Source organism: Nocardia sp. GCM10030253 (assembly GCF_042675075.1).
Lineage (GTDB): Bacteria > Actinomycetota > Actinomycetes > Mycobacteriales > Mycobacteriaceae > Nocardia.
Map to the genome: position 1 here is coordinate 1 of NZ_JBHTDL010000007.1, position 57,671 is coordinate 57,671.

The following is a 57,671-nucleotide window of genomic DNA, read 5'->3' on the forward strand; positions in this document are numbered from 1 at the left end:
TCACCACCAACCAGAATAGCCCCGACCTCCAAACTACGTCTTGACACGAGAGGGGAGCCAGATGCGGACGGTCGTGACCGCGCGATAGGCGGGGGTGCCAGCAGCCCGGCCGCTATTGCGGCGGGGAGTGGTCGTGGTGGTCGCCGCCGTTCACACACCGCGAGGCACCGGACCGCGCGGTGATCGAGACGCGGCCCGCGCGAGACGATCGGCAATGTCCGAGAAGGCGTCTCGTAGCTTTGCGGGACCCACGACCTCGATGTCGGCATCGAACTTGGCGAACGCGGCCACGAGTCCGGGCCAGGACCACGAGCCCAGAACCACTCGGCAGCGCGCTGGGCCGACACTTTCGACAAAGCCGTCGCTGACGTATGGCGATACGTTCTCCGCGGGAAGCTCGATGATCACTTCTCCCCAGCACGGCCAATCGTCAGAGCTATCAGAACCCCGGAACAGGCCCACCACGAACGACCGCAAATCCCCGACCGGCAGCTCCCTCGGAGTGAAACGAGGTCCGGTCGGTGTGCGCGGGGTGATGCGATCCGCGCGGAACGTGCGCCAGGCCTCGCGGTCGAGATCCCATACGACGAGGTACCAGCGGCCGCCCCGGGTGATGAGATGGTGGGGCTCGACGCGCCGGGGCCCGGTAAGAATGTCGCCTCTCTCGGCTCCGCTGTTGGCGGGGGCGTAATCGAAGCGGAGCACCTCACGGGCATGGACGGCGGCGCTCAGTGTCACGAGTTTCGCGCTGTCCACGTGCGGGCTCGCTTGTGACGCAGGGCCTTCTACAGCTGCGATCCGCACGGTGTCGATCCGTCGTCGCAGCCGCGCAGGCATCACTTGGCGAACTGTGGTCAACGCCCGCATCGCTGATTCCTCGATTCCCGCTCCCGCCGTAGTCGCAATCTGGAGAGCGAGGGCCAGCGCGACAGCCTGATCGTCGTCGAACAGCAGCGGTGGCAGATCCGTGCCTGCCTCGAGGCGATATCCACCGTCAGGGCCCTTGTAGGCGCCGATCGGATAGCCGAGTTCGCGCAGGCGATCGATGTCGCGGCGCACGGTGCGGGGACTGACGTCCAGTCGTTCGGCCAGCAGCGACCCCGGCCAGTCCCGGCGTGCCTGCAGCAAGGAAAGCAGCGATAGCAGTCGCGAGGAAGTCTTCTGCACATCGTCGATCCTGCCAGGAGAAGAGGACACAACCTGGCCGCTACAGCTGGAAATCTCGGTCATGGCAGACAACAAGCCAACCGTCCGCACACGCACAGGAGCGACTATGACCATCAACACCGTCACCCACATCAACCTCCGTGGCGACGCCCGCTCGGCGCTGGAGTTCTACCATTCCGTTTTCGGCGGCGCTCTCGCCGTGGTCACCTACACAGACGCACACAGCGTGCAGGACCCGGGTGAAGCCGACCAGGTCATGTGGGGCGAAGTCACCTCGGGGAAGGGTTTTCACATCATGGCCTACGACGTCCCCGCGTCGCGGCCGTGGGAACAGGGCGTAGGTTCCTACTTCGTCTCCGTACGCGGGAACGACGCCGACGAAATCGCCGCCTACTGGGACGCGCTCAGCGCCGAGGCGACCGTGGTGGTGCCGCTCGCACCGGCCGAGTGGTCGCCCCTCTACGGCATGCTCACCGACCAGTTCGGCGTCACCTGGGTACTCGACATCGCTGCCGACTACAACGCGGCTTGACCCCCGACACGGCCCACACCCCGCCCCATGCACCCGGTGTGGGCCGTGTCCCATTCTCGCGACCCACGAATTCGCGGAACCTGTCCATGCAAGTCGGTGTGTCAGGTCAGTGTCAGCCGGGCTGGTGACTGTATTCCTGTGAACAGCACAGCAATTGCAGCTTCCGCGCCGCGGATGGCGTATGTGGTGTCCGGCATGACTGAGGATGCGTTGGGGCCGTTGGTGCCGCGACAGCTGTCGGCCGATCCCGGTTTCCGGACCGCGGCCGGAACACGCACGGTGTCCGATCTTCTCAGCGAGTACTACACCGATTAGTGAAGGCGATCAGGTCGGTGAACATCGTCATACCTCCGCACCGAGCGCCGCATCCAGCCGCGCGGCCGCTCCGGGGTCGTGCGCGGCGAGCACAGCCAGCTCCGGCATCGAATCGCGCAGCGAGTTCACCTTGGCCACAGCGCTTCTCATCTGTTTCTTGTCGCCGACGCCCGGCAGTTTGCCCTCGGCGAGCAGGTCGGCGTCGTAGGTGAGGTCTCCCACCAGCAACAGAGGCGCATGCCCGGGACGGCGGACGAGCATGGACAGCGATCCGGGCGTGTGCCCGGCGGTAGGCAGCAGCACGATACTTCCGTCGCCGAACAGATCGTGCCCCTCGGTGAACGGCGCCAGTCCAGCATCCCCCAACGGTTCCGGTACGACCCGCGTCCACCGCAACCCGGGCAGCTCGATATGGGAACGCAGCAATCCGCGCGCCTCGGGTAAGGGTTTGTGGAGGGTCTCCCATTCATCTCTACTGACCACGACGTTCGCATTCCCGAGCAACGGCAGCCCACCGATGTGGTCCTGATGCAGGTGTGAGATCACGGCGGTGTGGACGTCGTCGACGGCGTAGCCGAGCTTCGCAAGTCCGGCGGTGAGGGTTTCGTCGGCGCCGATGTCGAACTTCGCCAGCCGCGAGTAGACGAGCCCGTTGAGGCCACCGGGAAAGTAGTTTGCCTCGGTCACCGATGCGCGGTCCTGGCCGGTGTCGAACAGGACAAGGCCCTCGCGATGTTCGATCACGTACACGTTGACCGGTCGGGGCGCCGTCCACCGCGACGAGGTGAACAGCCAGAAGTAGGTGTTCTTCCAAGTCGGCCCGACATGCTCCGGCCGGATGGTCACCGATCCCGTACTGAGTACAGCGACCCGTTTGATCGCGTCATTCGCCCCAGTCATGGGGTCTCCTCAATTCGTCGTGAAAAAGATTCGTCGTGTACGTAGTTCGCTCGGGACCCGAAGCCGACCCCCCGGGTGGGCGACATCAGGCTGCCGACCGGACAGCGTCAGGCCGCCGCGCCCAGAACCACAGCGGCGACCACCGGCACCAGGTACATCAGCGGGAACTGGATATGACCGTAGGAACGGGCCCGGACCACGGTGATGACGGCGCCGACGAAATACAGCACCAGGCCGACTGCGGCCGCTACCCCGATCGCCGGGACGAACAGGCCGACCAACAATCCCAGGGCACCCACAGCCTTGGCTAGCCCCAGCCACGGCCACCACGACCGCGGGACGCCGTAGTCCGTCAGCGGCTCCACGACCCATTTGGCATGCAAGAACAGCGAAACAGCCGAGAAACCGACCCAGACGGCAGCCAGGACTGTGATGATCACGTGAGCGGCGGACATTTTTCTCCAATCTCCTTGGGATCGAACACCGCCACATATCTTGGCGACCAGCAGCGATCCACGGCCTTAGGATGTGCTGATAACGTGTGGCAAACAACCACCAAATCGGCCACGCTGCGTTAACCGTGGAGTTAACGAACGGGGTCGATGTGGAGCTTCGTGACATCGAGATCTTCCTGACGCTCGCCGAAGAGCTGCACTTCGGGCGAACGGCCCAGCGGCTGCATGTCACCCCCGCGCGTATCACCCAGGCGATCAAGAAGCAGGAGCGCCATATCGGCGCACCGCTGTTCGACCGGACCAGCCGCAGAGTGCGGCTTACTCCGCTCGGCGAACAGCTCCGCGACGACCTGTTGCCGGTGTACACGGCGCTGAAGGAGAGCATCGAGCGGGCCAAGATGCCCGCTCGCGGCATCCTCGCTCGGTTGCGAGTCGGCCTGATGCCGTTCAATGTCGGTCATCTGCACCCATACTGGAAGACGTTCCGGGCCCGGCACCCACAGTGGGAACTGCAGATCCGCCGGGCACCCGTCGTGGATCCGTTCGGTGCGCTCCGCGACGGCAGCTTCGATGTTCTGGTTGCCTGGCTGCCGGTGGAGGAGCCGGATCTCACCACCGGACCGGTTCTGTTCATCGACGCCCGCGTGCTTGCCGTCGCAGCCGACCATGAACTCGCTCAACGGGATTCGGTGTCGGTGGAGACGTTCGCCGATTTCTCACACCTCATGGCACCCCGGATGCCGTACTACTGGGAAGACCGATATCTGCCGTTCCGCACCCCGCGCGGGCACACTATCGAACGCGGCGAATATTTCAGCAGCGTCGACGAGGCAATCAACCTGATCACCACCGGCGAAGGCATCCACGCCTTTCCGGCTCACGTCACCGAATACTGGGCCACGCCCCACATTCGGTGGCTGCCGGTCCCCGACCTGGCGCCCTTGCCATACGCGTTGGTCTGGCGCATGGATGTCGAAAACGACCTCATCCGCGCTCTCGCTCGCGTCGTCCGCGACCTCGGCAGCCCCGCCTCGTAACGGAGTCGGCGGCGAGTCACAGCCCGCCCAGATTCGGGTTCAGCCTTAGCCTTGGGCTAGATTTGTTCCGATCAGCGCCTCGGAGCGACGAAGACTAACCTGCTGGACGGCTGTGCTCGAGGGTGTGGTGGATCCGCGCCTGCGGATCCGAGCGGTTGATCAACAAGCGCGGTCATCTGTACCTGCCCGCCCGGAATCCGAAGAGCTGCCGGAATCACGGCACGCGACCACCTTCTGCTGGCCGTCGACCTCGCGCACAGCACGCTGTTGGTGTATTCCGGCCGGACCTTGGACAGATTGATCGGTCCGCACGTCATCGCCGCCGCGGCGGCACGGTGACCGCGCAACCGCGCGAGGTCAGAGGGCCAGTGAGTGATGGGGCATTGCCGACCAGCCGCCGCGACCCCAGCGCAGACGCGCCTCAGTGGTTGTCCCTGTGTTCGTATCGCATAGTGAGTCGGTGGTAGCCGGTCAGCCAAGAGATGATGCGTTGGATGATCCAGCGGGGACGGCCGCGGCGTTCGTTGGGTTCGATGTCCGTGCGGGCGATGGGGACTCTGATGCCTCGGCGGCGCACCACCGTCGCAGCGCGATGTGGTCGTAGGCCTTGTCCAGGCGGAGTATTGGGGATATTTGGCGGCGGGGTCCGCGCCGGGAATGTATCGGGGGGATGGCTTGCACCAGCGGTCGTAGTGCCTTGGCGTGTCGACTGGATTGCTGCAGTAGCAATCATGCGGCCGAGTTGGCTGTATGCGGCGAACTGGCCCTCGGTGAACCATTGATCGCCTGTGCTGTCATGCGGAAAGGCTTCGTCCTCGATTGCGTAGGATCGCAGCCAGTTGTCGCATTGATCCCAGAGCACTGCCTTCGCAACGATCAGCTCACCAACGATGTCTTCTTCTCCCTCCACTGTCCCCAGCCCGCTCGCGCGCGGATAGTAGATGTCTCCCCTGATAACGGCATCTCGTGTCAATCTGGCATTGAGCTTGCCGAATGCCGATTCTGGCGCGAACTTTTGACCACTGCCTGGTGCGAGGCCCTCTGTTGGTTGCAGTTTGATCTTGACGCCGAGTTCGAACTCCGCCAGACGCATCGCCTCGGCCAACGTCGACGCTGCCGGAGGGGCGTCGCCACTGGCGTCGATACAGTAGATCTGGGTGCAACGCCGGCGCAGCGCCTCGATGAGTCCGAGGTTCTCGTAGTGCCCACCGTCGGTTACCAACAACAGCCTCGCGGTCTTCGGATTGATACCGAACAACTCTCGGAAAAGATATGTTCCGCCACGGAACCTAGGTGCCCCATGGGGCATTGACCACTTCTTGCGTTGACTTGGGGATGCTTCGTCGACGACGAAATTGGGATTGGGAAGCCAAGCACCGAGGCGGGCTCCCGATGCCGCGAGCAGTGTTTGGTATCCGCTATTCGCGCGCCCCATAGCCGATGCGAAGGCTGCGCCGCTGATTGCGACAGCACCTTGCACTGTCAGATCCCGTCGAAGACGCGGAAAGACGGCGTCGTGCAGCTCCTTGGTCTTCACCCAGCCGACGTCCGGGCCGCCGATGTAGTCGGCGCTCATCGTGTATGACACCGTGGTCAAACCCGGCGCCGGCCGGTCGGTTCCGGATACCGTTGCTGCGGCTGCGAAGACAAACTTCGGCGTACGAATTTGCCGACAACCTTCGGCAGGCTGTCCATTCTGGTCGGGAATCTGTCCATACTTCCACAGTGCTGTTCCCTCACCTGGCGGGTAGGCATCAGCTCGGAAAGTCCCTTCACTTTTCACGCGACGGACAGCAAACGCGCGTGCTAGTCGCCGTCGGTAGAACGGGTGGAGACTGAGCGACGAGATGTCGAGTCCGCTCAGGAGAACCAGCGCTATCGTCGCGACACCCAGAGCTATAAGAGGGTCCTGGAATCTGTCGCGGTCATCGCTGCCAGCAAATGTTTCGAATGTGTTCGCGGCGACGCCGCCGAAAGTCACTAACCAGGCTGCCACAAGGATAACGAGAGTGATCAATACGAGAAGCAACTGGAAAGCACCCCGGGGTACGGCCTTGGGCGCTTTTGTAGCCGCCTTGCCGAATGTCGCGATCCTGGCCAGCCCGCCCCTATTCCGCCAACCGATCGCCGCCAATGCTGCAATGTAATTCAACACTACGATCGCGCTCACAGTGGTGCCGAGCACCGACATCGCGCCCGACTTGTCGTCGCCGAATACCGAGTCCGACTTGTTGACGAGCCAGTCGCCACACCGCATCAAACCAGGTACTCCCACAACAATGGCTGCGACAACGACAGCGAACCATACCAGGCCGCTGACGAGGACTCGCAGACGTTCATCGAAACGCGTCGGTTGCTCGCGCAATATAAACGTCTGCCTGACGACCATAAATACTCCGGCTGCCAGGGCAGCGCCGGCACAAATCGCCACGGCCCACCACCCCGAATACGGCTGAGCGACCCACTTGCCGCCGTCGTGCTGCACTGGCGGGAATATCGAAACGGGAACAAAAGTGTAGTACGCCCCCATGATGACACCGGCCACTACGGCCGGAGAAAACAGCAGAATGAGTGACAGAATGAGATTCTGTGCGACCACAGCGAGCGCTTTGAGCATGGAGGCAGGTGAATCGGCGATGTAGCTGGAGTGCCTGCGGAGATAGTCAAGTTCTACCGATCCCTCTGTGAACGCTTCAGGCAGATTTCCTGTCGAAACGGTAGCCCGCGTTGGCCTTGCCGCAGGATTCAGCCATCGACGCCTTGGATTATCAAAATAGGGCTGAACTGCCTGGACGAAAGCGCCCGACGTATATCCTCCACCCGAAACCGAGATCACATACTTCGCGTCGCCTAGCACGGTCGAACTGTTGACCTTGCTCCTCGGCGTCTTCGCGAATATCTGCATTGCACCCAGCGCTACGCAGGCCGAGCGAATCCCGCCGCCGGATAAGCACACCGCGGTAGTGTGCTTATTGTCGTCGTAGACCTCTCGGATTGCTCGCGGGTTGACGTTCGGCACGTCATAGGCCTTGCGCCACCGAGCTTGATCGCCGGACGCAACATCGGGTTCCGCTTGCCCGTCTGACTCAGGCTCTGGCGACGATTCTTCCGGCGAGATTCCGACGCTCGATTTATTTCGTGCGCGAATGCTCCATTGCCAAATCCGGACCGGCACAAGTCCGAATCCCCATAGCGACACGGCAATCGCCGGTATCAGCGCCGAGAATTTTATTGTAGCTGCTACAGCAGCTTGCACCCGCCAGTCTGTGCCGCCTGCGCCCGAATATGATAGGAAAATATTCTCTACGATGTCCGAACTGACTGCGACGAGAGACGCTGCGATTCCGGCGGATGCGATGATTCGGCCGCCACGTGACCATGCCAGACCCCTCGCAGCTATTGTGTTCGCAAGCAGGAAGCACGCATAGCCAACAATTACCCTCCAGTCGGCCGCGAGATCATTCCCGAAGCCCTGGGGAAGCTCTTGTTTCTTATTCAATTCAATTTTTACGATGTCGTCGGGCGACGCGTTTTTCCAATTCTGCCAGACGAGGTATCCCCCCACAACATGAGCCAACAACCAAGGCACGACCAGCAGCATCGTTCGTGGAGGCGCGAGGGGTTTAGTCGGGTCCTCGGTAGCGCTACTTCCGGTGGGCTCGGCTGCCGAAGTATTCATGAAGACCCCTCAAGACGTAGGTGATTGCCCTGTCCCGATCGCAGATCGATCTTCCCACCGAAAACTGGTCGGATGGTATCAAACTTGAAAGAACCAACTGAATGTTTGTTTCATCCGTGGTTAGAGACGAGCCGAATGGCGAATCGCGTCAATGTCGCTGACCGACAAAGGAACTCGACTCACCAGCGGCCCGTGATTCTAGTCGGCGTCGTAGTCGCCGACGGCGTGCGACATGTCGTGGACGGGTAGCGACCTGCGGTTCCTCCGTTCTGGAAATTCCCGGCTAGCTGAGCCCCTGGGCAAATCCCCCGTCTACGATCAGCTCGGTACCGGTAGTGAAGGTCGCATCGGCAGCCAGATACAGCGCTGCGGCGGCAACCTCGTGCACAGTGCCCGGTCGCCCCATCGGCGTTGTCGCTTTGCCGTCGCGGATGAACTCCTCTCGTTGTTGTTCGGTCAGTTCCGCGACGCCCATGCTGGGGGTCAGGATGAAACCTGGAGCGACTGCGTTGACTCGGATGTTGCGTGGCAGCAGTTCAGCGGCAAGCACTTTGGCGAATGCGCGGACTGCTTCCTTCGCTGCGGAGTAGGCGCTCAGGCCGGGAAAGATCCGATCGTTGGAGACCGTCGTGAAGACGATGCTGCCGTTGTCACGGATCAACGGAGCCAGGCGTTGCACGGTGAAGAATGCGCCCTTGGCGTTGACGTCGAAGACGCGGTCCCAATGCTCGACGGTGGCCTCCTCGAGCGTCTGGAACTCGGCGATACCGTGGTTGACGAAGAGGTAGTCGATTCCGCCGAGCCTGTCCTCCACCAGATGGCCGAGATCGTCGATGTCGGCCTGCTTCGTCACGTCGGAACGGACGACGTGCGCTGCGACCTGGTCCAACTCGGCCCGCGCCTGTTCGATCCCGGCCTCGTTGCGTCCGGTGAGCACCACCTCGGCGCCGCGATCCACCAAGGTTTGCACGATGGCCAGGCCCATGCCGTGTGTACCGCCCGTGACAACTGCCTTCTTGCCCGCCAATGGTTTCGAGCTTTCGTTTTCGGTCATGGCGCCACGCTAAACTTTCACGTTGACGTGAAGGTCAATGATCTGAGACAGGGGTCACATGCGTATCGGCGAGCTTTCCCGCAGAACCGGCATGAGCACTCGGGGGCTGCGCTACTACGAAGAGCAGGGGTTGCTGCATCCGCAACGCCGCCCTAGCGGTTACCGGGAGTTCGGCGACTCCGATGTCGCAGCGGTGCGACGAATTCGCATCCTGCTTGCGGCGGGTTTACCCACAAGGGTGATCGCCGAGGTGCTTCCCTGCATGGTCGACGAAGGCCGGTATCTGGCGCCGACCTGCGAGGAAATGGCCGACGATCTCCGCACCGAACTCGACCGCATGAATCGCGACATCGATGAACTCCAGTCCGCGCGCTCGATCCTCGAGTCAATCCTCGCGGCCGAATCTCACGACGCTCCGAACTCACCCAATGGCGCACGCTCGCAGCCGAACTCGCTGCCCCTCATCCCAGCGCCACAGAACCCAACGCCATCAACGACCAACCCCTCGACCGCCACCACGTCCTACGCCCGGCATGAGTGACGACCGCGCCCACCCCTAGCCGGCCAGCGGCCGGGGCACGGCGTCGGTGACGGCGTCTTTCCGACGGGCGGCATTTGCACCTTCTGGAGATCGAGCTTCAGGCAATCCAGCTTCCGCCGCATCGCGCGGGCCTCCCGACGCACCGTCCCCGATACATCGACCCGCCGCCGATTGACCGACATGCTGTTGTCCCGTTAACCTTTCGGCGCCGGTGCCGCTTACCCATCCAGGAACTTCTCGCCGGACTCGGGCCACGCCGGTCCGGCTGCGGTGAGCGCATCCAGAATCCGGCGGACCGCTGCCGGATCCGCGTCCGCGATGGCAGCGACATCCTCGGCCGGCCACGGCCCGGACCCGTGCCGGGCGACGATGTCACGAATCGTACGCGTGACCTCCAGATCGTGCGCCTGCTCGGCCATTGGGCGCAGCTCGGCCAGCAGTTGATCGAGCCACTCCGCATCCGCACCACTTCGGCCGGGGCGGGCTCGTTCGGCACGCGACACGAGATCGTCGAGCACGACGGCGATATGTCGAATCAGCTCGCCGCGCGCCGCATCGTCCTCGGCCGTACCCACCCTCCAAGTGTGCGCCTCGGCGCTTGTCCATCGCGATGCCGAGTCCGCCTCGAACAGGGCCGGGGACCGCGCCCGTCCGCCGCGGTGCTCAGTGCGCTGGCCCGCGCGCTCCGGCTCGAGGACGGTCTTCACACCCGCCGCGGCCGAGGCGGCCGCTGAATCCTGGGGTCGCATCGCCGCGCAGCGCGAAGGCCGCATATCCCGACGATCCGGACCTGGCCCGCCTCACCGCCGAATTACGGTCGCGCAGTGAGCGATTCGAAGGAACTGCTGGGTATCACGGGACTCAGCAGCTTACCGAGCGGCGTTAGGCTACGCCGAGAACTCGTCGGCGAGGGTGTTCCAGAACATGAGTTCGTAATTCTGGAACAGCCTCGCGTATAAATGCGCCTCGCCCGGCTTCAGCCGCCCGGTGTCGAGTCCGGCTTGGATGGCGGCGAGGGCCCGCTGCTCGATCTCGGAGACGTCGGCAGCGAAGAAGTCGAAGAACGCGCACGCGGGGTCGTCGAAGTCGTAGTGGGTGCGCATCGCCTCGGCTACGGCCTTGCAGTAGCGGCTCCATGCGGTGAAATTCGAGTAGATACCCGCTGCGGCGGCGGAGGGTTCAGCGTGCATCGCCAACCAGGCGACGTAGGCCGGATACGCCTGGCAGCCCGCCCTCGGCAGCTCCATGCCCTGGTCGGGTCCCACCGCCGCCACCAGCGCGTCCAGCATGCTATTCGCCTGCCGCTCGCCCGGTGGGAGCCCGCCGAAGAAGACACTGGCGTGTGGTTCGTCCGCCCGCGCCGCCATGGCGTGGAAACTGCGCCAGTCGCTGCTGGTGATGCGCTGCTCCTCCGCCGCGATCGCCGCGAAGACCGCCAGCGGCGCCTTACCCGCCGTGATCAGCGGGATCAAGCGGTTGTCGTCGTCGTGCGGGCCCAGCTCCGCCTGGATACCGTCGAGCAGTTCGCGCGCGGAAACAGTCATCGGAACCTCCCTATCGGACGGGTGTCTCTGTCTATTCAACCGCCCCGCGACAACTATCGCGGTCATTCGGTTCCGTCGACGCCGTGTTCGACATACCAGCGTTGCCGGGCAGAGGCGATGACGTCCTTGTGATCTCGCGACCAGTCGGCGAGCGCGCCGATCGCCGCGGCGAGACTGTGTCCGGTCTCGGTGAGCCGATACTCCACCTGCGGCGGGATCGTCGGATACGCGACCCGCTCCACCATGCCGTCCCGGCACGGCGACCAGCCCATGTCGGCATGCATGACGGCCGCGAACCTCGACGGCGCGAACCTCACCAAGTGCGCTAGGCACAGCCCTTCGGATCTCGCGGTCCAACAACTCGGTCTCGAGCAACCTCGCCGAATCCCGGCTGGCCTGCTCGTACGGCGCTGCGGCTTCATCGGCGAACCGGTCGTGCGCATACACCCGGCCTCCGGTACCCACCGGGCAGACTCCGGGTCAGCGCGAACCCCTTGACCTGCAGAAACGGCGCACTGGACGACGTTGACGCAGGCGGCGCCGTGGGTAAAGTTGCGTTCCTCGACAACGGCGACGAAATACGGCGGCTGTGCCACATCCACAACCAATCACTGTCGGTGATGGTCATTAGCACGAATCAGCGTTGGATTCGATCACGTCGTTGGGCGAAGGTGAAAGGGCAAGCATTGCGACCGCACACCTGCCACCGAAAAGGGAGGAAGCCCTGATGGTGCGCGACGACGACCTCGCTAGCGAATCGCCGACTGCGGACGCCTTCCACGACCGCGCTGATGTGATCGTGGTCGGCGGCGGCCCCACCGGCATGACCGCTGCCGGGGATCTAGCGCGGGCGGGCCGATCAGTCGTCGTGCTCGAGCGGTGGCCGCAGATCAACCCGGCCAGCCGTGCCTTCGCGACCATGGCCCGCACCCTGGAAGTCTTCGACGCGCGCGAGCTGGCCGACGATCTGCTCGCCCTCGGGTCCACCACGCCCGCGGTGCACCTGTTCGCCGGTGCCACAGTCGATTTGACCCGATTGCGGTCGCGGTACCGGTACGGGTTGATCACTCCGCAAACCAATGTCGACCAGGCCCTTGCCCGCTACGCCGAGCAACAGGGCGCCGCGATCCACCGCGGCGTCGAGGTCGTCGCACTCGACCAGGACACGGACGGCGTCACCGTCACTACCCGCCCCAAAGACGCTTCCCCTGGTGATGGCGAAACACGCTGGCGAGCACGGTATTTGGTGGCCGCAGACGGCGCGCACAGCAGCGTCCGCGGCTTGCTCGGCATCGAGTTTCCCGGCAAATCGGTGCTGTCGTCGGTGGTGCTGGCCGACGTGCGCCTCACCGCCGGACCGACCGGCGGCGGGCTGACTCTCGGCAGCACCAGAGACTGCTTCGGATTCCTCGTCCCCTACGGCACGGGACCCGCCGCCGCCTGGTACCGGTCGATGACCTGGGACCGCCACCACCAACTCCCCGACACCGCACCCGTCGAACCCGCCGAGATACGGGATGTCCTCAACCGCGCGATGGGCCGCGACGTCGGAGTCGCCGAAATCAGCTGGCACTCCCGGTTCCACTGCGACGAACGACAAATCCGCCAATACCGGTGCGGGCGCGTATTTTTCGCCGGAGACGCCGCGCACGTGCACTCCCCGATGGGCGGGCAGGGCATGAACACCGGCATCCAGGATGCCGCCAACCTGGCCTGGAAACTCGATGCCGTCCTCGGCGGCGCCGACGACCGAGTGCTCGACACCTACCACACCGAACGCCACCCCATCGGCGAACGAGTGCTGCTGCAGAGCGGGGCGATGATGCGCGGGGTCACCCTGCACCCGCGCCCAGCCCGCTGGTTACGCGACCGCATAGCCCACACCGCCCTCGGATTCGGGCCCATCGCGAACACGATCGCGGGCAGCTTCGCTGGAACCACGCTGCGTTACCCCCGCCGCCGCGGCGAGCACCGGCTGGTCGGCACCCTCGCCACCGAAACACCCCTGACCGGCGATCGTCTCACCGTGCTGCAACGCACACCGGGATTCATCCTCATCCGCGAGCACGGTGCCCCACCCGTCGACATCGACCTGCCGCAGGCCGAGCGCACCGGCCCCGGTCCGGCGCTGCTGGTCCGCCCCGACGGCTACATCGCCTGGGCCGGACCCTCCACCCACAGCCAAGCCCTGCGGCAGGTGTGGCAACGGTGGACCGGCTCCCACACCCCCACACCGCATGACCCTCCATCAACGCGACCACCACGGAAGGAATCACCATGACCGTCACCGCCATCCAGATCGGGCTGCATCCCGACGTCATCGACTACACGTCGCCCGACTTCATCCAATTCCCCGGGCTCACCAAGGAAGTCCTGCGCCGCGCCAACGACGATAACGTCGCCGCACTGCGCGCCGCCGGATACGAAGTCGACAACTGCCTGATCGAGTTCGGAACCGCTGGGGCCGACACCGCCCGCCGCGCGCTGGCGGCCAAATCCTACGACGCGGTCCTCATCGGCGCCGGAGTCCGGCTCGTCGCCTCCAACACCCTGCTGTTCGAGGCCATCGTCAACGCCGCCCACACCCTGCAACCGTACTGCCGGTTCGTGTTCAACTACTCCGCCACCGCCACCCCTGACGATATCCGTCGCTACTACCCCACTCCTCACGACAGCACACCCGCCCACTGACCGCACCGACGTCTGACCTTTCTCACGAACGCCGGCTCACAGCGGATCATCGAATCCTGTGGCGGGGTCCTGGAATCGGTCGAACCGTGGACTGATGGCACCTTGATCCGGCGGTACTGGATCCGGCCCCTACCTGCGAGCCGTGCAAACGGTACAGCCAATCCTCGATGTGGCAACTAGTCGATCTTGGCCATCACATGCTTGACGCGGGTGTAGTCCTCCAGCCCGTACATCGACAGGTCCTTGCCGTGCCCGGACGACTTGAACCCGCCGTGCGGCATCTCGGCGATCAGCGCGGTATGGGTGTTGATCCACACGCAGCCGAAGTCGAGCGCGGCCGACACGCGGAGCGCCCTCGACACATCCTTGGTCCACACCGAGGACGCCAGCCCGTATTCGACGCCGTTGGCCCACCGGATCGCCTCGTCTTCGTCGCTGAACGACTGCACGGTGATGACCGGGCCGAAGATCTCGTTCTGGCTCAGCCGGTCATGCTGCAGCAGCCCGCCGATGACCGTCGGCTCGACGTAATACCCGTGATCGCCCTGCCGGTGCCCACCGGCCACGACCGAAGCGTGATCCGGCACCTCGTCGAGGAAGCCGAGCACCCGCTGTAGTTGGTTGGCGTTGTTGACCGGTGGCACCCAGGCGTTCTCGTCATCGGCGGCCTTGCCGAACGTCGTGGTTGCACTGCCGGCCTGCTCGGCCAGCGCCGCAGTCAAATCATCGGCCACCGACGCGTGACCGAGCACCCGGGTGGCCGCCGTGCAATCCTGCCCGGCGTTGAAATAGCCCGAGGCCGCGATACCCTTTGCGGCAGCAGCGATATCGGCGTCGGAGAACACGATTACCGGCGCTTTGCCGCCCAACTCCAGATGTGTGCGCTTCAGGCGACCTCCGGCCGACTCCGCGACCGCACGGCCTGCGGCCACCGAACCGGTGATCGACACCATCTTCGGGGTCGGATGCGCGACCACCGCCGCACCGGTTGCCCGGTCACCGGTTACCACGTTGAGCACGCCTGGCGGCAGATGCACGGCGGCCAGTTCGGCCAGCATCACCGTCGTCACCGGGGTGGTGTCACTCGGCTTGATCACCACGGTGTTGCCCGCCGCGATCGCGGGAACAAACTTCCAGATTGCCATCATCATCGGGTAATTCCACGGCGTCACCTGCCCGATGACGCCGACCGGCTCCCGGCGGATCCACGATGTATGGCCCGCCAGGTACTCGCAGGCCGACTTGCCCTCGAGTACCCGTGCCGCCCCCGCGAAGAATCGGGTCTGGTCCAGCATCTGCGGGATCTCTGCGGCCAAGGTGACGTGGTTTGGCTTGCCGGTGTTGCGGCCCTCGGCCTCGACAAGCGCGTCGGCGACATTCTCCAACTCGTCGGCGAAATCCAACAGCGCCTTTTGACGCTGCGACGGCGTCGTGCGCTTCCAGTCGCAGAACGCCTTGGCCGCCGCCGCGTACGCGTTGTCGATGTCCTGTTCATTGGACACCGGTGCGGTGCCGTACTGGTCGCCGGTGGCAGGGTCGACGAGCGCCATCGTCGCACCGCCGACCGAGTTGACAAGCTTGCCGTCGATGAAGTTCTGGACCACTGTCATGATGCCTCCTCGGTTGCTCTGTTCAGTCGACGTACACGTATTTTCATCGCTTCTTCGTTATCGATGGTCGACGCTTGTTGCGGAATCCCTACCGATCTATGATCACTGCAAACGCTCACGCACCAAGGCGTATCGGAGCGGACGATGAACGATACGGACAGTGAATCGCCGTCTGACGGCCGCGTCTCCCCCTCTCGAAGACCCCACAACGGGTCAACAAAGTCGGTCACAACCCAAGATGGTCGTCGGCTCAGTTATCTCGAAGTCGGAGATCCGCATGGTCCGCTCGTTATCCATAATCATGGTGGACCCAGTAGCCGGATCGAAGCACGCTTTTTCGCGGCTTCCGCAACGAAGAAACGGTTACGACTCGTATGCGTCGACCGTCCCGGGATAGGGCAGTCCAGTCCGCAAAGAGCACGAACGTACGCCGGTTGGGCCGACGACATGACCGCGATTGCTGACGCGTTGGGATGCAACGAATTCGGAGTGACCGGCTGGTCGGAGGGTGGTCCATGGGCACTTGCGGCAGCTGCGTACATCGATCCGCTTCGACTGCGCCACGTCAGCAGCATCGCAGGTGGCAGCTATGGAGCATTCGGTGATAACTGGGCAGCAGACTACCTCTCCAAAGTCGACGCGCTGGGGGGAACCCTCGCACTGCGCTTCACACCCGGCTTTCGCCTCATGTACGCAATCCTCGGCATAACCGCCAAACGCTTCCGCAAGCCGTACCTCGAACAAACTCGGAAAGCCGTCAACGACTACGACCGACAGATCTTGCTTCAGCGGAACTTTGCAAGCGACTTCTCTGAAGCGAGCGCCGAATGCTTCGCCCAAGGTTCCGACGGGCTGGTCCGCGACAGTGAACTCCTCTATAGGAATTGGGCTTTCGACGTGACCACAATCGAACGGCGAGTCCACATGTGGCAAGGACTGGATGACCGACTGGTGCCGGATCCGATCAACAAAGCGGTGGCCGACCGAATGCCTGGGTCGGTCTGGCATCCAGTTGAGGGTGCCGGGCACTTTGTTGCTGTCGGATCGGCGGACGAATTGTTCGGAATCGCGGCCGAGGAACTGCGGGCGTAGCGCCTCGAGCAGCAAAACGTCGACCTCCGGCTGCGACCGGGATATTCGCCTCGATCCCGGTGACAAATCCTGCTCGCGCTGATCCGATCGGGCACTCCCCCGGCTGCCTGGATCGACTTCCTCGACCGGCAGGCCAAGCTGCTTTGCAGTGGCCATTGGGGTTGGGCACACGTCGCCAACCTAGGCACTCTCGTGAGTGTCTTGGTAGCTCACGCACCACCAACGGGCCGGCCCGCGCCTCGGCAACGCCGCCTATCGCGCGGTAGCTCGAACACACGCACCTGACCGCGCTGGCCGAAACCACTGCTTTGAAGGTTTCACCGCGCTATCCCGCCAATATCGCTGGAAAGTTTCAACCGTTGGTTCAACGATACTGTTCAACGACATGAATGTGGCTGACGAGAGTCTGACGATCGAACTCAGCATGGCTGAACTGCGCGAGATCACGAGCTATGCCCTCGCCTGCGCCGAGCCCGCTTCAGCGATCTTCGAGCGCGACTGTCCGGATGATCCGCGCGCACGGGCCGTGCTCGATGAGGCCCGCAGGTTCGCCGCTGGGGGCAAGCGAACGAAGGCGCTCCGGATGACCGCACTCGATGCACATAGGGCCGCACGGGCAGCTCAGGACATGGAACATGAAGCCGCAGCCGACGCGGCGCGCGCCGCTGGTAGCGCGGGAGCAGCCGCGTACCTGCACCCGCTGGCCAAAGCTACTCAGGTGTTGCACATCCTTGGATCTGCCGCATATGCAGCACGAGCATTCGAGGTCGATGCCGGCGACGACCGCACCGTAGGCGACGACTACATCGAAAGGGCCGCGGCTCTGGCCTGCCCCATCGTGGTGAGCGTCTTGACGCGTTACCCCACCGCCCCGAGTGGTCGCCGTCGTGTGGGAGAGCTATTGCGCAACCTGGACGCATCGTTGCGACAGCTGGCGACCAATCGTTGACCGATGGTCGCCCGGCACCGAAACCGAGTAGCCGTGAACATGGTGTGCAGCACGCGTGCCTGAACGGCGGGCGTGGTGACTACCAGCCGGGCACGGAGCGCCGCGAGCCCGTTCGGCAGGTCACCGGCGGCTGTGTTGGCGATCATGTTCTTCGTTGCCTCGGCCAATACCTCGCTCATCGGCGCGTCGGGTCGCCGTCCCTCGATGGCCTGCACAGCAAGGTCGATCCTTGTGCTGCCATCGGCCAGCAGCACGTCTTCCTTGGTGGGGAAATGCAGGAAGAACGTGCGCTTGCTGACATCGGCGGCTTCCGCGATGTCGGCCACACTCGTCTGGTCGTAGCCCAGCGGCGCAGCTCGCGACAAGAGAGCAGCCTCCCGCTGCTGCCGCGCCCGATCGCGCGAGTTCTGATGCACCGGGGTATAACGGTTCCATAAATCACAACCAGGGGATTCATTCTCTTCGGTCTGCCTGCGGCAGGTGTGAAGGGCCGACATTTCCCCGGTGAGGTCTCGCTGCCCCATATCGGTCACGAATCAGCATCGCCTACATGTTCGATTATCCGTGATCCGCTCGGGGTTTCCTCCAAGCTCAACATCTGAGAAGCTTTCCGCAACTGGAGTTATCTATAGCTATCGCTATCGGTTGTGATGCTCGACCGGATGCCCTGGTCGCCTGCATCACGACACGAACTCACGCCGCCAACGGCCGCACGTGAACACCGATGCCCGCAGATCCACCCTCGGCCGACCGGAGCGGCCCGCTTGGAGAACATCATGGTCACCAGAGCTTCCAGCCATTCACTCGATGCCTTTACCGTCATCGGCGGACAAACCCGGGCCAGCGCCCGCAGTCGACAGCTGCCGCAGCAGCATGGCATTGATGACGACCTCGCACCACTCGGAATACCAGCTCTGGCATTGGGGTTGATGCTGATCGGCGCAGGGTTGGCCTTCCTGCCGCTGATGAGAGGGTGGGCTGGCGACTACGGCCCGCTGATGGTCTGCACCGCCTACATCCTGTATCTGAGCCTCGCGGTTGCGCTCAGCGTGTGGGGTGCGCACCGGATCCGTGACCACCGCAGATCCGTGTCCTACACAAGCGATGCAGCGCAGAGCGCCCACAGTCGAAGATGAAAGGCCTCTGACCGGCAGCTTGCCTACCACCGGCGGCACGGCAGCGGCGGACAGCCTCGTCGATCGACACGATCACACGGGGTCGCCGCAGTAGGCACTATCGGATAATCACGAGATCGACTGGCAGCCAACAGCTACGGCTCACCCGAACGACCGGAACGCCGCATGAGACCGCAATCGTCGGCCGCCTTTCGGCATGGCTATCATCGGACGCGATGCATGTTGACTTGATGCTCGACTCACTGGATGGGCTGTCCGTGGGGGACACGTTGGGCGCGGAATTCCCCGTCATGGGGCGGTCGATTCCGGATCTTCGCGCAGGCAATCTCCCGGCCGGACGGTGGGGGTGGACCGACGACACCGAAATGGCCTGCACCGTGGTTGCCGAACTCTGCAGGCACGGTGGGATCGACCAGGATCGGATTGCCGCCGCCTTCGCTGAACGGTTCGACCCACGCCGCGACTACGGCTTCGTAGCGGTCGACACATTGCGTCGAATCCGGGACGGCGTGCACTGGCGAGAGGCGGCCGGAGCCGCGTTCGATCACCAGGGTTCCTGTGGCAACGGTGCGGCCATGCGAGTCGCCCCGCTGGGTGCTTTTTACGCCGGCGATCCGGAAAGAGTTGCCGCCGAAGCGGTCCGGTCGGCGCAGGTGACGCATCTGCATCCCGAAGGGGTCAGCGGCGCGGTCGCGGTGGCGCTCGCGGCCGGTCAGGCCGCTCATGCCCGCCTGATCGGGACTCGGCCCACACCAAGGGAATTCATTTCCACCGTGCTCGACCACCTCGACGACGGTGACACGAGCCGACTGATTCGCCACGCCCGCACCCTGCTCGGAGCCTCCGCAGAGGAGGCCGCAGACGAACTCGGCAACGGATCTCTGGTAACCGCGCAGAACACGGTGCCATTCACGATGTGGGTCGCGGCAACGCATCTGGACGACTACCCGGCCGCGATCACCACATGTATTGCGGCAGACGGAGATATCGACACCACCAGCGCCATCGTCGGCGGGATCGTCGCCGCCTACACCGGCGCCGGCAGTCGCCCTGGTCCGATCGTCGGGGTGCCGCAGACGTGGCTTGCCGCGCGAGAACCGTTGCCCGGCTGGTTCAACCCGGTCCGCCGAACACGGCGGCGCAAGAATTCTGGATCCGGCCGCGTTCGAAGGTGGTTGTCCGGCGCGTCGTAAAGGCTGCTCGTCGCCCTCGTCGCCGCCTACGTCATCGCCCCGCGCACGCTGGCGGCGAGCAGCGGAGCGGGCCTGTCCGCTCCCCCGGCCTCCACGTAGTCGCCCTACGCCGAATGCACGATCTGGATCAGGTTGCCGCAGGTGTCGTCCAGCACCGCAATGGTGACATGGCCCATCTCCGTCGGCTCCTGGGTAAATCGCACACCGAGCGCGAGCAGCCGATTGAACTCCGCATGCACGTCGTCCACAGCGAAGGCGGTCACCGGGATGCCATCCTTGACAAGCGCGTCCCTGTACGGCTTCACCGCGGGGTGGCCGGCGGGCTCCAGCAGCAGTTCGGTCCCATCGGGATCCTCCGGCGAGACCACGGTCAGCCACCGGTCTTCGCCCACCGGGACCTCGGTCTTCTTCACGAAACCCAGCACGTCCGTATAGAAGCGCAGGGCCTTGTCCTGGTCATCGACGAAGACGCTGGACAGGTGGATCTTCATGGTTCGCTCTCCGATTCGTCGAGCCTGATCCACCGCTCGGCGATGCGCTTCAGTGGTGCGGTGTTCAGGTCATGGAACTTGTAGCGGCCCTCGCGTCGGCTCTCGACCAGCCCGGCGGCCTCCAGCACGGCAAGGTGCTGGGAGACCGCTTGGCGCGACATGGCGAGTTGGTGCTTCATGCTCAGTCGCGAGCAGATCTCGAACAGAGTCTGTCCTGACCGCTCGGTGAGTTCGTCGAGGATCTTCCGGCGGGTCGGGTCGGCCAAGGCTTTGAATACTTCGTCGGCCACACCACACTATAGGCAAGTGTTCACTTGCCTGTCAACGCGCAAACCCGCTTGCCACTCGTGGGCTGCGACCGCCAACGAACTCCGGATCGCCCAATCCAAAGGGGTCGCGCCGATCGTCGACGCGCCCAACGCGATCGGTTTGCCCAACAGTCACCCCGTTGCGCAACACCAACGCCGGACCGACGACGAATACACCGGCCGGAACGGCCTAGGAAACCCCCTCCCTAGGCGCGACACCCCAGACGACAGGTAGGGCGGACCGCCCTCAGGTGGGTCCGCGCATGCGCCATGCCAGCCGGTCCACCACCCATGTTTGCACCCAGCCCGGCATCGGTGCGGCACCCGCAGTCACCCGCGCGGGATCGGAGGCCGGACCTGTTCTCCGACTGGGGCAACTGACCGATACCGCCCTGGTCCGCTGTCCGGACGACAGCCGGTAGGGAGTCCGGTCCGAAAACTTGCCTCTGACAAGGTTGATGAACGCCTTGCAGGAATTCTTCCACGATACGTGCGGGTAACACCGGCGCGCTGTGCATGTAAATGGAATAAGGGTGCACACTACGCGGGACCGAGAGACGCAACCCTCGCCCGCCAACCGGGCCGGCGCTCTGGAGAGGAAGGAGACGGCGAGTGTTCAGCCGCATCGCCATCGTCAACCGGGGAGAGGCCGCTATGCGCCTCATCCACGCCGTCCGAGACTTGGCCGCGGAGACCGCGCGACCGATCGAAACCGTCGCTCTGTACACCGATGTCGACCGGAACGCGACCTTCGTGCGCGAGGCTGACATTGCTTACGACCTCGGTCCGGCGTCCGCACGCCCTTACCTGGATCTGAAGGCGCTCGAGCGTGCGCTGGTGTCGACCGGAGCCGACGCCGCCTGGGTCGGCTGGGGTTTCGTCGCTGAGGACCCGGCGTTCGCGGAGCTGTGCGAGCAGATCGGCGTCACCTTCATCGGCCCCAGCCCGGAGGCCATGCGCAAGCTCGGCGACAAGATCGGCGCGAAGCTGATCGCCGAGGAGGTCGGCGTGCCGGTCGCGCCATGGAGCCGCGGCGCGGTCGAGACCGTGGAAGCCGCCCTGACAGCCGCGGCCGAGGTCGGATACCCGCTGATGCTGAAGGCGACCGCCGGCGGCGGCGGGCGCGGTATCCGGGTGATCACGAACGAGGACGAGCTCGTCGACGCCTACGAGCGCACCCGCCAGGAGGCCGCGCGGGCGTTCGGCAGCGGCGTGGTGTTCCTGGAGCGGCTGGTCACCGGAGCCCGGCACGTCGAGGTCCAGGTAATCGCGGACGGCCAGGGCACCGCGTGGGCGCTCGGCGTTCGCGACTGCTCGGTGCAGCGGCGCAACCAGAAGGTCATCGAGGAGTCCGCGTCACCGGTACTGGACCCCGAGCAGGTAGCCGAGCTCAAGGCATCGGCCGAGCGGCTGGCGATAGCCGTCGATTATCGCGGTGCGGCGACCGTCGAGTTCCTCTACCACCCCGGTGACCAGCTGTTCGCATTCCTCGAGGTCAACACCCGCCTGCAGGTCGAACACCCGATCACTGAGTACACCACCGGTTTCGACCTTGTTCGGGCGCAGCTGTTGGTGGCATCCGGGGGCAGGCTCGAGGGCGACCCGCCGGCCGAACGCGGGCACGCCATCGAGGCCCGGCTCAACGCCGAAGACCCCGACCGCGACTTCGCGCCCGCCCCTGGCCGCATCGAGCGGCTGGACCTGCCGGCCGGGCCCGGCATCCGCGTCGACACCGGCGTCAGCGAGGGCGACACCATTCCCGCCGACTTCGACTCGATGATCGCCAAGATCATCGCCTACGGCCGTAACCGTGAGGAAGCGCTCGGCCGACTGCGCCGGGCAATGGCACAGACCAGGGTGATCATCGAGGGCGGAGCGACGAACAAGAGCTTCGTGCTCGACCTGCTGAACCAGCCCGAAGTGATCGACGGCAGCGCGGACACCGGCTGGATCGACCGCGTCCGCGGTGAGGGTCGGCTCATCTCGCACCGACACTCCGCCATCGCGCTGGCTGCCGCCGCCATCGCCGCCTACCAGGAGGAGGAACGCGTCGAACAGCACCGGCTGTTGTCCACGGCCTCCGGCGGACGTCCTCAGGTGCAACACGCAAGTGGCCGACCGCTCGACCTCAAACTGCGCGGCGTCGGCTACCGCGTACGCGTCGCACGCATCGGTGCGCATCGGTTCCGCATCGGTATCGAGGTGGGTGGCGACATCCGCACCGCCGACGTCGATCTCGAGCGCTTCGATCACCACACCGGGCAGATTCTGGTCAACGGCACCCGGTATCGCCTGATCACCGGCACACATGGGCCGATCTATCTCGTCGATGTCGACGGTGTGACACATCGGATCAGCCGCGACGAGGGCGGCGTCGTCCGCTCCCCCGCTCCCGCGCTGGTTGTCGCCACGCCGCTCGAGATCGGCGCCGAGGTCGAGGCGGGCGCGCCGGTGCTGGTGTTGGAGAGCATGAAGATGGAAACGGTGCTGCGCGCGCCGTTCAAGGCACGGCTCAAGGAATGCACCGTGTCCGTCGGCACCCAGGTGGAGACCGGTGCACCATTGCTGTGGCTCGAGCCGCTCGCCGATGAGGACGAGGCCGAGGACGCCACACCGGTCGGTTCCGTCGATCTGGACCTGCCCGTCGGGTCCGCGCAGGTCCAACCGCATGAGCGAACGACCCGTGGCCAGGAGGACCTGCGCAGCCTGCTGCTCGGCTTCGACGTCGACCCGCACGACGACCGCCGAGTGCTCGACGACTACCTCACCGCGCGCCGAGCGGCCCTTCAGGACAGCCGCCGACCGCTCGCCGAGGAACTCGAACTCGTGGAGGTGTTCGCCGACCTCGCAGAGCTGAGCCACAACCGCTCGTCCGATGACGAGGGCAGCCACAGCCACGTCCACAGCGCCCGCGAGTACTTTCACACCTACCTGCAAAGCCTCGACGTCGAGCGGGCCGGGCTGCCGGAGTCGTTCCAAGCCAAGCTCGCCAACGCCCTCGGGCACTACGGCGTCACCGATCTGGAGCGTTCCCCCGAACTCGAAGCAGCGGTCTTCCGGATCTTCCTCGCCCAGCAACGCCCATCCGACACGGTCACCGTCATCACGACGCTGCTGCGCGAGTGGCTGCAGGAGCCGATGCCTGATGGGGCGCTGCGCGAGCCTGTCGGTCTGGCGCTGGAGCGGCTGGTGGCCGCGACGCAGGTGCGCTTCCCCGTGATCGCCGACCTCGCGCGCGGCGTGGTGTACGCCTGGTATGGCCAGCCGTTGCTGCGGCGCAATCGGGCCCGCGCATACACCAACATCCGCAGGCATCTGCGCCACCTGGACGCGCACCCTGACGCGGCGGATCGCGCCGAGCACATTGCCGACATGGTGCGCAGCACCGAACCGCTGGTGCGGCTGCTCGGCCAGCGGCTGGTGCGCGGCAAGCTGGACAACACGGTCATGCTGGAGGTGCTGACCCGCCGGTACTACGGCAACAAAGGCCTCGCCAGCGTTCGCACCCAGGACGTGGGCGGCTGCACATTCGTGATCGCCGAGCGCCGCGGCCTGAGCCTGGTGTCCGCGGCGGTGAGCTTCGACGCGCTCGACACCGCGCTGCGCGGACTCGCCGAACTGGCGACCGGCGCCGCGTCCATCGACGCCGACATCTACCTCAGCTGGGAGAAGCAGCCGGAGGACTTCGACGCGATGGCAGCGGCGTTGCACGATGCCCTCAGCGCGCATCCGATGCCGAACCAGGTGCACCGGATCACCGCCACCGTCGCGGGCAGTGGCGGTGCGGTGATGCACCACCACTTCACCTTCCGCCCATCTGCCACCGGTATGGCCGAGGAGCGACTGATCCGCGGCCTGCACCCCTACATCGCGCAACGGATGCAGATGCAGCGGCTGCGCAAGTTCGACCTCACCCGGCTGCCGTCCTCCGACGACGAGGAGGTCTACCTGTTCCGATGCGTCGCCAAGGAGAACCCGGCGGACGATCGCCTCATCGCGTTCGCGCAGGTGCGTGACCTGGCCGCATTGCGCGAGCACGACGGGCGGCTGCTCGCGCTGCCGACCGCCGAGGCAACCATCGCCACCTGCCTCGACTCGATCCGCAGGGCACAGTCGCTGCGACCGTCGGCCAAACGCTTCAACACCAACCGCATCGTGATGTACATCTGGCCGCCGATCGACGTCACCCCTGCCGAACTGGAGACGGTCGTCCAGCATGTGCGGCCGACGACCGCGGGCGCCGGACTCGAGGAGATCCTGCTCATCGCGCGTCAGCGTGATCCGAAGACCGGCGAGCTGATCAAGGTCGCCGTGCACATCGGCTTCGACGCCACCGAAGTGACCGTCGGCGAACGGTCCGACGAGCCGGTCGAGCCGCTCGACGCGTACCGGCAGAAGGTGCTGCGAGCCAGCAGCCGCAACAACGTGTACCCGTACGAGCTGACCGGTCTGCTCGGTGAGTTCGCCGAGTACGACCTCGACGCCGGCCACGCGCTGGTGCCGGTCGACCGACCCAAGGGACGCAACACCGCGGCGATCGTCGCAGGCGTGGTCACCACACCGACCCCGCGGCACCCACAGGGCATCACCAGGGTGATCCTGCTCGGCGATCCGACGAAGTCGCTCGGCGCACTGTCGGAAGCAGAGTGCCGCCGCGTGATCGCCGCGTTGGATCTGGCCGAACGGATGCAGGTACCGCTGGAGTGGTACGCGCTGTCCTCCGGCGCCAGGATCTCCATGGAGTCGGGCACCGAGAACATGGACTGGGTGGCGGCAGCGCTCAAGCGGATAGTCGAGTTCACCCAAGACGGCGGCGAGATCAACATCGTGGTCGCAGGCATCAACGTCGGTGCACAGCCGTACTGGAACGCCGAAGCGACGATGCTCATGCACACCAAGGGCATCCTGGTGATGACGCCGGACTCCGCGATGGTGCTCACCGGCAAGCAGTCACTCGACTTCTCCGGTGGTGTGTCGGCCGAGGACAACTTCGGTATCGGCGGCTACGACCGGGTCATGGGTCCGAACGGGCAAGCGCAGTACTGGGCGCCGACCCTGACCGCAGCGCGCGACGTGTTGATGTCGCACTACGACCACACCTACGTCGCACCCGGCGAGCAGGCGCCGCGGCGATCGCAGACCAGCGACCCCGTCGATCGGGACGTCTCCGACTTCCCGCACACACTGGCGGACAGCGATTTCACCACCGTCGGCGAGATCTTCTCCGCCACCGCCAACCCGGACCGCAAGAAGCCCTTCGACATCCGGACCGTGATGCGGGCACTCTCCGACCAGGACCACCCGGTGCTGGAACGCTGGGCAGGCATGGCCGACTCCGAAACGGCAGTGGTGCAGGACGCGCATCTCGGCGGCATCCCGGTATGCCTACTCGGCATCGAGTCACGGAACGTGCCGCGGCGCGGATTCCCGTCCACCGACGGCCCGGACACCTACACGGCAGGGACCCTGTTCCCGCAGTCGTCGAAGAAGGCCGCGCGGGCAATCAACGCGGCCAGTGGCAACAGGCCATTGGTCGTGCTCGCAAACCTGTCGGGCTTCGACGGCTCGCCCGAATCGATGCGTAAGTTGCAGCTGGAGTACGGCGCCGAGATCGGCCGCGCGATCGTGAACTTCCAAGGCCCCATTGTGTTCTGCGTGATTTCCCGCTACCACGGCGGCGCGTTCGTTGTGTTCTCGAAAGCGCTGAACCCGAATATGACCGTGCTCGCGCTGCAAGGCTCGTTCGCCTCGGTGCTCGGCGGCGCTCCTGCCGCCGCAGTGGTGTTCTCCGGTGAAGTCAACACGCGCACCGCGGCCGATCCCCGGGTGCGGGACATGCAGGCGCTCGCCGCGAACGCATCCGGCACCGATCGTGCGGCCCTGACCGCGGAACTCGACGAGATTCGGTCATCGGTCCGTGCGGAGAAGCTCGGTGATGTCGCCGCGGAATTCGACCGCGTGCACAATATTCAGCGTGCTGTCGAGGTCGGTTCGGTCGACGCCATCATCGGCGCCGCCGAACTGCGCCCACGCGTCATCGAGGCCATCGAGGCGCGCCTGCGATGAAGGGTTGGGCCTGGTGCCTACGGACATCAGGCCCGACCAGTGGGACGTCAAGGGGTTTCCGCTGCGCCCCGGAGCTGTGCCCAGAGTTCCGGGGAGCCGCTGAGGGTGCGACGCATCCTCACTTGGCGTCCCAGTAGCACTCCACCACCGCTGTCGTGAACGGGAACCGCACCGGTGTCGGCCCGAAGGCGATCCGGCCTGCGGTCTCTGCCGCGGTTGCGATCGCTTCGGCAACCGCCGTGGCCTCCTCCGCCGGGCAGTGCACGATTACCTCGTCGTGCTGGAAGAAGACCAGTTCGGCGCAGAGCCCCGCGCGAGTCATCGCATGACGCACGCCCGCCAGTACCAGCAGTGCCCAGTCGGCGGCGCTGCCCTGCACCACGAAGTTACGTGTGAAACGGCCACGAGCGCGCGCCGCGGAGGTGCTGCCGTACCCGCTGAACTGCTCCACTTCCTCCTGGGATAGGTCCGTCTGGTCGGGCGACGCGACCGACAGCGGCGGGCACGTGCGACCCAGCCAAGTGCGCACGAGACGGCCTTCCTCACCCGCGCGCGCCGCGTCATCGACATACGCCACTGCGGCCGGATAACGCCGGCGGAGTCCAGCCAAGTGGGTGAGCGCATCGCCGGAAGTCTGGCCGTAAATCGCACCCAGTAGGGCGATTTTGGCCTGGGCGCGGTCACCGCCGAAGGCACGGACCGCCAGATCCGCATACAGATCTTCGCCGCGACCGGCCACCTCCATCAGACCTGGGTCACGGGAGACTGCGGCAAGTACTCGCGGCTCCATTTGGTCGGCGTCGGCGACCACCAGACACCATCCCGGGTCTGCGCGTATCGCTTGACGGATCACCTTGGGGATCTGCAGGGCACCGCCACCGTTGGTAGTCCAGCGGCCCGAAACCGTGCCGCCGGGCAGGTACTCGGGACGAAAGCGTCCGCCGTGTACCCACTGCTCGAGCCAGGACCAGCCGTGGGCGGTGTACAAGCGGTAGAGCGATTTGTAGGCAAGCAGTGGCGCTACCGCGGGGTGATCGATCTGCTGGAGCTCCCATTTTCGGGTGGAGGACAGCGAGATCCCGGCACGTGCGAAGGCTCTGATGATGTCGTTGGGCAGGTCTGGTCGGACCCGCACGCCTCCCCCGAAGGCCCCCGACACTTCGTCGGCCAACTCCGCCATTCGGCGCGGTTCCAGCCCGCCAGGAAAACGCTCCCCCAGCAGCGTATCCAGCAACTCGCGGTGGACGTCCGCGCGCCAAGGGATCCCGGATCGGGACATCTCCGTGGCAACCAGCATGCCCGCCGATTCGGCGGCAAGCAGCAGCCGCATTCGCTCCGGATGTTCGGCCCTTGCCGTACGGGCCAGCTGTCCCGCGTAGACCTCCAGTAAGGCGTTGAACTCGTCCGTGCCGGGTGGCAGCGGTACCGGGCCAGAATCGAACAGCGACGGCTGTGTCTCGGGGGCCCGTGCGGGCGCGTCCGGCGGGACAGGCAGGTTGTGCAGTCGCGCCCAGGCGGCCGCCAGCGAGCGGGCCTGGCCCGACTGGCCCTCCTCATGGCCGATCAGCAGGGCCTCCGCCGCCTGCACGTCATAGCAGCGCTCGACCCGCACGCCGGCCGCCAGCAACGGTCGGTAGATCTCCGCCGTGGATCGCCAGACCCACCGCTCGACCTCAGGGCGTGAGCGCACCGCCTCGGCGAGCGAGAGCTCGCGTACCACTGGTCCCGCGGGCCGACCGTCCTGATCGAGTGGACACAGACGCGCACCTCCGTCGCCCGTTTCCGCCACCGCCCATCTCACGTCCCCGAGTCTCGCACCGGCGACATCCTCTTTCGACATCCACCTCGGTGGTGACCTCGAACCGACTGCACCGGACGCGGCCGGACCGAGTCGGAACAGTCGGCGAACGGGGAGATTCGCAGGTGAACTTGGAGGAAGGTACAAAGATACCCAGGCGGACCGCGTCAAGCTTCGGATTTCTTGTTCCTATCTGCGCCGTTGGCGAAACGGTGTACTTAGCGCCGATGCCCGATTTCGAAGGCAAGTCGCCCTTGGGCGGCGCCGACCGGAGAACTACGATGACCACTGCTATTGCGCGGTCCGAACCGCATGCCGAAGCGTCGTCACCGATCGTCGAACGATCCAACCGGGCAAGTATCGGAACCCGAATCGCCCAACCACTGCTGCGTGGCACGGTCGGACTCGGGTTGGCAACACTGGCGCGGATCGGCGGCTACAGCCAGCTCGAGCAGATGCTATGGCTCGGCCGTCTCATCGATCTGCCAGCCGCTGTGCTCGTCCCCCCGAACGGCACCAAACGTCGGACCGTTCAGCTGGAAAAGTTCCGCGCCGAATGGTTATGGCACAACGACCTGGCCGACCCACACCAACGGCAAGACTCGGCGCTGCTGTACTTCCACGGCGGCGGGTACATCAGCGGCGGCCTGAATACCCATCGGCGCCTCGTCGCCAAGATCGGACGGGCCAGCCGGATGCCCGCATTCCACGTCGATTATCGACAGTTACCCAACGCGCACTTCACCGAGACTCTCGACGACGCGGTCGAGTCGTATGAGTACCTGCTAGGACAGGGCTTCCAACCCGAGCACATCATCGTGTCCGGCGACTCAGCCGGCGGCGGGCTCGCCTTCCGGCTCGCGCTGGCCACCCGGGAGCGTGGGTTGCCGATGCCAGGCGGCATCTCCGCGATCGCACCATGGGCCGACTTCGACTCGGCGACCCGCAACGCCCACCCCAACCGGCACCGCGATTCCTACATACCCACCCAAGTTCTGGAAACAATCGCGCGGCAAGGCTTTGCCATCGATGGCGAACTCGACCCGACATGGTCGTCGGTCAACCACGACTTCACCGACCTACCACCGGTCCTGATCCAGGTCGGCTCCACCGAATGCCTGCTACCAGACGCCGAGATGCTGACCCGACGCTGCGCCGAAGCGAACGTCCCCGTACAACTGCAGATCTGGGACCGCGCATCGCACGTCCACCACATCGGCTCGGATCTGCTCTCCGACGCCCGAGCCGCGATCCGCGACCTGGGGCAGTTCCATCGCCAGGTGATCACCGAACAGATTCCACCGGCCAAAGGTCGGATATCAGTGTGCGACCGACGCAATACCAGTTTCTAAGACCATGGCGGTGAACAGAAGTCCGCAGCTGACCGCGCCGTACGACCGAAGTAACGCCATGGCATGTCATGTCACAGTCCAATTTCCCGGTTGGCCGCCGATGCACTACCGGGCCGACTCCACAGCAGCGCACGCTTTTGCGGAGGCAGCGTGTGCGATGGGGCTCGCCACAATTTTCATCGATCACGATATGCGCGAAGCTCTGCAGCCCATGCCTTATCAGCGGCTCTTGCGATGAACAGCATGACTGATGCCGCCTGCCGCAGCATCTGTTGAGCTCGGTCCGCGTGTTCTCAGCTCGGACGTGTTGATTCGTCTCGATCGTTGGCGAGGATGAACACACTGATCACCAACACCCACGCCGGAAACAGCAGCGTCACCCAGAAACTGAAGCTGACGACCACCAGCAAGATCAGAGCGACCAGATAGGTGATCACGGCCAGCCATCGTGGCATCAAGCCGGTCCGCAGCCAGATGGTACCCAGCGAAATCATGAACACCGCGGCCATACGTAGCGCGTAGATGTCATTGATCTGCAGCATTACCTCACGACCGAAGTAGACAATCTCCGACTGGGGAACGTCGTACTGGCGCGAGAAAGCGAGGACACCGCCCCCAACCGCCATCGATACGAAAAACATGGCCAGGAACAGCAGGCCGCTCCCTAGGAATACCGTCGAGAAGAATCGGTCCTCGAGATCTCCGATCCAGTCGCGCACGACGGCGACAAACCACAGGAACGCGATACCTGCGAAGGGCGCCAGTACCAAAGCCACCGAGATTTTCGATCCACTGCGTCCCACCCACTCCGTCCCCGCGAAGGAGTCAGCGGGGAGCGCCGTCCGCACCAGCACGAAGCTGGACGCAAATAGCGCGGCGAACAGAATGCCCGCTACCGCCGCGGCACGCGGCGTCTTCAGCTCCCGAAATCGCGTCTGACCATGCACATCGGGCATAGCTCAATTTACTCCGACGTCATGTTCCCCCACTACCCTGCGAGCCGAGCAACCGACTGACCGCGTCGATCCCCCCGCACTGGAGCCCACCGTGAAACGCTGTTTTCATGACACGTACGGCTCCAAAGAACATGGAGTGGATCCCTGGCGGGACTTTCTGGATGGGATCCCAAAACTTCTATCCGGAAGAACGCCCCGTTCATCAGGTCACCGTGGATGGCTTCTGGATGGATACCCATCCGGTGACAGTGGCCGAGTTCCGGCGGTTCGTAAAGGACACCGGACACGTCACCACCGCCGAAACACCGCCAGACCCAGCGCAACATCCGGAAGCAGACCCGTCGTTGCTGGTGCCCGGTTCCTTGGTGTTCACCCCCACGCCAGGGCCTGTGCCGCTCGATGACTACCGACGCTGGTGGTCGTTTACGCCGGGCGCGGATTGGCGCCACCCACAGGGACCCGGCAGCAATCTCGATGGACGGCAACGCCATCCGGTCACCCATGTGTCCTGGTTCGACGCCTCGGCCTACCTACAGTGGGCCGGCAAGGAACTACCGACCGAAGCGGAGTGGGAATTCGCCGCCCGGGGTGGCTTGGACCGGCAACCGTTCGTGTGGGGCGCAACGCACGAGCCTGGCGGCAGGCGCGCCGCCAATGTCTGGCAGGGTCGGTTTCCCTGGGAGAGCCTGAACGAGGGCGGCGGCGCGGGTACGTCGCCGATAGGCCAGTTCCCACCGAACGGCTACCGACTCAGCGACATGGCGGGCAATGTGTGGGAATGGACGGTGGACTACTACACCGCCGACCATTCCGAGGCGGGGAAGAACGTGGCACCGGCGGATTCCTGCTGCATTCCCGCCAATCCACGCACAGCCGTCGCGCCAACGCCCGAGCCCGGCGAGCCTTACGCACGCCGTGTGATCAAAGGCGGCTCGTACTTGTGTGCGCCGAACTACTGCCTGCGATATCGACCCGCGGCGCGTCAGGGCGAGACCGAGGAGACCTCCACATGCCACATCGGCTTCCGATGCATCATCAGACCGTGATGACCGGAAGCCTTTCCGCACAGGTGCGGTCGCGGAAGAAGGCGGCTTCGATTTCCTGTGCAGGACAACGCATCTCGTCGCGCCGCCTGGCCAAATAAACCCGGCCCGCGTCAGAGCGCGGGCCGGAGTTGTTTTCGCGAGGTCAGAGACCTTCGTGCAGCAACTTGGCATCCTTGCGGACACTGAACGAAGTGATGATCTCCATGATGCCGAGGACAACCAGCCAGATGCCGGCAACCCACGCCAGGGTCGCCACCGATTCCACCGGCCACACGATCAGCACGACACCCGCGATAGCGGTGATCACACCGAAGAAGCCGGTCCAGCCACGCCCGGGCAACTCGGGCGCGGAGAAGGCTGCCACCGCCGAAGCCACCCCTCGAAACAGCCACGCGATACCGATCCAGATGCCGAGCAACAGAATCGAGGCAAGCTCGTCACGGAAACAAAAAACGCCGATCACGATGGATAGGACGCCGGTGATGAAGCTGAGCACCCGCATACCGGTGCTCGCCGGCGCGCCGAAGGCGGCCAGCAACTGCAGCACACCGGTAACCACCAGATAGATGCCGAAGATGATGCCCGCCACCAACAACGTCTTGCCCGGCCACACCAGAATAAGGACACCGAGGATCACCGAGAGGATGCCGGTGACGAGAACCGATTGCCACGCACTGCGAGCAAGCATTTGCAGCGGTCCCTCTACCACGCTGTTTGTCGTCATATCGCGATGCTATGCCTTGCGAGAACGGTTTTCTGGCCATTTGCCGCAAACGCGCCGGGCAGCCTGGGCCACCACGATCCGGCTACTGAGCGGCGGCGGTAGTGATGTTCACCATCCAGGCAACGCCGAACCTGTCCATGCACATGCCGAACTCGTCGCCCCACATCTGCTTCTCCAACGGCACGGTGATGCTGCCCCCCGCGACCAGCTTGTCCCAGTAACCATGTAGTTCCGCGCTGTCGTCGCCGCTGAGACTGATCGAAATGCTGCTGCCCGGTTTGTATTCCATGCCGGGCGGGGTGTCGGAGGCCATCAGCGTGAACCCGCTCGGCGTCTCCAGCATGCCGTGCATGACCAGCTCCGCACCCGGTGCGTCCTTGTCGCCGAAATGGCCGAACGTGTCGATGGACAGCGTGCCGCCGAACACCTCTCGATAGAACTCGAGGGCCGTCTGTGCCGTGTCTCCGAAACTGATGTAGGGGTTGAGTCGGGAGACCATGGGAACGCTCCTTGCGAGTAGTTGCCGCCGCCATCTGGACGGTAGTCCCCCGACCGGGGCTGGGGGCCGGATACCGAGTCTGTGGCATAGATAACGTCGGAGCCGTCGACGTTTATCGCCGAACAGGTCGGGTAGTCATCCCTCAGTGACTCTCGTCGTGCGCATCCATGGGTGGACACGTTCGGGTCGGGTTCGTGAGTCTCGGGTGGCTAGGAGAAGAGGGTGGCGGTTGTACTCGTGCTGCAGGCACGCGGCCTCGGTGATCTACTCACCGCGGTCCCGGCGCTACGTGCGCTGCGCAGAGCGAGGCCCAACGACCACATCGTCTTGGCGGCACCGCAGCGCTTGAAACCGATCGTCGACCTGATCGCCTCGGTCGACGCGATGCTGCCGACCGGTGAGCTCGGCGCATTGCGCTGGGATGGTCCGCAGCCCGGACTTGCTGTCAATCTGCACGGCCCGAGCGCCGAAAGCATCGTCACCCTGACCAAGACCGATCCCGGTCGCATCCTCACCTACCGCAACGCCGCCTTTCCCGACCTCGAGGGCCCGGAGTGGCAGCCGGACATGCACGACGTCGAGCGCTGGTGTCATCTGCTGGAATCGGACGGCATCACCGCCGATCGACGCAATCTCGGACTGGTGCCGCCGGTCTCGACGACCAGCCATCGGGACTGCGTTGTCGTGCACGTCGGTGCGGGCGCTCCGGCCCGCCGGTGGCCGCCGGACCGATTCGCCGCCGTCGTACGTCATCTACTGGTGCTCGGCCGGGAAGTCGTACTCACCGGCGACGAGACCGAACGCGATATCGCGCTGAACGTCGCCGCGCGCGCGAGCCTGCCGACCAGGCGGGTGCTGGCGGGCGAACAGAACCTGATCGAACTCGCCGCCACCGTCGCCGAGGCCGCACTCGTCATCTCCGGCGATACCGGCGTCGCACATCTGGCCACGGCTTTCGGCACAAGGACCGTGCTGCTGTTCGGTCCGACTCCACCGCGTTGGGGCGGACCACCCCCGCACCTGCTGGGCAGGCACGCGGTGCTCTGGGCGGGTCAGATCGGCGACCCCGATGCCGACACCCCGGACCCAGGCCTGCTGCGGATCGGCGTCACCGAGGTGATCAACGCCGTCGACAAACAGCTCACCAAGCGCACCTGGCCGGGAACCGGCACCGACCGCCGCCGGACCGCCTACCGCCGCGTCGGCTGAGCGCCCGATAGGCCCGTGGCGAGACTCAGACACCTTCCTCGGCCCGTGCGGTGCTGAGCGCGGCCGCGTATGCGGCCAGGGCGCTCGGCCAGAACTGTTCCAAGTAGTCGCGCGCGTCGCCGAGCCCGCGCGGATCGAGCGAATACAGTCGCCGATTCCCGTCTCGGCGCATCATCACCAGCCGCGACTCGCGCAGCACCCGCAGGTGTTGGGAGACCGCGGAGCTGCTCACTCCGACGATGGTTGCCAGCTGACCGACGGATAACGGCGCCGTGGGCAGTGACTCGAAGATGGCGCGGCGAGTCGGATCGGCGAGCGCTTCGAGCGCACGAACTCCATTAGTGGCCACTTAAATAGTGTGATCAACTAGCATCCGATCGGTCAATCCGGCCAGATATTGCATCTGGCCAGGTCAGCTCGATTACCGCGTCATTCCGTTATCTACTTGTGACATATCAACTGGGCTTTTGCGATGCTGTGATGGTAACCACAGGCTTGCAGAACCTGCATGACGCTCCCGTACGTTCGAGCCATGCCCGTGACCGTTCCGTTATTTTTCCGCCGTAGCGGCGCCACCCGCTCCCGACGCTTCCGCGCCGTCACCCGCGCGGTCGCCATCACCGCTGTTGTCAGCGCCTCATTCGGCGCGCTGGCCGCCACCGATCAGGATCAGGCCGATACGACCACCGTAGGCCACCTTGTGGCAGGCAAGTCCCCCGTCGCGATGACCGACGCCCAGACCCGCAACGCCGTCCAGTTCACCGCGTTCACACCTCCCGCGGCACAGCTGCCGCAGACTGTCCCCGAGGACGTGCTCTGGGAGCTGAACCGGATGGCCACGGAGGCCACCCGGCCGCGCACGGTCCGCCCCATCGGGGGTGTCCTGACCTCCAACTACGGCATGCGCTGGGGCTCGCTGCACGCGGGCCTCGACTTCGCCGATCCGATCGGAACCCCGATCGCGTCCGTCACCGACGGCACCGTCATCGAGACCGGTCCCGCCTCCGGCTTCGGCCTGTGGGTGCGCGTCCAGCAGGACGACGGCACCATCGGCGTCTACGGTCACGTGAACGACATCCTGTCCACCGTCGGCCAGCAGGTCCGCGCGGGCGACGTGATCGCCACCGTCGGCAACCGCGGCTTCTCCACCGGCCCGCACCTGCACTATGAGGTGCACCAGCCCGGCGTCGGCCCGATCGACCCGATGCCATGGCTGGCCGCCCGCGGCATCGACGTCGGGCACGCGGCGGACTGAGCTACCCCGGTAGTCCGGAGGCGTTCGCGAGTCGATGAGAGCTCGCGGACGCCTCCGGTCATCCCCCTAATACCCCGGTATCAGCCGCGAATGGCGCCGTAGCGGGACGTGTTCGGGCGGTGCCGATTCCTACCGTCGGTTCATGCCGACGATCGACATCGACTCCGCAGCCCGGGATTCCGCGCCCCGGCACCGCCTCACTCCGACCCTTCCCGCAGGCCGACTGCACCGCCCGTTGCTGTGGATGGTGGCCGCGATGGCCGCCCTGGTGGTGGTCTCGGTGGGTGGCATGGTCGTCGACGACCGGATGATGCTCGGCGAGTCGGTATGGCTCAAGCCGCTCAAGTTCGGATTCGCCTTTCTGCTCTACGGCTTCACACTGGCCTGGCTGTTGTCGTTGCCGCACAGGGGAAGTCGGGCTACCTGGTGGCTCGGTACCGTGTTCGCGGTCACCGGTTTCGCCGATGTCGGGTTCATCGCGGTGCAGGCCGCGCGCGGCACCTTCAGCCACTTCAACAACCACAGCACCGACACTGTCAACTCGATCGGCCAGCAGGTGTTCATGTCTGGCGTTCCCGGCCTATTCTTCGCGAATCTCATTATCGCGCTGATCCTTTCGTGGCAGCGCATCGTCGACCGGCCGACAGCGCGCGCCATTCACGCCGGCCTTGCGCTTGCCGTCGCCGGGATGGCGCTGGCCTATCAGATGGGATACACCGGCAAGCAGCGGGTCCGCGATGCCAACGGCAACATTGTGGAACTCATCGCCGGGCACACCGTGGTCGAGGACGCCGCACGGTCCGCGGACGTGGCGCGCGACGGTGTGGGCGGCATGCCGATCACACACTGGAGCACGATCGGTGGCGACCTGCGTGTCCCACACTTCGTCGGGCTGCACGGTATTCAGGTTTTACTGCTCGCGGCCTTCGCATTGGTCTGGCTTGCACCGCGCTTTCCGTGGCTGCGCGCCGAACGCACGCGGGCAGCGGTTATGGGCGTCTTGGCGCTCGGCTACGCGGGCATGCTGTCGATCGTGACCTGGCAGGCGATGCGGGCACAGTCGCTGATCCATCCGGACAGCGCCACGCTGGCCGCGGCGGGCGGGCTCGCGGCAACAGTGGGGCTGCTGCTGACGATGATCTACTTGCGCCATCGATCAACCGATTCGGACACCGGAGTCGACCACCCAACTCAGCCCCTCGCCGCCAAAGCTCGACTGCACACACGAGGCACTCAGCCACTCGGATGACCTCCGACACCGTGATCGAGGACGGCGAGAAACACCGGCCCGGGGTCAGCGTAAGCGTTCGGCGTCGCGGGTCAGCTCGAGCAATGTGGCGCCCAGGCTCTTCAGCTCCTCGGTGTTCGCGCCTTCACCGATCGCGGTGGCGACATCCTCCGCGGCACATCTCGCGGCGAACCACCGGTCGGCAAGATCCGCCGCCTCCTGTGCGCTGAGCACAACGGAATCGTCGGGAATTCCGGTTCCCTTCAAGCTGTTGCGGTGTTCGTAGGCGCGTTGGCGACACGATTGGCGGCAGTACCGGCGACGACGTCCGGCCTCCGATTCGACGATCTCCCGCCCACACCACAAGCAGGACAGCATGCGACGCATGACGCAGAACACTAATGGTCCCGCGGGCCGGGTGGATCTCGCGGTCCCCAGGAGTGGCGGCACCACAGCCGTGGCAAGGCCGACGTGCCGCACCGACTACAATGGAACGGTTCACCGTCGCCGTGTCGGGAACTATTAGCGCAGGCCCGTTCGTTGCACAAAAGGTCCAGCGAGCGTGAGCTCGTCCGGACACGGTCGCAGCGCAACAAGACTCGAGCACCTAGGGAGAGGCACACCATGGCAGATCGCGTACTCCGGGGCAGTCGGCTCGGAGCGGTGAGCTACGAGACCGATCGCGACCACGACCTGGCTCCGCGGCGGATCGCTCGGTACAAGACGGATAACGGCGAGGAATTCGACGTACCGTTCGCCGACGACGCCGAGATCCCCCCGACCTGGCTGTGCCGCAACGGCCAGGAGGGCACCCTCATGGAGGGCACCACCCAGGAGACCAAGAAGGTCAAGCCGCCGCGCACCCACTGGGACATGCTGCTGGAGCGTCGCAGCAAGGACGAACTCGAGGAGCTGCTCAAGGAGCGCCTCGATCTCCTGAAGACCCGTCGGCGCGCCTAGGTCGCAGACACCGCAAGTCGACGAAGGCCGCTTACATCGAATCCTTTTGATGTAAGCGGCCTTTCGTATGCCCGTAGTACCGGCTCGAACAGTGGCTCGGCATCGCCTCCCGCTACGGCAAGACCGCCGGGCGGACAGAACAACGCCCCGGGGCTCCGGCGCGAGCTGCCCGGGGCGTGTGCTGGTGCCAGCTGTAGCCGGTCGCCCCGACCGGCTACTCCGCGCTATCCGAACTGGTCTGAGAACCCTGGATTCCAGAGGCTGTCGACACCGTCGGCCTGCCGCCGTCGGCGGCCATCATCACCAGGGCACCGAGCCGTCCTCGCTGAAGAACCCACCGGTCGGCCCGTCAGTGCCGAGTGTGGCCAGGCGCACCAAGACCGCAGCACCCTGCGCGACCGTAAGGAACCCGGTGTGATTGTTGCTGTCGGTGTCGACGTAGCCGGGGGCGGCGGCGTTGACGAGGATGCCGTCCTTCCGCAGCTCATTGGCGTACTGCACGGTCAGCGCGGTCAGCGCGGTCTTGGACGGAAAGTACGCTGCCGACGGCAGCAGTGTTGCGAAGGGTCCGTCCGGGTCACTGGTGAGGGTCAGCGACGCACCGTGACTGCTGACGTTGACGATGCGCGGTGCCGGTGACCGCCGCAGCAGCGGCAGCATGGCGTTTGTCACCGCGATCACCCCGAAGACGTTGGTCTCGAACACCGCCCGGACCATGTTCAGATCGACGGTGCTGGGGACCTGATCGTGGGCGTCTTCGGGCGAGACCTGTCCGGAACCGGTGATGCCGGCGTTGTTGATCAACACGTCGAGCTGTCCGAAGCGCTCCTCGACCTGATTCGCGGCCTCCTGGACGGTGGTCGGGTGGGTGACATCCAGGGTGACCGCGTGCGCGTCGCCGCCTGCCGCGCGCAGCGCCGCAGCGGCGTCCTCGCCGCGCAGCGGGTCTCTTGCGCCGATCAGGACTGTCATACCCAGCGCAGCGAGTTGCCCGGCAGCCGCACGGCCGATCCCCTTGTTCGCCCCGGTAACCAGCGCGATCTTCTGGTTTGGGGTGTGCTCTCGAGCGTTCATGGCTTCGTCCTCACTTGTGGGTGTTGTGTGCTGAACGAACACAAGATGCCGGCGACCATGGCCCCGTGACGGAACGGCTGTGTGACATACGCCACCCGCTTCGGGTGTCACAAAACGGTCAGGACCGGCATCTTGTGTGTGTGTGCCAGAGTCGAGAGCGAACGGACAGAAACCACCCATGAGCAAGCCCGAGGACTCCGCCACCGAGGCGTTCGTCGCCCACCGCAACCTGCTTTTCACCGTCGCCTACGAAATGCTTGGCTCGGCCGCCGACGCCGAGGACGTCCTGCAGGAAACCTGGATGAAATGGGTGGGCGTCGACCTGGACACTGTGCACGAACAGCGCGCCTACCTGGTCCGCATCACCACCCGCCAGGCCCTGATCCGACTACGGACCCTCGGCAGGCGCAAGGAGTCCTATATCGGCCCCTGGCTACCCGAGCCACTGCTGACCGCGCCCGACGTCGCCGAGGACATCGAGCTCGCCGACAGCGTCTCGATGGCGATGCTGCTGGTACTCGAAACGCTCGCACCGACCGAGCGGGCGGTGTTCGTGCTGCGCGAGGTATTCGATCTCGGATACGACGAGATCGCCGACGCCGTCGACAAAACCCCCGCCGCGGTCCGCCAAATCGCCCACCGCGCAAGGACACACGTCGCCGCCCGCCGACCACGCGGGATCGTTTCCCCGGCCCAGACCCGAGACACACTCGACGCGTTCCAACACGCGATCGAAACAGGCAACCTCCAAAGCCTGCTCGACGTCCTCGCACCCGACGTCGTCCTCCTGACCGACGGCGGCGGAATCAAGCAGGCTGCGCTCTCACCCATCGTGGGTGCCGACATGGTGGCTCTCGTATTGGGCAGGATCACCGCGGCATCGCTGCATCCCGCACAGATCAATGGCTACCCGGCGCGGGTTCTCCGCATCGACGACGAGATCGACACCGTCGTAGCGGTGCGCATCGACAACGGCTTGATCACCGGGCTCTACGCCGTACGCAATCCCGAGAAGCTGTCACGAATGCAGCGCGAGACCGCACTGTGCCGCTGAGTCCGAAGGACTCCGCAGGGCCGCTCGAGCGACCGAATGCCGCGCCGCACAATGCAACCGGCCTGCCGACGGGCTCGGCAGGCCGGTTGCACGGCATTCGGCGCAATCCGGTAGTCGACGCATGATGACACCTGCTGCGAGGGCGACCAGCTGGATCACCAGCGTCTAGTGGCTGGCGACCTTCCGGTAGCGCAGCAAGGCCAGTGGGACGGCGATCGCCAGAATCAGCAGCGAGCAGCCGATCGCGTATTCGATGCAGTGTTCGGCGGCCCAGCCGCTGGCGGGGACGAAAGAGGGCGGGGCGCCGTTGTCGAACAGTTTTCGGCCGGCGGCCGAGACCGCGGTGATCGGGTTCCATTCGGCGACGGTGCGCAGCGGACCGGGCAGCGTCTCCGCGGAGATGAAGGCCGAGGAGATGAAGGTGAGCGGGAAAAGCCAGATCAGTCCCGCGCTTTGGGCTACTTCGACCGTTGGCGAGAGCAGACCGGTGAGGGCGCCCACCCACGACATGGCGAAGGCGAACAGCAGGATCAGCCCGAATGCCAGTGCGGCGTCGACGAGTCCGCCGTTGATCCGCCAGCCGACCGCGTAACCGCAGCCCACCATGACGGCCAGGCTCAGGACATTCACCACGAGGTCGGACAGGGTGCGGCCCATCAGCACCGCGAGCCTCGACATCGGCAGGGTGCGCATCCGGTCGATGATGCCCTTGTGCAGATCGCCCGCGAGTCCGACGGTCGTGAAGGCCGCGTTGAAAGCGACTGTCTGGGTGAAGATTCCGGCCAGCAGAAATTCGCGGTACTGGCCTCCGCCGAGCGAAGCGCCGAAGATATACGCGAACAGGAACACGAACATCAGCGGCTGGATCGTCGCCGTCACCAGCAGCGTCGGCACCCGCAGGATCGTCAGCAGGTTGCGGTGGGCGACGATGGCGCTGTCCCGAATGATCCGCACCCTCGGCTCGTGCGCAATCCCGTGGGTCGCTTCATCTTTCGCCGTGGACGGCGACTTCGGCGCCTCGTCGCACGCCAGTGTCGGCGTAGTACTCACGACCACACCTCGTGAGTGCTCGGCACGGCGGTTCGGTCAGTCAAGACAGGATCTCCTCTTGTGCGTCGTCGGTTTCCGGCTCGAGGCTTGCGGCCCCGTGGGCCACGGTGCCGGTGAGGGACAGGAATACGTCGTCCAAGCTGGGGCGGTGCACGGTCGCGTCCACAACGCACACACCTGCGTCGTCGAGCCGCCGCAACGCCTCGACCATCGTGCGCGAGCCGTCGCCGACCACCACCGATGCCTCGTCGAGGCCGCCGCTCGGTTCTCCGATGCCGACCTGTGCCAGCACCGCAAGCGCGGGCTGTACGTCCTGCCCGACAGCCAGCCTGACGGTGAGCCGATCGCCGCCGATGGAGGTCTTCAGCTCGTCGGCCGAGCCGCGGGCGATAACCCGGCCGCGGTCGATGACGGTGATCCGATCGGCCAGCAGATCGGCCTCCTCCAGATACTGCGTGGTGAGCAGTACCGTGGTGCCGTCATCGACAAGATCGCCGATGACGCGCCACATGTCGAGCCTGCCACGCGGATCGAGTCCGGTGGTCGGCTCGTCCAGCACCACGACCTCGGGCCGGGCCACCAACGCCCCAGCCAGGTCGAGGCGTCGCGCCATACCGCCGGAGTAGGTGCCCGCCCGGCGGTGCGCCGCATCGTCGAGCCCGAACGCGTCGAGCAGTTCGGCCGCGCGAGAAGTGGCCTGGCGCTGCGGCATTCCGTACAGCCGTGCCACCATGCGCAGGTTTTCATAGCCGGAAAGATTGGCGTCCACCGCCGCATACTGACCGGACAGGCCGATCCGCCGCCGGGCTGCTGCGGGATGGCGCAGCACATCAATGCCCGCCACCCGCACCGAACCCGCGTCCGGACGTAGCAGCGTGGTGACGATGCGGACCGTTGTCGTTTTTCCCGCACCATTGGGACCCAGCAGCCCCATCACCGTTCCGGCCGGGATCTGAAGGTCGATCTCGTCGAGTACCCGCACTCGACCGTAGCTCTTGACCAGGCCGAGCACCTCTACGGCCAAACTCACGAGTGCACCTCGCCGTCACTGAATGCCCTCGCGATCGAAGGTGTTTCGCTTGCGGTTAGCTCGCTCACCTGTGTTCCTCCTTCGCTGTACTGCCGCCGCCCTCCGGGCGCTGCGCATCCAAGTGCCGGCGCAGCACCGGCCCGATCAACGCGAGCGATTCCGGTGTCGTCATGGCCGAGTGTCGGCACGGCAGTTGGTGGTCGTGGATTTCCCCGGTGACGAACGGCTCCCAGGCCGAAGCGCACCGGGCGGGGTCGGTTCGGTTGATCTCGTCGTCGGCGGCGGTGAAGAACAACAGGTCACCGTCGAAGGTGCGCGGCCGGAAGGCATGCGCCTGCACCGTGCCATTGGTGTAGCCGGCGTAGAGGTGCTCCAGGTGGTCGACAGTGAGGGCCGCGAACGGACCCGGCTGTGACCGCAGCAGTTCCGCCGCATCGGCCAGGTTCATTGCCGGGTCGAGCTCTGCGCCGTCGGCCAGCAGGTCGGCGCCGAATTCGGCGATGATCTCGGCGACGCTGGGGATGGCGTGTTCGAGCCACTCGTCGGAGAGTTGGTAGCTGTCCATCATCGACAGCAGTGCGACCTCTTCGCCCGCCTCCTGCAGCTGGACGGCGACCTCGTGCGCGATCAAGCCGCCGAGCGACCAGCCGAGCAGATGGTAGGGACCCTCCGGCTGGATCGACTTCATATGCGCCACATAGTGACCGGCGGCCTCGGCGATCGAAGCGAACCCGTCCTCGCCCGCGACATGCGGCGCTTGCAAACCGTACACCGGTCGATCCTGGGACAGGTGCGCGAGCAGACCCGAGTAGCACCAGGCCAGCCCGATTGCCGGATGAACACAGAACAGCGGCGCCTGCTCCGGCGTCGTGCTGGGGCGGATCGGCAGTACCGGCTCCAGCACTGCGGCGATGGCAGTGGCGGCGGAGTCGGGACCGTCCAGCCGGGCCGCGATGGCGGCCGGGGTGGACTCTCCGAACATGAGCTGCACCGGGAGATCGATCCCGTCGGCCCGCACCTGCGCAACGACCTTGGTGGCCAGCAACGAGTTGCCGCCGAGTTCGAAGAACCCGTCGTCGGCGCCGACCGATTCGACACCGAGCACATCGGCGAAGGCAGTGCACAGCGCCACTTCGGTCGGACCGACAGGCGCGCGATATCCATCCGCCGCACGGAACACCGGCTCCGGCAACGCTTTACGGTCCAGCTTGCCGACCGGGCTCAGCGGTACCTCATCGATCAGCATGATCGATTGCGGCACCATGTAATTCGGAACCAGCGCGGACACGTGCTCGAGGAGCTCGGCGACGCTGACGGCGGTTCCGGTGCGCGGCTTCACGTACGCCACCAGCGCCGTGACGCCCGCTGGCGTGCGATGCCCCATGGTGGTGGCGAATTCGACGTCGCGGTGGCGGGCCAGCGCGGTGTCGATCTCGCCGAGCTCGATGCGGAAGCCGCGGATCTTGACCTGATGGTCGGTGCGGCCGACGTATTCGATCTCCTGTGCCGACTCGGCCTGCCCACACCAGCGCACCAGGTCACCGGTGCGGTACATCCGGTCGCCCGGTTTGCCGTACGGGTTGGCGACGAACCGCTGTGCGGTCAGCCCCGGCCGATTCAGATAGCCGCGAGCCAGCGCATTGCCCGCAAGGTGCAGTTCCCCGGTCACACCGATCGGCGCCGGATGCAAGCGGGTGTCCAGGATCGTCGCGCTGACGCCACGGATCGGACCGCCGATGGTGATCGGCCCCTGTGGCACCAACGGATGCGAGATCACCGTGACGATCGTGGTCTCGGTGGGCCCATACACGTTGTACAGGTTCCGCCCTGGAGCCCAGCGGCTGACCAGGTCCGGCGGCAATGCCTCGCCGCCGACAAGAACGTGCGCCAGCTCGGTGACCCCGGTCGGATCGACCGTGCCGAGCGCGGAGGTGGTGATGAACGCATGCGTGATGCGCTCCTCGATGAACACCTGCGCCAGGTCGGCGCCGCCGACGACGCCCACGGGCGTGATCACCAGGGTGGCCGCGCCGCCGAGGGCGAGCAGCAGGTCGAGCATGGCGGCGTCGAAGCTCGGCGTCGCGAAATGCAGGACGCGGCAGCCGGGTTGGACGTCGAAGCGCTGCGCGGTCTCCGCGGCGAAGTTGGACAGGCCGCCGTGGGTGACCACCACGCCTTTCGGTGTGCCGGTCGAACCGGACGTGTAGATCACGTACGCCGGATTGTGCATGCGCAGTGGAGCGGTCCGCTCCCCTGCCGTGATGGGCGCGTCCGAGGAATCGAGCACCGTGGTACGGAAGTCCGCATCGTCCAGGACTATCCATTCCGCGCCGGCGGGCAACTGGTCTCGGTACTCCGCGAGGGTGATGCCCAGCGCCGCACCGGAATCCGACAGCATGTGGCTGATGCGCTGCTCGGGGTACAGCGGGTCGACGGGCACGAACGCGGCACCGGCCTTGGCCACCGCGAGTATCGTCGCCACCGATTCGACCGAACGCGGAATCCCCAGCGCCACCAGGGTTTCCGGGCCGACACCGCGATCGATGAGCACCCGGGCCAGCCGGTTCGTCCACCGATCGAGGGCATCGTAGGTCACCTGGGTGTCGTCCGCACGCAGCGCGACCGCTGTCCGGTCGACGTCGACCGCCTGCGCGAACAATTCCGGGAAGGTCACCGGACGGTCCGGCTCGGTACCGCGCACCGGGGCGAGCCCGGACCACTCGGCGGGATCGAGCAGCTGCAGATCTCCCACGGCGGTGGTCGGATTCGCCGCGATGGCGGCCAGCAGCCGCGCCATCCGCTTACCGAGCCGCACCGCGGTCGACTCGTCGAACAGATCGCTCGCATAGGACACCGACAGCGTGATGCCGTCCGGTTCCCGTAGCGGGGTACGGGATTCGGTGAGGGTGAACTGCAGATCGAACTTCGCCACCCCGGTATCCAGATCGGTGGCCTCGATCCGCAGCCCGGGCAGCTCGAGCGCCCGCACCGGGTGGTTCTGCACCGAGAGCATCACCTGGAACATCGGGTGGTGCGCCTGCGAACGGGCCGGGTTGAGCACCTCGACGAGACGTTCGAACGGCAGGTCGGCGTGCGCGAATGCGTCCAGGTCCGTGTCACGAACGTGGTGCAGCAAGTCGGTGAACCTGTCATCCGGAACGATGCGGGTCCGCAGCACCAGCGTGTTGACGAACATGCCGACCATACGATCCAGCGCGGGGTGGCCCCGCCCGGCGATCGGGGAGCCGACGGCGATGTCGTCGATCGCGGTCATCCGGTGCAGAAGCACCGCGAGCGCGGCGTGCAACACCATGAACATACTGACGTTGTTGCTGGTGGCAACCGTCTGCAGTTCCCGATGGGTGAGCGCGTGGATCGCACACTCCACATGGCCGCCACGGTAGGACGGCGTAGGCGGGCGCGGCCGGTCGGCGGGCACGGTCAGCAGCTCGGGGATACCGTCGAGGGCGCCACGCCAATAGTCGAGCTGACGGCTCACCACGGAGGCGGGATCGGCCTCGGTGCCCAGTGTCTCCTGTTGCCAGAGTGCGTAGTCCGCGTACTGGATCTCGGGTTCGGACCACTCCGGGGTCTGCCCCTCGCAGATCGCACGGTAGGCCGTCGCCACATCGGTGGCCAGCGGTTCCAGCGACCACCCGTCCATGGCGATGTGATGCACCACCAGAACGAGGACGTTCTCGGTCGACGTGGCGGGCGGTACCGAGCCGTCCGCTGCCGCAGGATCGGCGTCGGGATCCACTGTGATCAGCGCGGCCCGGATCGGCGCGGTCTCGGCGAGGTCGAATCCGGGTGCGGCAAAACGCCGTACCACGTCTGCCACGTCGTCGGGTCGTGCATTCGCGACGAACAGGGTGATCGCGGCCGCGGCCGGATCGAGGACGACCTGTGAAGGTTCCCCATCTACCTCGGGGAACACAGTACGCAGAGTCTCGTGCCGCCGCTGCACCGCCTGCAGTGCCTGGACCAGCGCATCGACGTCGAGTTCGCCGTGCATTCGCAGCACGACAGGAACGTTGTATGCGCCTGCGGCATGGTCCGCCGTGGCGCCGTGTGCGCCGATCTGGTTGAAGCGGTTCAGGAACCACAGCCGCTGCTGCGCGGCCGACAACGGAATCCGCTCCGGCCGATCGCGACGGACCAGCTCCGGCCTGCCTTCCTCGCCTGCCGGGCCGGAGTCGAGCAGTGCGGCGAGCTCGGCGACCGTCGGCGACGCAAAGATGGTGCGCACCTCGAGCCTCGTATTCGTCGCCGCCGCCAGCCGGGCCACGAGTTGGGTTGCCAGCAGCGAGTTTCCGCCGATATCGAAGAAGCTGTCGTCGGCGCCCACCGTGTCGACGCCGACGAGTTCACCCATCACGGCTGCGACAAGACGCTCCGACTCGGTCTCCGGCGCGCGGTCTACGGTATCCATGACGAGCTGCGGCTCGGGCAGCGCGGCGGTATCCAGCTTGCCGGTCGGGGTCAGCGGAATCTGATCCAGCACGGTGATGCTCGCCGGAACCATATGCGCCGGCAGTTGTTCGGCGACCTGGGCACGGACCTTTTCGATATCCACGCCGGCCGCGCCATCGGCGGCCTGCACGAACGAGACGATCCGATCCGCGCCCGCGATATGCCGCACCTCGGTGTGCGCGAACCGCACTTGCTCGTGTTCGGCGAGCGCCGAGGTGATTTCGCCGAGTTCGATGCGGAACCCGCGCACCTTCACCTGGTGGTCGCTACGACCCAGATACACCAGCTCGCCCGAGCCGGTCCAGCGCACCACGTCACCCGTGCGGTACATCCGTGAGCCCGCCGGACCGTAGGGGTCGGCGACGAACCGGGACGCGGTGAGCCCGAACCGGTCCAAATACCCGCGTGTCACACCGAATCCGCCGAGGTAGAGGTCACCCGGCACACCCACCGGCACCGGACGCATCCACTCGTCGAGCACCAGCGCCCGTGCACCACGCACCGGCGTGCCGATGGTGATCGGCTCGTCGACGGCCAGCGGCCTCGAGATCGTGATGACAACGGTGGTCTCGGTCGGACCGTACCCGTTGAACAGCTGCCGTCCCGGCGCCCAGCGGGCCACCAGGTCGGGGCCACAGGCCTCGCCACCGACCATCAGCCCGCGCAGGTTCGGCAGCGGCCAGCGGTCCCGATCGATGGTGGACAGCGCGGCCGGGGTCATGAAGGTGTGGGTGACGCGCTCGCGCTCCATCAGCGCGGCGAGTTCGTCGCCACCGTAGATGTCCGGCGGGCAGATCACCATCGCCGCACCGGATCCCACCGCGAGCAGCAGGTCGAAAATTGCGGCATCGAAACTGGGTGAGGAGAAGTGCAGGGTACGCGAATCCCGATCTACTGCCATGCGTTCGCGGATCTCGTCGGCGAAATTCGACAGGCCGCTATGCGTGACGGCGACGCCCTTGGGCTTGCCGGTGGAACCGGAGGTGTAGATCAGGTAGGCGAGGTCGCTGACCTGCACCGCCCGCAACCTCTCCAGGTCATCGATCGGACTGTCGTCGAGCTTTTCGAGCTCCGCCGTCAGTTCGGGATCGTCCAGCAGCAGCCAGTCGGTGTCGGGCGCGGAGCCTGCCGAAGAAACGGCGTCCGCCGCCGCACCCGCCCGCAGGCGTTCGACGTGTTCGGATATCGTCACGCCGACCGAGCAGCCGGAGTCCACCAGCATGTGCCTGGTCCGGTCGGCCGGGTACTTCGGATCGACCGGAACGAACGCGGCGCCGGACTTGGCCACGGCCAGCATGGTGGTGACCGATTCGATGGAGCGGGTCAACCCCAGCGCGACGCGATCGCCCGAGCCGAGGCCGCGCCCGATCAGCGCACGCGCCAATCGATTCGCGCGCCGGTCGAGCTCGGCGTAGGTGAGAGAAGTGGCACCGTAGCGCACGGCCGTGCGGTGCGGATGCATGTGCGCGGTCGCCGCGAAGTAGACAGCCAGGGTGCACTGCGGGGTGGCCGGACCACCGTTTGCCGGTGCGAGCGTGCGCCGTTCGCCTTCGGTCCGCGCATCGATGTCGCGCACCAATACCCGCGGGTCCGCCGTGACGGTGGCCAGCACCCTGAGAAAGCGGTCGACCAGGGTCTCGATGGTCGACGCATCGAAAAGTTCGGTGGCGAAGACGAATTCGAAGGCTCGGCCCGGCTCGCCGGGTCCGGCATCGCGACCGCTGTGGGCGACCCGCAGTTCCAGGTCGAACTTCGCCAACGCGATATCCAGTTCCTCCGCGCGCAGCGCGAGGCCGGGCAGTTCCAGGTGCGGAAACGGAGCGTCCTGCACCGTCAACGCCACCTGGAACAGCGGGTGGCGACTGCTGGCACGCGCCTCGCGACTGAGTTCTTCCACGACGCGCTCGAACGGTATGTCCGCGTGCGCCATGGCGGCCAACTCGGTGTCCCGGTCCGCGCGCAGCAGTGCCGCGAACGTGCTGTCGGGGTTCACATCGGAACGCAGCACCAAGGTGTTGACGAACATGCCGACGAGCTCGTCGAGTTGGGGCTCGGTACGGCCTGCGGTCGGGGTGCCGATCACCACGTCGCGACCGCCGGTCACGAAGCGAAGCAGCACCGCGAGCGAGGAGCGCAGCACCATGAACAGGCTCACGCCCTGCTCACGAGCCAACTTGCCCAGCGCATGCTGTACCGGTTCCGGCACCGTGAAGCGCACCGCCCCGGCCCGCAGCGTCGGTTCGACGGGCCGCGGCCGGTCGTAGGGCAGCGGCAGTTCTTCGGGGAGGTCGGCCAGCGCGGTGCGCCAATACTCCAATTGGATGGCCGCGATGCTCTGCGGGTCGGACTCCTCGCCGAGGCAGGCCCGCTGCCACAGCCCGAAGTCGGCGTACTGCACCGGAAGTGGCGTCCACGCGGGCGCGCCACCCTCGTGCCGCGCGATGTAGGCGGCGGCCAGATCCCTGGTCAGCGGCCCGAGCGACCAGCCGTCCGCGGCGATGTGGTGCAGCACGATGCCGAGCAGGTGTCGCTCGGATCCGGTGCGCAACAGCGTGATTCGCAGCGGAGTATCCCTGGTGAGATCGAAGCCGCGGCGCGCGAGCGTCCGCAGTTCGAGTTCGGCGCCCGCCTCGTCGGTGGCCTTCGGCTCGAGCATCGGCATGGTCCGCGAGGTCGGCAGCACGATCTGCTGGGCGCCGAGATTGTCCTGCGGGAGCACCGTCCGCAGCACTTCATGCCGGTCCACCAGGTCGGAGAGGGCCGCACGCAGCGCCATGACATCCAGATCGCCGTCGATTCGAATGGCGAATGCGATGTTGTAGGCACTGGATTCGGGAGAGAATCGATTGAGGAACCACAGTCGCTGCTGCGGCAGCGACAATGGAATGCGTCCCGGACGTGGGGTGTGTACAGCCAGCGCCATCCGTTGCGTCCGGGGCGCTTCCGTAATGCGCTCGGCGACGCCAGCGACCGTCGGTGCCTCGAAGATCGCCCGCACCGGCAGGTCGACCCCGAAGTCCGCGTGTAGTGCGGCGGCGAGCCTGGTAGCGAGCAGCGAGTTGCCGCCGACGTCGAAGAAGCTGTCCTCCACGCCGGTCACCGGCCGCCCGAGGATATCGCCGAACACGCCCGCGACGCGCGTTTCCAGCTCTGTGCTCGGCGCACGCGAAGAACCCAGCGCGGCGAAGACCGGTTCCGGCAATGCCTTTCGATCGAGCTTGCCCGCGGGGCTGACCGGCATTTCGTCCAGCACGATGACCGATGCGGGCACCATGTATCCCGGCAGCCGCTGGCGCGCGGTCTCGCTGACGGCGGCGGCATCCACTGGCGCATCGGCGGTCAGGTAGGCCGCGAGCCGGGGCTGACCGTGCTCGTCGATGTGCACGACGGTGAGCGCGGAGCTCACCCCTGGATGCGCGCGCAGGACGTGATCGATCTCGGAGAGCTCGATGCGGAAGCCACGAATCTTGATCTGGTCGTCGGCGCGGCCGAGGAAGCGCAATCGCCCGGTCGAATCGGCAACCACCAGGTCGCCGGTCCGGTACATACGCTCGCCCCGCCTGCCGTGCGGGTTGGCCGGAAACTGTTGCGCGGTAAGGCTGTAACGGCCGTGGTAGCCGCGAGCCAGGCCGGGGCCGGACAGGTAGAGCTCGCCCGGCGTCCCCGGCGGGACCGGATGCAGCCGCCGGTCAAGCACGAACAAGCGCATACCGCGGATGGGAAGACCGAGCGGCACCGGCGCGCCCGCCACCATCGGACCGCTCGCGGTGGCGGCGACAGTCGCTTCGGACGGTCCGTACATATTGTGGATGCGGCGTTCCGCCGACCAGGTCTCGACCAAGTCCTCGGCGCACGCCTCGCCGCCGACGATGACCGCCTCGAGCTCGGGCAGTCCCCCGGGCGGCACGGTCGCCAGCGCCGCTGGAGTGATGAAGGCGTGGGTGACCCGTTCCTCGCGCAGCAGCGCGGCGAGTTCGGCGCCGCCGTACATCCCCGCTGGGGCGACCACGATCGTCGCGCCCGCCGCGAAGCCCAGCAGCATCTCCAAGACCGAGGCGTCGAAGCTGGGCGAGGAGAAGTGCAGTGTCCGTGCCGAATCCGTCACGCCGAACAGATACATCTGCTCGTGCGCCAATGACGCGAGACCGGCGTGCGTCACGATGACGGCCTTGGGTATCCCGGTGGAGCCGGAGGTGTAGATGAGATATGCCGGATGACTGGTGCGCATCGGGTGGTGCCGATCCGCGTCGGTGATCGGACCGGTGGAGTAGGCCGTGCATTCGGTTTCCAGCTCGTCGGAGCCGAGCACCAGCCAGTCGACATAGGTCTTGCGGTGCTTGCCGCGGCCTGCGGGCCACGCGGGCATGGTGGCCAGGCAGTCCGGGACGGTCAGGCCGAGGATCGCGCCTGAATCGGAGATCATGTGCCCGATCCGCTCGGCCGGGTAACTCGGATCGATCGGGACATAGGCGGCGCCGGTCTTGGCGACGGCCCAGACCGCGGCGATCGAGTCGAGGCTGCGCGGCAGCGCGATAGCGACCACGACCTCAGGGCCCGCACCGTGCTCGATCAGGGCGCGTGCCAGGCGATTCGACAGCTCGTCCAGCTCGCGATAGGTGGTGTCGACACCGAGGTAGCGCACCGCGACCGTATCGGGCAGCCGCTCTGCGGTGTCGGTGAGCAGCCGGGCCAGGCTGATCGACGGCTCGGCGGGCGAACTGGCGATCGGCACCAGATTATCGATTTCGCGCCGGTCGAGAATCTCGAGGTCACCGATCGGCAGGCTGGGCGCCACCACAACCTCGTTCAGGACGGCGACGAACCGGCGCGCGAACGCCTCGATCGTGCGCTTGTCGAAAACATCGGTGGCATAGCCGAATTCGGCACTCAGCGGCCCGTCGCCGATGCTGTCGTGAATCTCCAGCTGCAGGTCGAACTTGGCGACATCGGAGTCGATCGGCAGCACTTCGGCGCGAACACCCGGCAGATCGATCCGCAATTCCGGGGCGCGGTCATAGGACAGCATCACCTGGAACAGGGGATGGCGGGCGGCCGAGCGCTCCGGGTTGACGACCTCGACCAGGCGCTCGAACGGAACGTCGGCGTTGGCGAAGGCATTGAGGTCGGTCTCGCGCACCACATCCAGCATCCGGTCGAAGCCTGCGGCCGGATCTACTTCGGTGCGCAGCACCAGGGTGTTGACGAACATGCCGACCAGGTCGTCGAGCGCCGGGTCGGAGCGCCCCGCGATCGGGGTGCCGATAGCGACATCCGTTGTCGCGCACAGCCTGGCGAGCAGGGTCGCCAGCGTGGCGTGCAGCACCATGAACATGCTCACGCCCCTGGCCGCCGCCAATTCGGCAGCGGCGCGGCGGGTCGCGGGGGCAATCGTGAACTCCACCCGGTCACCGTTGGTCGACCGGCGCATCGGACGCGGGCGGTCCAGCGGCAGATCGAGCTGATCGGGCAGGCCCGTCAGTGCCGAACGCCAGTAGACCAACTGGCGGCTCAGCGCGCTGGCCGGATCGGCTTCCTCACCGAGCAGCTCGCGTTGCCACAGCGCGAAATCGGCGTACTGCACCGGCAGCGGCGTCCACAGCGGCGCGGCGCCTGCCGACCGTGCGGAGACGGCCGTCATCAGGTCACGTGCCAGCGGTGCGATCGACCAGCCGTCACCGCAGATGTGGTGCAGCACAACGAGAAAGACGTGCTGGTCCGACCCGGTGCGCCAGAGCGCGACCCGGATCGGCGCTTGGCTACGCAGATCGAAACCGTAGCCGGCGAATTCGGCGGCACACGCGGCGACGTCCGCGCCGATCGCGTCGATCGGATCGAGGGTGAGCGGGATTTCGCAGGCCGGGTGCACGACCTGGCACGGCCCCTCGGCTGCGTCGGGGAAAGTGGTGCGCAGGCTTTCGTGGCGCTCGATCACGTCGACGATCCCGGCCCGCAGCGCCGTGATGTCCAGCGGTCCATCGATCCGTACCGCGAGAGGCATGTTGTAGGCGGCGGCATGCTCGGCGAATCGGTTCAGGATCCACAGTCGCTGCTGAGCCAGCGAGAGCGGAATCCGGGCCGGGCGCCCGACCGGGACCAGTTTCGGCGAGGAGGTGTCGGGGTTGTGGGCGGCGAATCGCTCGGTGAGCGCCGCGATGGTCGAGGCCTCGAACAGGTCGCGGATGGTGAGCCCGGTGCCGACGGTGGCGTTGATGCGGGCGACCGCGCGTGCGGCGACCAGCGAGTTGCCGCCGAGGTCGAAGAAGCTGTCCTCGACGCCGATTTCGTCGGTGTCGAGAACTTCCGCGAAGATGGCCGCGAGCACCCGCTCCACCTCCGTGCGCGGCTCGGCGGTGATCCCGCCTGCGGGGCGGGCACTTTGGGCCGGTACGGGCAGAGCCTTGCGGTCGATCTTGCCGTTCGGGCTGAGTGGTAGTTCGTCGAGCGCCATCAGCACCGACGGGACCATGTAGCCGGGCAGCCTGCGGCGCAGGGCAGCGAACAGTGCGGCGGTGTCCAGGTTCGCGGCGTCGGTGTTCGCCGCCGGCGCGGGCACGACGTAGCCGACGAGTTCATCACCGGTTCGTCCGGAGCGCGCCACGCACACCGCGCGGGCGACCCGCTCGTCGGCGAGCAGAGCCTCCTCGATCTCGCCGAGTTCGATGCGCAAACCGCGGATCTTGACCTGGAAGTCGCTGCGGCCCAGGTACTCGAGCACACCGCACGCCGACTCCTCCGCCTGCCAGCGCGCGAGGTCACCGGTGCGGTACATCCGGGTGCCCGGCGTGAACGGATTGGCCACAAAACGATCCGCGGTCAGCTGGGGCTGCCCGAGGTAACCGCGAGCCAGCTGCACGCCGGCCAGGTACAGCTCGCCCGCCACCCCAGGCGGCACCGGTTGCAGTCGCGAATCCAGCACGTAGGTCTGGGTATTCCACACCGGTGATCCGATGGGCACATTCGGCGGATCGGCAGGGCACGGCCAGTAGGTGACGTCGACGGCGGCCTCGGTGGGCCCGTACAGGTTGTGCAGCTGCGATCCGGGCAGCGCGGCGTGGAAATCCCGGACCGCCGCCGCGGGCAACGCCTCACCGCTGCAGAAAACCTGACGCAACCCGGTGCAGCCGCGCACATCGGTGTCGGTGACGAATACCGACAGCATGGACGGCACGAAATGTGCTGTGGTGATGCCCTTTTCGGCGATGATCCGGGCCAGGTAGCCGGGATCACGATGCCCGTCCGGTGCCGCGATCACCAGACGAGCACCGATCTGCAAGGGCCAGAAGAACTCCCACACCGACACGTCGAAGGTGGACGGGGTCTTCTGCAGCACCGCGTCGGTGCCGTCGAGCGGATACTCGTGCTGCATCCAGCGCAGCCGGTTGACGATCGCGGCGTGGGTCACGCCGACACCCTTGGGCTTGCCGGTCGAGCCTGAGGTGAAAATGACGTAGGCCAGATGATCGGCGCGCAGCGGCGCGCGCCGGTCGGTGTCGGTGATCGGGCGAGGGTCGAAGTCGGACAGCTCGACGGTATCGATGGCCAGTTGCGCGACGTCCGCGGGCAGCGTGAGCTCGTCACGTGCCGCGGTCAGCACACACACCGGTTCGGCCTGGTGCAGGATCTCCTCGATCCGGTCGACCGGGTGGTCCGGGTCCAGCGGCAGGTAGGCCGCGCCCGCCTTGACGATCGCGTACATACCGACGACGAGTTCGATGCCGCGCCACAGGCACAGGGCGACCACCGTCTCGGGGCCGGCACCCCGGGTGATGAGCAGCCTGGCCAGCCGGTTAGCGCGATCGTCGAGCTCACGGTAGGTCAGTGTCTCGTCGCCGAATTCGAGTGCCACCGCCTCAGGGCAGACGGCGGCGCGATCGGCGAACAGTCCGGCGAGGGTGCCCTGCTGCGTGGGCGCCGCGGTCGCATTCCACTCGTTCAGCACGCGTTCGCGTTCGGCGTCGGTGATCGCCGTGAGGGACAACGCCGGGGTACTGGGCTCGGCGGCCAGGAACCGGGTCAGGAAATCGAGGAATCGACTGTGGTGCACCGCCACTTCGGCGTCCCCGTAGAGCCGGGGGTTGGCCTCGAAGTCGACGTGGATGCGGTTGCCTTCGCCGTTGTAGAGGTTGATCGACAGGTCCTCGACCGGGCCCGTCGCCAGCACGTGCAGCGAGCCGAGGAGACTACCGAACTTCAGCTCCGTATGGAACAGCATGATGTTGACCATCGGCCCGAAGAATCCGCGCGCGTCGCGGGAGTAGCCGCAGTCGCGGCGGATGTCGTCGTGCTGGTAGCGCTGGTGGCGCAGCGCGCCGGTGATCTGGAGTTCGGCGGCACGCACCGCGTCGCGCACGGTGGTCTCCGGGCCGAATTTCAGCCGGATCGGCACCACATTCGACACAACACCGGCCGAGCGACGCAGCGCGACGGTGGTGCGCGCGGACACCGGCAGGCTCAACACCACATCGGGGTTGCCGGTCACCGACCGCACATAACTGGCCAGCGCCGCGACGAACAAGGTCGAGTTGTGCGTCTCGCATGCGGCCGCCGCCGCTTCCATCGCGGCCTCGGCCGCCTCGTCGAGGACAGCGGTCGCGCGCCGCCTGCCCGCCTCGAGCACGGAGCTGGTGTCATTGACGTTCGACAGCGTCATCGGGCCGCCCGCGCCCGCCAGCTGCTCGAGCCAGTAGTCGCGGTCGGTGCGGAACCGGCTGGAATCGCGATAGGTGGATGCGTCGGCGTAGATCGCGGCCAGCGGCGTGGCACGCGATTCTGCCGGTTCGGAACGGCTCTCCACCGCGGTGTAGATCTCGGCGGTGCGGGTCAGCGCGTTCATCGCACCGTAGCCGTCGATGACGATGTGGTGGGCGCGGGCATACCAGATGTAGTCCGATTCACCGGTTCTCAGCACCACATTGGTAGTGAGGGGGTCACGTTCCAGATCGATCGGCGAGCTGGCGTGTTCGTTCATCCAGCGCAGCGCGGCGGCGTGCGGGTCGGCCTCTTCGCGCAGGTCGATCCGAGCCCAGCCCGGGCGCCGGACTGCATCGACCACCTGATGCGGAATACCGTCGATCTCGACCAGGCGCACTTGACCGACCTGGGTTTCGGCGCCGAATCGTTCGATCGAGTAGAGCAAACGCCCGACATCCAGGTCACCGTGGAGCTCGACGTACTGAGCGATCGTCAGCGGCACATCGGGGCGGATCCGCTGTGCGTACCAGAGAGCCGTCTGCGCGGGCGACAGTGCAAAAGGTTGTGCCGAGAATTCACCGGAAGGACATTGGGCTACACGGTCCGTGGCCAATGAACTCATCAATCACTCCATTTCTGCCGCTGTTGACGCACTCCCCGAGCACCGCCACCGCAGGCGCGCATGCGCCAGCCGTAGGACGTGATCCACGCCCTATGATTCGGAGCATCACATCGACCGGATGGCCAACGTTTTGGATTTGTTTCACATCCAACGCTGTTGGCGGCAAGCCACTTTCGATGGCTACACCTCCGCAAACTTGATCATTTGCAGGGAAATAGCTGCACATGCTGGGGTTTAGCAGCAGAAATGACTGGGTGCACTAGCTCCAGCTACCAGCTGGCGAATAGCACACAAAGCCGAAGGGCCGGCATCCACCGGTCACACTGGCCCCATAACATACCGAATGTTCGGTTATTGGAAGCTTGTCGCCGCGCTGGATAGATCAGCCGCCGCGTGGAATCCATCGGCAGCTACGCGGGACGCTCGGTCGCTGGCTCAGCCGACCGGCTGATCGATCGTGGCATCCTCATCGGTCGATCTCTTACCGCGGGAAGTTCGCCGCCGGATAGCCACGACCACTACGGCGGCAGCGGTCAGGATAACCGAGAGAAGTTCGGGCGCGGGTCCGATTCGGGTCGAAAGCGTCGTCGAACTGCGCAACGGTAGGTCGGCGACCAGTGCGGCGGGCACGAACTTCGGCGTCTCCTGCCGCACCGCGCCATCCGCACCGACGATCGCGCTGACCCCGGAGGTCGCGGCGACGACGAGGGCGCGGCCGTGCTCGACGGCGCGCACCCGCGACATGGCCAACTGCTGGTAGGTCATCTCGCTGTCGCCGAAGGTCGCATTGTTGGTCGGCACGGTCAACAGTTGGGCGCCCGCGTGCATCGAATCACGGAAGGCTCGGTCGAAGGCGACCTCGTAGCAGGTGGCGACGCCGATGTCGACGCCCTCGGCGCGCACCACGCCGTCACCATTGCCCGGCACGAAATATCCGGCACGGTCGGCGTATTCGGAGAACTGTCGGAAGAAGCCGCGCATCGGCAGGTATTCGCCGAACGGCTGGATGATCTTCTTGTCGTGTCGCTCCCCCGGGCCTGCGGCGCCGTTCCACACGATCACCGAGTTGGTCGTCGTGCGATCGGCGTTCACCAGCACCGCACCGACCAGGATGGGCGCACCGATCCGATCGGATGCCTCGGTGATCAGCGCGGCCGCGTCGGAATTCCGCAGTGGGTCGATATCCGACGAGTTCTCCGGCCAGATCACGATGTCCGGCTTCCGCGACTGCCCCTCCGCGACTGCCCGAGCCAATTCCTCGGTGCGCCGAACGTGGTTGTCCAGCACGGCGCGCCGCTGCGCATTGAAGTCCAAACCGAGCCGCGGCACGCTGCCTTGGATTGCGGCGACCGTGATCATCCGGTCGCCATCCTCCGGGCCGGGCAGCGCGGACCGGAGGATCACTCCGGCGAAGGGCATGATAGCCAGAGTTACTGCCACAGCAACAATTCCGAGACGAGAGGCCGTGTCACGGGGGGCATCGACGCCCGCGCCAGCGGCCATTCGCGACCGCACCCGCAGAACAAGTGCCGCGGCCGCGGCGCCGGTCAGCGCCACCGCGAAGCCGATCAATGGAGCGCCACCGAGCATGGCCAACGGCAGATACCAGCCGTCGGCCTGGCCGAATGCCAAACGGCCCCACGGAAAGCCGCCGAACGGAAAGCTGGAGCGGATCCACTCCGTCGTCGTCCAGGCCAGCGCCACCCACAGCGGCCAGGCAGGCAGTGTGCACAGCAGTCGGGCCAGCAGTCCGAAGAGTCCGATGTACACCGCGCACACTGTCGACAGCGCCAACCACGGCACCGGGCCGACGTAGATCCCGGTCCACGGCAGCAAGGGAATGAAAAACCCGAGGCCGGCGAGGAATCCGTAACCGAATCCGCCGCGCAA

At 66.0% G+C, this 57,671-nt stretch carries 40 protein-coding genes (1 of these 40 running past the window's edge); 17 read left to right on the forward strand and 23 right to left on the reverse strand.

From position 1 onward, the window contains the following. Positions 1–150: 150 nt before the first annotated feature. On the reverse strand, positions 151–1,167 hold the full coding sequence (locus ACFQZZ_RS16195) for a helix-turn-helix transcriptional regulator (RefSeq protein ID WP_378680622.1): 1,017 nt from the start codon (positions 1,165–1,167) through the stop codon (positions 151–153). Between the two features lie 106 nt (positions 1,168–1,273). On the opposite strand from ACFQZZ_RS16195, the gene ACFQZZ_RS16200 reads away from it, so the two are divergent. Then, complete coding sequence (locus ACFQZZ_RS16200; RefSeq protein WP_378680624.1) at positions 1,274–1,699, forward strand: VOC family protein; 426 nt, start codon at positions 1,274–1,276, stop codon at positions 1,697–1,699. A gap of 342 nt (positions 1,700–2,041) precedes the next feature. Here the strand turns inward: ACFQZZ_RS16200 and ACFQZZ_RS16205 are convergent, their stop codons facing one another. Both ACFQZZ_RS16205 and ACFQZZ_RS16210 read right to left on the reverse strand, forming a co-directional pair. Continuing rightward, positions 2,042–2,914, reverse strand: a complete 873-nt coding sequence (locus ACFQZZ_RS16205) for an N-acyl homoserine lactonase family protein (RefSeq protein WP_378680627.1) — start codon at positions 2,912–2,914, stop codon at positions 2,042–2,044. A 107-nt stretch (positions 2,915–3,021) separates the two neighbouring features. After that, complete coding sequence (locus ACFQZZ_RS16210) at positions 3,022–3,369, reverse strand: DoxX family protein (RefSeq protein ID WP_378680630.1); 348 nt, start codon at positions 3,367–3,369, stop codon at positions 3,022–3,024. A 125-nt stretch (positions 3,370–3,494) separates the two neighbouring features. On the opposite strand from ACFQZZ_RS16210, the gene ACFQZZ_RS16215 reads away from it, so the two are divergent. Next, on the forward strand, positions 3,495–4,406 hold the full coding sequence (locus ACFQZZ_RS16215; RefSeq protein WP_378680633.1) for a LysR family transcriptional regulator: 912 nt from the start codon (positions 3,495–3,497) through the stop codon (positions 4,404–4,406). Positions 4,407–4,827: 421 nt separating this feature from the next. Here the strand turns inward: ACFQZZ_RS16215 and ACFQZZ_RS16220 are convergent, their stop codons facing one another. Both ACFQZZ_RS16220 and ACFQZZ_RS16225 read right to left on the reverse strand, forming a co-directional pair. Next, positions 4,828–8,007 carry a hypothetical protein gene (locus tag ACFQZZ_RS16220; RefSeq protein WP_378680636.1) on the reverse strand — a complete coding sequence of 1,060 codons (3,180 nt, stop codon included), beginning with the start codon at positions 8,005–8,007 and terminating at the stop codon, positions 4,828–4,830. A gap of 361 nt (positions 8,008–8,368) precedes the next feature. Beyond that, a complete protein-coding gene (locus tag ACFQZZ_RS16225; RefSeq protein WP_378680639.1) occupies positions 8,369–9,139 on the reverse strand; it encodes an SDR family NAD(P)-dependent oxidoreductase in 771 nt (256 codons plus the stop codon). Positions 9,140–9,197: 58 nt separating this feature from the next. Between ACFQZZ_RS16225 and ACFQZZ_RS16230 the strand changes: the two genes are divergently transcribed. Continuing rightward, positions 9,198–9,680, forward strand: a complete 483-nt coding sequence (locus ACFQZZ_RS16230) for a MerR family transcriptional regulator (RefSeq protein WP_378680642.1) — start codon at positions 9,198–9,200, stop codon at positions 9,678–9,680. Positions 9,681–9,898: 218 nt separating this feature from the next. On the opposite strand, the gene ACFQZZ_RS16235 is transcribed toward ACFQZZ_RS16230, so the two are convergent. The 3 genes from ACFQZZ_RS16235 to ACFQZZ_RS16245 all read right to left on the reverse strand — a co-directional run bounded on the left by ACFQZZ_RS16235 (position 9,899) and on the right by ACFQZZ_RS16245 (position 11,508). Beyond that, a complete protein-coding gene (locus ACFQZZ_RS16235) occupies positions 9,899–10,255 on the reverse strand; it encodes a hypothetical protein (RefSeq protein ID WP_378680645.1) in 357 nt (118 codons plus the stop codon). Positions 10,256–10,567: 312 nt separating this feature from the next. Further along, positions 10,568–11,224 carry a hypothetical protein gene (locus ACFQZZ_RS16240; RefSeq protein ID WP_378680648.1) on the reverse strand — a complete coding sequence of 219 codons (657 nt, stop codon included), beginning with the start codon at positions 11,222–11,224 and terminating at the stop codon, positions 10,568–10,570. A gap of 62 nt (positions 11,225–11,286) precedes the next feature. Beyond that, on the reverse strand, positions 11,287–11,508 hold the full coding sequence (locus ACFQZZ_RS16245; RefSeq protein WP_378680651.1) for a winged helix-turn-helix transcriptional regulator: 222 nt from the start codon (positions 11,506–11,508) through the stop codon (positions 11,287–11,289). Between the two features lie 443 nt (positions 11,509–11,951). Between ACFQZZ_RS16245 and ACFQZZ_RS16250 the strand changes: the two genes are divergently transcribed. After that, the gene (locus ACFQZZ_RS16250; RefSeq protein WP_378680653.1) at positions 11,952–13,505 is read left to right on the forward strand and encodes an FAD-dependent oxidoreductase; all 1,554 of its coding nucleotides are present in this window, start codon (positions 11,952–11,954) and stop codon (positions 13,503–13,505) included. Continuing rightward, positions 13,502–13,915: a hypothetical protein gene (locus ACFQZZ_RS16255; protein ID WP_378680656.1), complete on the forward strand. Its 414-nt coding sequence runs from the start codon at positions 13,502–13,504 to the stop codon at positions 13,913–13,915. Before ACFQZZ_RS16250 ends, ACFQZZ_RS16255 begins: the two co-directional genes overlap by 4 nt. A gap of 176 nt (positions 13,916–14,091) precedes the next feature. On the opposite strand, the gene ACFQZZ_RS16260 is transcribed toward ACFQZZ_RS16255, so the two are convergent. Next, positions 14,092–15,525 (reverse strand): aminobutyraldehyde dehydrogenase, encoded by a 1,434-nt coding sequence (locus ACFQZZ_RS16260; protein ID WP_378680659.1) that lies wholly within the window; start codon positions 15,523–15,525, stop codon positions 14,092–14,094. Between the two features lie 144 nt (positions 15,526–15,669). Here ACFQZZ_RS16260 and ACFQZZ_RS16265 point away from each other — a divergent pair, with 144 nt between their 5' ends. Next, the gene (locus ACFQZZ_RS16265; protein ID WP_378680662.1) at positions 15,670–16,617 is read left to right on the forward strand and encodes an alpha/beta fold hydrolase; all 948 of its coding nucleotides are present in this window, start codon (positions 15,670–15,672) and stop codon (positions 16,615–16,617) included. A gap of 385 nt (positions 16,618–17,002) precedes the next feature. Beyond that, complete coding sequence (locus ACFQZZ_RS16270; protein ID WP_378680665.1) at positions 17,003–17,566, forward strand: putative immunity protein; 564 nt, start codon at positions 17,003–17,005, stop codon at positions 17,564–17,566. On the opposite strand, the gene ACFQZZ_RS16275 is transcribed toward ACFQZZ_RS16270, so the two are convergent. After that, positions 17,476–17,931, reverse strand: a complete 456-nt coding sequence (locus ACFQZZ_RS16275; RefSeq protein WP_378680668.1) for a helix-turn-helix domain-containing protein — start codon at positions 17,929–17,931, stop codon at positions 17,476–17,478. The genes ACFQZZ_RS16270 and ACFQZZ_RS16275 overlap by 91 nt on opposite strands. Before the next feature lie 411 nt (positions 17,932–18,342). Here ACFQZZ_RS16275 and ACFQZZ_RS16280 point away from each other — a divergent pair, with 411 nt between their 5' ends. Further along, on the forward strand, positions 18,343–18,702 hold the full coding sequence (locus ACFQZZ_RS16280; protein WP_378680671.1) for a hypothetical protein: 360 nt from the start codon (positions 18,343–18,345) through the stop codon (positions 18,700–18,702). Between the two features lie 215 nt (positions 18,703–18,917). After that, on the forward strand, positions 18,918–19,895 hold the full coding sequence (locus ACFQZZ_RS16285; RefSeq protein WP_378680674.1) for an ADP-ribosylglycohydrolase family protein: 978 nt from the start codon (positions 18,918–18,920) through the stop codon (positions 19,893–19,895). A gap of 104 nt (positions 19,896–19,999) precedes the next feature. On the opposite strand, the gene ACFQZZ_RS16290 is transcribed toward ACFQZZ_RS16285, so the two are convergent. Beyond that, positions 20,000–20,386, reverse strand: coding sequence for a VOC family protein (locus ACFQZZ_RS16290; protein ID WP_378680676.1), 387 nt, complete (start codon positions 20,384–20,386; stop codon positions 20,000–20,002). Continuing rightward, a complete protein-coding gene (locus tag ACFQZZ_RS16295) occupies positions 20,383–20,676 on the reverse strand; it encodes an ArsR/SmtB family transcription factor (protein ID WP_378680678.1) in 294 nt (97 codons plus the stop codon). The genes ACFQZZ_RS16290 and ACFQZZ_RS16295 overlap by 4 nt, the downstream gene beginning before the upstream one ends. 630 nt (positions 20,677–21,306) lie before the next feature. On the opposite strand from ACFQZZ_RS16295, the gene ACFQZZ_RS16300 reads away from it, so the two are divergent. Further along, the gene (locus tag ACFQZZ_RS16300; protein WP_378680681.1) at positions 21,307–26,760 is read left to right on the forward strand and encodes a carboxyl transferase domain-containing protein; all 5,454 of its coding nucleotides are present in this window, start codon (positions 21,307–21,309) and stop codon (positions 26,758–26,760) included. 118 nt (positions 26,761–26,878) lie between these two features. On the opposite strand, the gene ACFQZZ_RS16305 is transcribed toward ACFQZZ_RS16300, so the two are convergent. After that, positions 26,879–28,561 carry a bifunctional 3'-5' exonuclease/DNA polymerase gene (locus tag ACFQZZ_RS16305; RefSeq protein ID WP_378680684.1) on the reverse strand — a complete coding sequence of 561 codons (1,683 nt, stop codon included), beginning with the start codon at positions 28,559–28,561 and terminating at the stop codon, positions 26,879–26,881. A 278-nt stretch (positions 28,562–28,839) separates the two neighbouring features. On the opposite strand from ACFQZZ_RS16305, the gene ACFQZZ_RS16310 reads away from it, so the two are divergent. Then, positions 28,840–29,910 carry an alpha/beta hydrolase gene (locus ACFQZZ_RS16310; protein ID WP_378680687.1) on the forward strand — a complete coding sequence of 357 codons (1,071 nt, stop codon included), beginning with the start codon at positions 28,840–28,842 and terminating at the stop codon, positions 29,908–29,910. A gap of 293 nt (positions 29,911–30,203) precedes the next feature. Here the strand turns inward: ACFQZZ_RS16310 and ACFQZZ_RS16315 are convergent, their stop codons facing one another. Continuing rightward, positions 30,204–30,866, reverse strand: a complete 663-nt coding sequence (locus ACFQZZ_RS16315) for a hypothetical protein (RefSeq protein WP_378680690.1) — start codon at positions 30,864–30,866, stop codon at positions 30,204–30,206. Positions 30,867–30,973: 107 nt separating this feature from the next. On the opposite strand from ACFQZZ_RS16315, the gene ACFQZZ_RS16320 reads away from it, so the two are divergent. Beyond that, positions 30,974–31,912: a formylglycine-generating enzyme family protein gene (locus tag ACFQZZ_RS16320; RefSeq protein ID WP_378680693.1), complete on the forward strand. Its 939-nt coding sequence runs from the start codon at positions 30,974–30,976 to the stop codon at positions 31,910–31,912. Positions 31,913–32,054: 142 nt separating this feature from the next. Here ACFQZZ_RS16320 and ACFQZZ_RS16325 read toward each other — a convergent pair whose 3' ends face one another. Together ACFQZZ_RS16325 and ACFQZZ_RS16330 are read right to left on the reverse strand one after the other, a co-directional pair. Next, a complete protein-coding gene (locus ACFQZZ_RS16325; RefSeq protein WP_378680695.1) occupies positions 32,055–32,636 on the reverse strand; it encodes an HdeD family acid-resistance protein in 582 nt (193 codons plus the stop codon). Positions 32,637–32,718: 82 nt separating this feature from the next. Further along, the gene (locus tag ACFQZZ_RS16330; protein ID WP_378680697.1) at positions 32,719–33,135 is read right to left on the reverse strand and encodes a VOC family protein; all 417 of its coding nucleotides are present in this window, start codon (positions 33,133–33,135) and stop codon (positions 32,719–32,721) included. Positions 33,136–33,357: 222 nt separating this feature from the next. Between ACFQZZ_RS16330 and ACFQZZ_RS16335 the strand changes: the two genes are divergently transcribed. Beyond that, positions 33,358–34,344: a glycosyltransferase family 9 protein gene (locus tag ACFQZZ_RS16335; RefSeq protein ID WP_378680700.1), complete on the forward strand. Its 987-nt coding sequence runs from the start codon at positions 33,358–33,360 to the stop codon at positions 34,342–34,344. Positions 34,345–34,369: 25 nt separating this feature from the next. On the opposite strand, the gene ACFQZZ_RS16340 is transcribed toward ACFQZZ_RS16335, so the two are convergent. Then, positions 34,370–34,693, reverse strand: coding sequence for an ArsR/SmtB family transcription factor (locus tag ACFQZZ_RS16340; protein ID WP_378680703.1), 324 nt, complete (start codon positions 34,691–34,693; stop codon positions 34,370–34,372). Between the two features lie 183 nt (positions 34,694–34,876). Between ACFQZZ_RS16340 and ACFQZZ_RS16345 the strand changes: the two genes are divergently transcribed. Both ACFQZZ_RS16345 and ACFQZZ_RS16350 read left to right on the forward strand, forming a co-directional pair. Continuing rightward, the gene (locus tag ACFQZZ_RS16345) at positions 34,877–35,599 is read left to right on the forward strand and encodes a M23 family metallopeptidase (RefSeq protein WP_378680706.1); all 723 of its coding nucleotides are present in this window, start codon (positions 34,877–34,879) and stop codon (positions 35,597–35,599) included. Between the two features lie 142 nt (positions 35,600–35,741). Then, the gene (locus ACFQZZ_RS16350; RefSeq protein ID WP_378680709.1) at positions 35,742–36,848 is read left to right on the forward strand and encodes a hypothetical protein; all 1,107 of its coding nucleotides are present in this window, start codon (positions 35,742–35,744) and stop codon (positions 36,846–36,848) included. A gap of 45 nt (positions 36,849–36,893) precedes the next feature. On the opposite strand, the gene ACFQZZ_RS16355 is transcribed toward ACFQZZ_RS16350, so the two are convergent. Next, positions 36,894–37,214, reverse strand: coding sequence for a hypothetical protein (locus tag ACFQZZ_RS16355; RefSeq protein WP_378680712.1), 321 nt, complete (start codon positions 37,212–37,214; stop codon positions 36,894–36,896). A gap of 237 nt (positions 37,215–37,451) precedes the next feature. On the opposite strand from ACFQZZ_RS16355, the gene ACFQZZ_RS16360 reads away from it, so the two are divergent. Next, complete coding sequence (locus ACFQZZ_RS16360; RefSeq protein ID WP_328400575.1) at positions 37,452–37,787, forward strand: RNA polymerase-binding protein RbpA; 336 nt, start codon at positions 37,452–37,454, stop codon at positions 37,785–37,787. A 300-nt stretch (positions 37,788–38,087) separates the two neighbouring features. On the opposite strand, the gene ACFQZZ_RS16365 is transcribed toward ACFQZZ_RS16360, so the two are convergent. After that, a complete protein-coding gene (locus ACFQZZ_RS16365; protein WP_378680715.1) occupies positions 38,088–38,861 on the reverse strand; it encodes an SDR family NAD(P)-dependent oxidoreductase in 774 nt (257 codons plus the stop codon). Positions 38,862–39,039: 178 nt separating this feature from the next. On the opposite strand from ACFQZZ_RS16365, the gene ACFQZZ_RS16370 reads away from it, so the two are divergent. Continuing rightward, positions 39,040–39,915 carry an RNA polymerase sigma-70 factor gene (locus tag ACFQZZ_RS16370; protein ID WP_378680718.1) on the forward strand — a complete coding sequence of 292 codons (876 nt, stop codon included), beginning with the start codon at positions 39,040–39,042 and terminating at the stop codon, positions 39,913–39,915. Between the two features lie 165 nt (positions 39,916–40,080). On the opposite strand, the gene ACFQZZ_RS16375 is transcribed toward ACFQZZ_RS16370, so the two are convergent. From ACFQZZ_RS16375 to lnt, 4 genes are all read right to left on the reverse strand, one after another. Continuing rightward, positions 40,081–40,887, reverse strand: a complete 807-nt coding sequence (locus ACFQZZ_RS16375; protein ID WP_378681820.1) for an ABC transporter permease — start codon at positions 40,885–40,887, stop codon at positions 40,081–40,083. Between the two features lie 118 nt (positions 40,888–41,005). Beyond that, positions 41,006–41,995 (reverse strand): ATP-binding cassette domain-containing protein, encoded by a 990-nt coding sequence (locus ACFQZZ_RS16380; protein ID WP_378680721.1) that lies wholly within the window; start codon positions 41,993–41,995, stop codon positions 41,006–41,008. A 64-nt stretch (positions 41,996–42,059) separates the two neighbouring features. Next, positions 42,060–55,781, reverse strand: coding sequence for an amino acid adenylation domain-containing protein (locus ACFQZZ_RS16385; RefSeq protein ID WP_378680724.1), 13,722 nt, complete (start codon positions 55,779–55,781; stop codon positions 42,060–42,062). A gap of 435 nt (positions 55,782–56,216) precedes the next feature. Beyond that, on the reverse strand, positions 56,217–57,671 hold the 3' portion of the coding sequence (lnt, locus tag ACFQZZ_RS16390; RefSeq protein ID WP_378680727.1) for an apolipoprotein N-acyltransferase. Its footprint extends 195 nt past the window's final position; the window shows 1,455 of its 1,650 coding nt (coding positions 196–1,650); its start codon lies off the right edge, out of view — the gene reads right to left on this strand; it ends in the stop codon at positions 56,217–56,219.

Bases quoted from the DNA above. Each gene is read 5' to 3' on its own strand.
- ACFQZZ_RS16360 (WP_328400575.1), top strand. From the start codon at position 37,452: ATGGCAGATCGCGTACTCCGGGGCAGTCGGCTCGGAGCGGTGAGCTAC.
- ACFQZZ_RS16350 (WP_378680709.1), top strand. From the start codon at position 35,742: ATGCCGACGATCGACATCGACTCCGCAGCCCGGGATTCCGCGCCCCGG.
- ACFQZZ_RS16280 (WP_378680671.1), top strand. From the start codon at position 18,343: ATGGTCACCAGAGCTTCCAGCCATTCACTCGATGCCTTTACCGTCATC.
- ACFQZZ_RS16385 (WP_378680724.1), bottom strand. From the start codon at position 55,781: ATGAGTTCATTGGCCACGGACCGTGTAGCCCAATGTCCTTCCGGTGAA.
- ACFQZZ_RS16365 (WP_378680715.1), bottom strand. From the start codon at position 38,861: ATGAACGCTCGAGAGCACACCCCAAACCAGAAGATCGCGCTGGTTACC.
- ACFQZZ_RS16285 (WP_378680674.1), top strand. From the start codon at position 18,918: ATGCATGTTGACTTGATGCTCGACTCACTGGATGGGCTGTCCGTGGGG.
- ACFQZZ_RS16320 (WP_378680693.1), top strand. From the start codon at position 30,974: ATGACACGTACGGCTCCAAAGAACATGGAGTGGATCCCTGGCGGGACT.
- ACFQZZ_RS16245 (WP_378680651.1), bottom strand. From the start codon at position 11,508: ATGCATGCCGACATGGGCTGGTCGCCGTGCCGGGACGGCATGGTGGAG.
- ACFQZZ_RS16355 (WP_378680712.1), bottom strand. From the start codon at position 37,214: ATGCGTCGCATGCTGTCCTGCTTGTGGTGTGGGCGGGAGATCGTCGAA.
- ACFQZZ_RS16270 (WP_378680665.1), top strand. From the start codon at position 17,003: ATGAATGTGGCTGACGAGAGTCTGACGATCGAACTCAGCATGGCTGAA.
- ACFQZZ_RS16205 (WP_378680627.1), bottom strand. From the start codon at position 2,914: ATGACTGGGGCGAATGACGCGATCAAACGGGTCGCTGTACTCAGTACG.
- ACFQZZ_RS16370 (WP_378680718.1), top strand. From the start codon at position 39,040: ATGAGCAAGCCCGAGGACTCCGCCACCGAGGCGTTCGTCGCCCACCGC.
- ACFQZZ_RS16230 (WP_378680642.1), top strand. From the start codon at position 9,198: ATGCGTATCGGCGAGCTTTCCCGCAGAACCGGCATGAGCACTCGGGGG.
- ACFQZZ_RS16225 (WP_378680639.1), bottom strand. From the start codon at position 9,139: ATGACCGAAAACGAAAGCTCGAAACCATTGGCGGGCAAGAAGGCAGTT.
- ACFQZZ_RS16260 (WP_378680659.1), bottom strand. From the start codon at position 15,525: ATGACAGTGGTCCAGAACTTCATCGACGGCAAGCTTGTCAACTCGGTC.
- ACFQZZ_RS16210 (WP_378680630.1), bottom strand. From the start codon at position 3,369: ATGTCCGCCGCTCACGTGATCATCACAGTCCTGGCTGCCGTCTGGGTC.
- ACFQZZ_RS16310 (WP_378680687.1), top strand. From the start codon at position 28,840: ATGACCACTGCTATTGCGCGGTCCGAACCGCATGCCGAAGCGTCGTCA.
- ACFQZZ_RS16240 (WP_378680648.1), bottom strand. From the start codon at position 11,224: ATGACTGTTTCCGCGCGCGAACTGCTCGACGGTATCCAGGCGGAGCTG.
- ACFQZZ_RS16250 (WP_378680653.1), top strand. From the start codon at position 11,952: ATGGTGCGCGACGACGACCTCGCTAGCGAATCGCCGACTGCGGACGCC.
- ACFQZZ_RS16200 (WP_378680624.1), top strand. From the start codon at position 1,274: ATGACCATCAACACCGTCACCCACATCAACCTCCGTGGCGACGCCCGC.
- ACFQZZ_RS16345 (WP_378680706.1), top strand. From the start codon at position 34,877: ATGCCCGTGACCGTTCCGTTATTTTTCCGCCGTAGCGGCGCCACCCGC.
- ACFQZZ_RS16290 (WP_378680676.1), bottom strand. From the start codon at position 20,386: ATGAAGATCCACCTGTCCAGCGTCTTCGTCGATGACCAGGACAAGGCC.
- ACFQZZ_RS16325 (WP_378680695.1), bottom strand. From the start codon at position 32,636: ATGACGACAAACAGCGTGGTAGAGGGACCGCTGCAAATGCTTGCTCGC.
- ACFQZZ_RS16255 (WP_378680656.1), top strand. From the start codon at position 13,502: ATGACCGTCACCGCCATCCAGATCGGGCTGCATCCCGACGTCATCGAC.
- ACFQZZ_RS16330 (WP_378680697.1), bottom strand. From the start codon at position 33,135: ATGGTCTCCCGACTCAACCCCTACATCAGTTTCGGAGACACGGCACAG.
- ACFQZZ_RS16265 (WP_378680662.1), top strand. From the start codon at position 15,670: ATGAACGATACGGACAGTGAATCGCCGTCTGACGGCCGCGTCTCCCCC.
- ACFQZZ_RS16315 (WP_378680690.1), bottom strand. From the start codon at position 30,866: ATGCCCGATGTGCATGGTCAGACGCGATTTCGGGAGCTGAAGACGCCG.
- ACFQZZ_RS16220 (WP_378680636.1), bottom strand. From the start codon at position 8,007: ATGCTGCTGGTCGTGCCTTGGTTGTTGGCTCATGTTGTGGGGGGATAC.